Origin of the sequence: Chryseobacterium arachidis, assembly GCF_900129245.1 — a bacterium.
Taxonomy (GTDB): domain Bacteria; phylum Bacteroidota; class Bacteroidia; order Flavobacteriales; family Weeksellaceae; genus Chryseobacterium; species Chryseobacterium arachidis.
Genome location: NZ_FQUT01000016.1, coordinates 57,672 through 98,989 on the forward strand (window position 1 = coordinate 57,672; position 41,318 = coordinate 98,989).

General features: G+C 34.8%; 43 protein-coding genes (1 of these 43 only partly in view). 18 read left to right on the plus strand and 25 right to left on the minus strand.

All coding sequences use genetic code 11. The features are described 5' to 3' along the window. The 7 genes from BUA89_RS20000 to BUA89_RS20030 form a co-directional block, all read right to left on the minus strand. Positions 1–149, minus strand: the 5' portion of a protein-coding gene (locus tag BUA89_RS20000) for a hypothetical protein (RefSeq protein WP_072962950.1). It extends 1,618 nt beyond the left edge of the window; 149 of the gene's 1,767 nt are visible here — the first part of the coding sequence; its start codon is at positions 147–149; the stop codon falls past the left edge of the window. Positions 150–369: 220 nt separating this feature from the next. Further along, complete coding sequence (locus tag BUA89_RS20005) at positions 370–1,191, minus strand: class I SAM-dependent methyltransferase (protein ID WP_072962953.1); 822 nt, start codon at positions 1,189–1,191, stop codon at positions 370–372. A 114-nt stretch (positions 1,192–1,305) separates the two neighbouring features. After that, positions 1,306–3,168 carry a tRNA uridine-5-carboxymethylaminomethyl(34) synthesis enzyme MnmG gene (gene mnmG / locus BUA89_RS20010; protein ID WP_072962957.1) on the minus strand — a complete coding sequence of 621 codons (1,863 nt, stop codon included), beginning with the start codon at positions 3,166–3,168 and terminating at the stop codon, positions 1,306–1,308. A 255-nt stretch (positions 3,169–3,423) separates the two neighbouring features. Continuing rightward, entirely contained in the window at positions 3,424–3,831 is a 408-nt protein-coding gene (gene ybeY / locus BUA89_RS20015) for an rRNA maturation RNase YbeY (protein WP_072962960.1), read from the minus strand. A 7-nt stretch (positions 3,832–3,838) separates the two neighbouring features. After that, a complete protein-coding gene (locus BUA89_RS20020) occupies positions 3,839–5,998 on the minus strand; it encodes a patatin-like phospholipase family protein (RefSeq protein WP_072962963.1) in 2,160 nt (719 codons plus the stop codon). Positions 5,999–6,002: 4 nt separating this feature from the next. After that, positions 6,003–8,450: a bifunctional UDP-N-acetylmuramoyl-tripeptide:D-alanyl-D-alanine ligase/alanine racemase gene (locus BUA89_RS20025; protein WP_072962967.1), complete on the minus strand. Its 2,448-nt coding sequence runs from the start codon at positions 8,448–8,450 to the stop codon at positions 6,003–6,005. Positions 8,451–8,664: 214 nt separating this feature from the next. Continuing rightward, entirely contained in the window at positions 8,665–9,255 is a 591-nt protein-coding gene (locus tag BUA89_RS20030; protein ID WP_072962970.1) for a thymidine kinase, read from the minus strand. A 61-nt stretch (positions 9,256–9,316) separates the two neighbouring features. Between BUA89_RS20030 and BUA89_RS20035 the strand changes: the two genes are divergently transcribed. The 4 genes from BUA89_RS20035 to fabG all read left to right on the plus strand — a co-directional run bounded on the left by BUA89_RS20035 (position 9,317) and on the right by fabG (position 13,922). Continuing rightward, positions 9,317–10,834 carry a hypothetical protein gene (locus tag BUA89_RS20035; protein ID WP_072962973.1) on the plus strand — a complete coding sequence of 506 codons (1,518 nt, stop codon included), beginning with the start codon at positions 9,317–9,319 and terminating at the stop codon, positions 10,832–10,834. Between the two features lie 8 nt (positions 10,835–10,842). Beyond that, positions 10,843–11,517, plus strand: a complete 675-nt coding sequence (gene rsmI / locus BUA89_RS20040; protein ID WP_072962976.1) for a 16S rRNA (cytidine(1402)-2'-O)-methyltransferase — start codon at positions 10,843–10,845, stop codon at positions 11,515–11,517. Then, a complete protein-coding gene (locus BUA89_RS20045) occupies positions 11,518–12,993 on the plus strand; it encodes a WG repeat-containing protein (protein WP_072962979.1) in 1,476 nt (491 codons plus the stop codon). 185 nt (positions 12,994–13,178) lie between these two features. After that, complete coding sequence (gene fabG / locus BUA89_RS20050) at positions 13,179–13,922, plus strand: 3-oxoacyl-[acyl-carrier-protein] reductase (protein WP_072962983.1); 744 nt, start codon at positions 13,179–13,181, stop codon at positions 13,920–13,922. A gap of 313 nt (positions 13,923–14,235) precedes the next feature. On the opposite strand, the gene BUA89_RS20055 is transcribed toward fabG, so the two are convergent. The 12 genes from BUA89_RS20055 to BUA89_RS20110 all read right to left on the minus strand — a co-directional run bounded on the left by BUA89_RS20055 (position 14,236) and on the right by BUA89_RS20110 (position 24,122). Continuing rightward, positions 14,236–14,715, minus strand: a complete 480-nt coding sequence (locus tag BUA89_RS20055; protein WP_072962986.1) for a DUF1835 domain-containing protein — start codon at positions 14,713–14,715, stop codon at positions 14,236–14,238. Between the two features lie 3 nt (positions 14,716–14,718). Continuing rightward, positions 14,719–15,759: a GMP reductase gene (locus tag BUA89_RS20060; RefSeq protein WP_072962989.1), complete on the minus strand. Its 1,041-nt coding sequence runs from the start codon at positions 15,757–15,759 to the stop codon at positions 14,719–14,721. A gap of 401 nt (positions 15,760–16,160) precedes the next feature. Continuing rightward, positions 16,161–16,931, minus strand: coding sequence for a 5'/3'-nucleotidase SurE (gene surE / locus BUA89_RS20065; protein ID WP_072962992.1), 771 nt, complete (start codon positions 16,929–16,931; stop codon positions 16,161–16,163). Between the two features lie 255 nt (positions 16,932–17,186). Next, positions 17,187–17,921 (minus strand): DJ-1/PfpI/YhbO family deglycase/protease, encoded by a 735-nt coding sequence (locus BUA89_RS20070; RefSeq protein WP_228420643.1) that lies wholly within the window; start codon positions 17,919–17,921, stop codon positions 17,187–17,189. A gap of 128 nt (positions 17,922–18,049) precedes the next feature. Further along, positions 18,050–18,784, minus strand: coding sequence for a putative quinol monooxygenase (locus BUA89_RS20075; RefSeq protein WP_072962996.1), 735 nt, complete (start codon positions 18,782–18,784; stop codon positions 18,050–18,052). A 226-nt stretch (positions 18,785–19,010) separates the two neighbouring features. Continuing rightward, positions 19,011–19,826, minus strand: a complete 816-nt coding sequence (locus tag BUA89_RS20080) for an alpha/beta fold hydrolase (RefSeq protein WP_083531745.1) — start codon at positions 19,824–19,826, stop codon at positions 19,011–19,013. Between the two features lie 22 nt (positions 19,827–19,848). Then, positions 19,849–20,835 (minus strand): aldo/keto reductase, encoded by a 987-nt coding sequence (locus BUA89_RS20085; RefSeq protein WP_072962999.1) that lies wholly within the window; start codon positions 20,833–20,835, stop codon positions 19,849–19,851. 123 nt (positions 20,836–20,958) lie between these two features. Next, entirely contained in the window at positions 20,959–21,531 is a 573-nt protein-coding gene (locus BUA89_RS20090) for a carboxymuconolactone decarboxylase family protein (RefSeq protein WP_072963003.1), read from the minus strand. A gap of 5 nt (positions 21,532–21,536) precedes the next feature. Beyond that, positions 21,537–22,115 (minus strand): cupin domain-containing protein, encoded by a 579-nt coding sequence (locus BUA89_RS20095; RefSeq protein ID WP_072963008.1) that lies wholly within the window; start codon positions 22,113–22,115, stop codon positions 21,537–21,539. Further along, entirely contained in the window at positions 22,115–22,345 is a 231-nt protein-coding gene (locus BUA89_RS20100; protein WP_178362479.1) for a 2TM domain-containing protein, read from the minus strand. Before BUA89_RS20100 ends, BUA89_RS20095 begins: the two co-directional genes overlap by 1 nt. A 151-nt stretch (positions 22,346–22,496) precedes the next feature. Beyond that, positions 22,497–23,087, minus strand: a complete 591-nt coding sequence (locus BUA89_RS20105) for a Crp/Fnr family transcriptional regulator (protein ID WP_072963014.1) — start codon at positions 23,085–23,087, stop codon at positions 22,497–22,499. 12 nt (positions 23,088–23,099) lie between these two features. Next, a complete protein-coding gene (locus BUA89_RS20110) occupies positions 23,100–24,122 on the minus strand; it encodes a bestrophin family protein (RefSeq protein WP_072963018.1) in 1,023 nt (340 codons plus the stop codon). Positions 24,123–24,620: 498 nt separating this feature from the next. Between BUA89_RS20110 and BUA89_RS20115 the strand changes: the two genes are divergently transcribed. Continuing rightward, entirely contained in the window at positions 24,621–26,750 is a 2,130-nt protein-coding gene (locus BUA89_RS20115; protein WP_072963021.1) for a carboxy terminal-processing peptidase, read from the plus strand. A gap of 66 nt (positions 26,751–26,816) precedes the next feature. Here BUA89_RS20115 and BUA89_RS20120 read toward each other — a convergent pair whose 3' ends face one another. After that, the gene (locus BUA89_RS20120; protein WP_072963023.1) at positions 26,817–27,320 is read right to left on the minus strand and encodes a superoxide dismutase family protein; all 504 of its coding nucleotides are present in this window, start codon (positions 27,318–27,320) and stop codon (positions 26,817–26,819) included. Between the two features lie 147 nt (positions 27,321–27,467). Between BUA89_RS20120 and BUA89_RS20125 the strand changes: the two genes are divergently transcribed. The 9 genes from BUA89_RS20125 to BUA89_RS20165 all read left to right on the plus strand — a co-directional run bounded on the left by BUA89_RS20125 (position 27,468) and on the right by BUA89_RS20165 (position 35,799). Beyond that, entirely contained in the window at positions 27,468–28,370 is a 903-nt protein-coding gene (locus BUA89_RS20125; protein ID WP_072963026.1) for an AraC family transcriptional regulator, read from the plus strand. A gap of 288 nt (positions 28,371–28,658) precedes the next feature. Continuing rightward, complete coding sequence (locus BUA89_RS20130; protein WP_072963029.1) at positions 28,659–30,887, plus strand: TonB-dependent receptor; 2,229 nt, start codon at positions 28,659–28,661, stop codon at positions 30,885–30,887. Positions 30,888–31,032: 145 nt separating this feature from the next. Next, positions 31,033–31,686 carry a hypothetical protein gene (locus tag BUA89_RS20135; RefSeq protein WP_072963033.1) on the plus strand — a complete coding sequence of 218 codons (654 nt, stop codon included), beginning with the start codon at positions 31,033–31,035 and terminating at the stop codon, positions 31,684–31,686. A gap of 134 nt (positions 31,687–31,820) precedes the next feature. Beyond that, positions 31,821–33,137 carry a 2TM domain-containing protein gene (locus tag BUA89_RS20140; RefSeq protein WP_072963036.1) on the plus strand — a complete coding sequence of 439 codons (1,317 nt, stop codon included), beginning with the start codon at positions 31,821–31,823 and terminating at the stop codon, positions 33,135–33,137. Between the two features lie 12 nt (positions 33,138–33,149). Beyond that, positions 33,150–33,455 (plus strand): 2TM domain-containing protein, encoded by a 306-nt coding sequence (locus tag BUA89_RS20145; RefSeq protein WP_072963039.1) that lies wholly within the window; start codon positions 33,150–33,152, stop codon positions 33,453–33,455. Between the two features lie 64 nt (positions 33,456–33,519). Further along, a complete protein-coding gene (locus BUA89_RS20150) occupies positions 33,520–34,089 on the plus strand; it encodes a methyltransferase family protein (RefSeq protein ID WP_072963044.1) in 570 nt (189 codons plus the stop codon). Positions 34,090–34,393: 304 nt separating this feature from the next. Further along, positions 34,394–34,687 (plus strand): 2TM domain-containing protein, encoded by a 294-nt coding sequence (locus BUA89_RS20155; protein WP_072963047.1) that lies wholly within the window; start codon positions 34,394–34,396, stop codon positions 34,685–34,687. A gap of 33 nt (positions 34,688–34,720) precedes the next feature. Beyond that, positions 34,721–34,981: a 2TM domain-containing protein gene (locus tag BUA89_RS20160; protein ID WP_072963051.1), complete on the plus strand. Its 261-nt coding sequence runs from the start codon at positions 34,721–34,723 to the stop codon at positions 34,979–34,981. Between the two features lie 74 nt (positions 34,982–35,055). Further along, on the plus strand, positions 35,056–35,799 hold the full coding sequence (locus BUA89_RS20165) for a LytR/AlgR family response regulator transcription factor (protein WP_083531746.1): 744 nt from the start codon (positions 35,056–35,058) through the stop codon (positions 35,797–35,799). Positions 35,800–35,844: 45 nt separating this feature from the next. Here BUA89_RS20165 and BUA89_RS20170 read toward each other — a convergent pair whose 3' ends face one another. After that, a complete protein-coding gene (locus BUA89_RS20170) occupies positions 35,845–36,741 on the minus strand; it encodes a hypothetical protein (RefSeq protein WP_072963055.1) in 897 nt (298 codons plus the stop codon). A 116-nt stretch (positions 36,742–36,857) separates the two neighbouring features. Between BUA89_RS20170 and BUA89_RS20175 the strand changes: the two genes are divergently transcribed. Next, a complete protein-coding gene (locus BUA89_RS20175) occupies positions 36,858–37,607 on the plus strand; it encodes a glycine-rich domain-containing protein (RefSeq protein WP_072963059.1) in 750 nt (249 codons plus the stop codon). Between the two features lie 17 nt (positions 37,608–37,624). Continuing rightward, positions 37,625–37,957 carry a hypothetical protein gene (locus BUA89_RS20180; protein WP_072963062.1) on the plus strand — a complete coding sequence of 111 codons (333 nt, stop codon included), beginning with the start codon at positions 37,625–37,627 and terminating at the stop codon, positions 37,955–37,957. 96 nt (positions 37,958–38,053) lie between these two features. On the opposite strand, the gene BUA89_RS20185 is transcribed toward BUA89_RS20180, so the two are convergent. From BUA89_RS20185 to BUA89_RS20200, 4 genes are all read right to left on the minus strand, one after another. Then, on the minus strand, positions 38,054–38,254 hold the full coding sequence (locus BUA89_RS20185) for a hypothetical protein (RefSeq protein ID WP_072963065.1): 201 nt from the start codon (positions 38,252–38,254) through the stop codon (positions 38,054–38,056). A 127-nt stretch (positions 38,255–38,381) separates the two neighbouring features. Further along, a complete protein-coding gene (locus tag BUA89_RS20190) occupies positions 38,382–38,678 on the minus strand; it encodes a hypothetical protein (RefSeq protein WP_072963068.1) in 297 nt (98 codons plus the stop codon). 152 nt (positions 38,679–38,830) lie between these two features. Beyond that, positions 38,831–39,601, minus strand: coding sequence for an SDR family oxidoreductase (locus tag BUA89_RS20195; RefSeq protein WP_072963071.1), 771 nt, complete (start codon positions 39,599–39,601; stop codon positions 38,831–38,833). Between the two features lie 19 nt (positions 39,602–39,620). After that, positions 39,621–40,376, minus strand: a complete 756-nt coding sequence (locus BUA89_RS20200) for an SDR family NAD(P)-dependent oxidoreductase (protein WP_072963074.1) — start codon at positions 40,374–40,376, stop codon at positions 39,621–39,623. A 117-nt stretch (positions 40,377–40,493) separates the two neighbouring features. Between BUA89_RS20200 and BUA89_RS20205 the strand changes: the two genes are divergently transcribed. After that, complete coding sequence (locus tag BUA89_RS20205; protein ID WP_072963078.1) at positions 40,494–40,892, plus strand: winged helix-turn-helix transcriptional regulator; 399 nt, start codon at positions 40,494–40,496, stop codon at positions 40,890–40,892. A 286-nt stretch (positions 40,893–41,178) separates the two neighbouring features. After that, a partial coding sequence (locus BUA89_RS23580; RefSeq protein WP_455423254.1) for an IS1/IS1595 family N-terminal zinc-binding domain-containing protein occupies positions 41,179–41,318 on the plus strand: 140 nt, incomplete at its 3' end.

Consider the following 41,318-nt stretch of genomic DNA (forward strand, 5'->3'; position numbering starts at 1 on the left):
TATTTTTCTGTATTAAAAAATGAATCATCAATAAGAGTTCCATTATGATCTGTTGTTACCTGTTCATAATTTAAGATTTCTCTTGATTTAGGGTTGTGTGTTACTAAAACTTTTGGTGTTGCAGATGTTGTTGTGTAAATTGTTTCCATGAAGAAATATCTTTTGATTTTTATCTTAAGCAAAAATAATTATTGAGTACGTCAGAACTTGTCGTAATAAAATTTCCGTTTTGATAAAATATTTCTGAAGAAAGTTATTAAGTAGAGGAGAGCTGAAAAAAATAAAACCCGGAAAATTTTCCCGAGTTTTTGCTTTTTAATCTAAAAATACTAAAAATTGACCTTCAGAAATAGGTCAAAATTCTATTTTCTACTTTTTTTCGATAATGTATATCAAACTTGAAAATTCGTTAGAAAAAAGGGCTTTTACGTTAGAAATCGTTCCGTAGATCGTGGCTTTTAGCCAAAAAAGAGGAGATTTCTTGTATTTTTCGCTCAACATGGAGATGTAGTACGAATCCAAGACCAATGGTTTGATTTTTCTCATTTTCCAATTTGGTTTTTTGGCGATGAGATTTTCCATACCGCTTTTCGAAAAATGATAAATGTGCCTTGGTACATCATAAGCTGCCCAATATTCTTTATAATGTTTTGCATCGTAAGAAGTAGGGTTGGGAACAGCGATAATTAATAATCCTTTTTCTTTTAATTTACGATTAAAAATATCAAGCATTTCATCTTGGTTTTCCACATGCTCGAAAACATGCCATAGTGTAATGGCGTCAAGACTTTTATCTTCAATAGAATTGATATTATCTAAAATTATTGCTTTTGAAATTTTACTTTGTGCAGATTTTCTTGCGTCTGCATCAGGCTCAAAACCGAAAGTTTCAAAATCATTTTCTATATATTTTACAAATTCGCCGGCTCCACACCCATAATCCAAAACTTTTGAACCTTTTTTTATTCTGTCCAAAAGAATTGTTTTTTTATACTGTAAGTTGAATGATTGTAAAAATTTGTAAAGCTTTTCTTTTAAACTTCCAGAATCCTGATGATGGGAAATATAATCTTCACTTTCATAATATTTAGAAATATTCGATGGAATAGGGGAGGTCTTGAAAACTCCTTTTGTTTCTGTTTCTTTAATTTCAAATATTTCCTGAGAAAGAAAATGATCTTTTATTTTCATTTGATTTGTTTCTTTTAAATTAAAAATTAAGATATTTACAGCTTTATAGGAGCTTGTAAATACCTTAATTTTTGCTTTTATTTTATCAATGTTTCACGTGAAACATTTTCAATTTTAACGTCCTAAATAGACTAATAAAACGTTAATATCTGCGGGAGAAACTCCACTGATTCTTCCAGCTTGGGCAATCGTTTTTGGTTTTACATTAGACATTTTTTGTTTCGCTTCCGCAGACAAGCTGGAAATTTTTGTATAATCGAAATCCTCAGGAATTTTAATATTTTCCAAACGATTTAGCTTGGCAACGTTTTCTTTTTCCTTTTCAATATAACCTTTATATTTGATGTTCACTTCAGCCTGTTCTCTAATTTCATCGTCATAAGTAGAAGAAACTTCTTTAATAAAATCAATTTCATCCAGTTTTTCCAACGTCATATTAGGTCTTGTAAGAATTTGTGCTGCTCTGAAAGCCTGATCAACGGGACTGCTTTCGATTGTTTCTAAAATAGGATTTATAACTCCCGGTTTTAAAGAAGTTTCCCGTAAAAAGGTTTCAAGTTCTTGACTTTTAGTTACTTTCTCTTCAACTCTCTTTAATCTGTCTTCTTTTGCTAAACCTAAATCAAAAGCTCTCTTCGTCAATCTGATATCTGCATTATCCTGTCTTAAAAGAAGTCTGTATTCAGCTCGTGAAGTAAACATTCTGTAAGGTTCTTCTGTACCTTTTGTAATCAAATCGTCTACTAAAACACCGATATACGCTTCGTCTCTATTCAAGATAAATTCGTCTTTTTCGAATACTTTATTATGTGCATTGATCCCTGCAATTAATCCTTGTCCGGCTGCTTCTTCATAACCGGTTGTACCGTTTATTTGCCCTGCGAAGTATAAATTATCGATCAATTTTGTTTCTAAAGTATGCTTTAATTGAGTAGGAGGGAAGTAGTCATATTCAATAGCATAGCCTGGACGGAATACTTTTACGTTTTCAAATCCCGGAATATGCTTCATTGCTTTGATCTGAACATCTTCCGGAAGAGAAGAACTGAATCCGTTTACATAGATTTCTACGGTTTTCCAACCTTCAGGTTCTACGAATAATTGATGTCTGTTTCTCTCTGCAAAACGGTTAATTTTATCCTCGATACTTGGACAATATCTAGGTCCTAAACTTTGAATTGTACCATTGAACATCGGACTTCTGTCGAAGCCTTCACGTAGAATATCATGTACTGTTTCGTTGGTGTAAACGATGTGGCAGCTTAATTGTTTGGTTAATTTAGGTGTATCTAAATAGCTGAATTTTTGAGGGTTTTCATCTCCTTTTTGTTCTTCCATTTTAGAATAATCAAGGCTTCTTCCATCTACTCTCGGTGGAGTACCAGTCTTCATTCTTCCTGCTTCAAATCCTAAAGAAACCAATTGTTCCGTAATCCCAAAAGCTCTCGGTTCGCCCATTCTTCCACCTCCTAATTGTTTGTCTCCAACATGGATCAAACCGTTAAGGAAAGTTCCGTTTGTAAGAACTACAGACTTGGATCTTATCTCTATTCCTAATGAAGTCACCACTCCTGCCACCTTACCATTTTCGATAATAAGCTGCTTTACCATGTCCTGAAAGAAATCCAGGTTGGGTGTATTTTCTAATGCTAAACGCCATTCTTCTGCGAACAGCATTCTGTCATTTTGTGTTCTTGGAGACCACATTGCAGGACCTTTTGAAAGGTTAAGCATCTTGAATTGTATTGCAGATTTGTCTGCTACAATTCCTGAATATCCTCCCATCGCATCGATCTCTCTTACAATCTGTCCTTTTGCGATTCCGCCCATCGCGGGGTTGCAGCTCATCTGTCCGATGGTTTGCATATTCATAGTAACGAGCAGCGTTTTTGAACCTAAATTTGCGGCTGCTGCGGCTGCCTCACAACCTGCATGGCCAGCGCCTACTACGATTACATCATATATTTCTGAAATCATCTTTTATTGCTTGTTTTAAGCCTTAATTTTTAATTTAATTTACAAATGTTTCACGTGAAACATTTGTAAATTTTATAGTCTAAAATCTCTTTTATTGTGCTTTACTTAGCCCCGATCGCAGCATTTGTTTGAGCTCGTTTTCTTTTTTAAAAAGAAAACAGCGAGTGCGGAGAGCGGGAAATAGCTCTAAAAAAAAATAGAGATTTAGAGGTTTTGAAATGTAATAATTTCTCTGTCTCTGAATCTCCAATTTCTTTATCTGTATTTTGCTAAATAATGATCTTCTTTACTTCGCATCAACTTTTCTTCTTCCTCGGTTTTATCTTTGTAACCTGAGAGGTGAAGAATGCCGTGGGCTAAAACCCGCCTTAGTTCTTCTTCATATTCTCGGGATAGAGTAGAAGCGTTATCGGAAATCCGCTGCAAAGATACGAAAATCTCTCCGCTTATAGTCTTTCCTTTTACATAGTCGAAAGTGATGATATCTGTATAGTAATCATGCTGTAAATAATCCTGATTTACCTTCAGTAAATATTCGTCGTCGCAGAAAATATAATTGATTTCGCCTAACTTTTTTTCTTCTGAAAGAATAATGTCTTCCAGCCATTTTTTGTACTCTGTATTTACCGTTTCAGGTAAGTTTTCGTAAAAGAACTGTATCATATTTTTATTAAAACCAGTGTCCTAAAATTACACTGAATATACCTTTTTGATCATTTTTAAGTGAATGGCTGAAGTTTATTTTTATCTGCCCGAAAGGAGATTTGTAACCAGCCGTTACTCCAACGGAGCTATAATTTAACTTAGCTGCATCTTCGAAAGTTATATCATCCGATAGATTTGCGAAAGAAAAATTTCCGCTTAAGAAATAATTTTTATTGAATTTAAACTGCACATCGTTGGAAACCAAAATTACATTATTGGTATTAAGCTGCCCAAAATAAAATCCGGAGAAACTTCTGAAGTTAACAATATTCTGTTCGAAAATTCCTCCTAATCTATACTGATAAAATTTATGAAGATTTTCTCCCAGTGTAATCCCCCCATACAAATTCAAGCGATAGGCAAATTGTTTGGTAAGTGGGATATTGATTCTAATATCTGCTTTTATCTGAACTAATCTTTTATCAACTTCAGATTTCAGAAGATCTATAACTTTACCTTCTGCGTTAATATAAATCCCGCGGGTAGGGAAGTCTTTATCGTTTTGGGTATCACTCTTTAAAAATGCATACGGATTCAGAAATCGATTAGACTGCTTGTTAATACCGTTGATCTCGGCTTGGAAATAATCGTGGCTAATTCCGCCTCCTATGGCAAATTTATCCCTCCATACAGATTGAATATAAGCTTCATTACGCAACCATTCCCATTTTGCAGTTTCATTGTTGTTGATGTCTTTTAAATTAAAGCTCATTCCGGATGAATAAATTCCGAATCCAGGAATATATCCGTTATCAATAAAATAGTTTAAATAGTATCTTGGCTTGTCTCCAACAATAACATCTAAAGAAAGATTTGAATTTTTGAAAAGCAATCTTTTTGCAGAATAATTGATCAATAATCCTGTCTTAAAGATCTCGTCATAATGCAATCCAAATTTTAGGAAATGCCGGGTATCATCTTCCGTTACGTATAACTTTAGATAATTGGATTCGTTTTCTGAAATTATATCGTAGTTGATGAATTTATAATTGTTCGTAGCAACAAGTTTGTCAATTTTTTTATTGATGCTTCCATAGGTTTGAAGAGAGGGAAGGCGCAGTGCCATTTTCCCGAGAACGTAGTTTTTCCCGTAAATTCTGCTTCCTTCTATAGAAATACTGTCAATCTTATATACGTTCGAATAAATCGGATTAATTTGCTGTCTGAGACGGTCAAAAGGACGCTTTGGAAGTTCGTTGAGAATATCTGCATATTTCAGACCTTCTACGTAGCCGCTGTCGAGGATTTTTTTCTTATCGTCATAGCTTGTAGCCGTCATTCCTTTCAGATTAGGCTTGATATTAATATCTGTATATCTATATTGTCTTCGGGTATCTTTTTTAATTCCGAAATCAATAACCTGGTTTAAAATGCTGATGATATTATTTAAGTCTTCTCTTTTAGAAAGATCCTGATTAAGATCCACACCGATCACAATATCTATTCCTTTATCTTTTAATGGTTTTGAAGGATAATTTACAGACATGGCGCCGTCTATGTAAATGCTGTCGCCAATTTTCACAGGATCGATGAGCGAAGGAAAGGCAGAACTTGCCATAATGGATTGTACCAAATCTCCTTTCTCAAAGATCTCCATATTGCCACTTTCAAGATTGGTCGCTACGCACATGAAAGGAATCGGTAGCTTTGAAAAATCATCAATATTCGAAACGTTCTTGAAAAGTTCTTTTAATAAATAAACATTTTTCTGTCCGGAACTGATGGAAGAGGGCAGGGTAATTTTACCGTTTTTTAAAGGAATAGAAAAAAGATATTTATCGACTGATTTATTGTAAAAAGATGTTTCCTGACGTTTTGCCTTCGGATCCATAATTAATGAATAGAAATCTGTATCCATTACAATCTTTTCAATTTCCTTTCCGGAATATCCAGACGCATACAAACCGCCGACAATGGCCCCCATGCTGGTTCCTGCTATATAATCTACTTTTACTCCTAAAGAATCTAATACTTTAAGGACTCCGACATGAGAAAATCCTTTAGCTCCGCCACCTGCAAGCGAAAGTCCGATTCTTGGATTTTTAGGAATCACCAGATCTTTTTTCACCTGAGAATGGATCAGTAATAATTGAAATACAAACAAAATCAGCAGGAGCTTTCTCATAGGCTTAATCTTTTACATAAATCCGTTTCACTCGTGGCGAAATAGAGGTTAGAACTTCATAGGTTATCGTTTTGCAGTAAGCTGCGAATTCTTTCAGGCTTGGGTAAGCATTAAAAACAGTTACTGTATCGCCTTCTTTTACATTGGGAATGTGATCTATATTAATCATCATCATATCCATGCAAATGCTTCCGACAATTGGGGCGAGGGTTTTATTAACACCAACATTGCCAACCTGATTTCCGATCAGTCTTGGAATTCCGTCTGCATATCCAACGGGAATGGTAGCTATTTTTGTATTATGATCTGCTTTAAATCTTCGGCTGTAACCGACAGATTCTCCGTTTTCTACCAAAGATATCTGTGAGATTACAGTTTTAAAGCTTACCACAGAACGTAACTGTTTTTGTATTTCACTATTTGGTGATTCTCCCAGCATTCCGATGCCGATTCTCACCATATCATACTGATGATCGGTATAGCTTGTAATTCCCGAGGAATTTAAAATATGGCGGATAGGAGTGTAACCTAATTTTTCAATCAAATAATTTGAGTTTTTTTCAAATGTTTCCAGCTGGTTTAAAGTAAATTCTTTTTCTTCCGGTATATCTGAAGACGAAAGATGGCTGAAAATACTTTGAACTTTTACATTAATCGTGTTTAAAGTTTCGCTCAATTGATCTAATTCAAAACCTTTGAAACCAAGACGATGCATTCCTGTCTCCAATTTGATATGGATAGGATATTTTTTGTCATAGCCAGATTTCTGAACAGCTTCATAAAATAATTCTAAGACTCTGAAACTGTAAATTTCCGGTTCCAAATTATATTCAATTACGGTTTCATAGCTGTGTTGTTCAGGATTCATCACAACAATAGGAACAGTGATTCCTTTTTTTCTAAGCTCAACCCCTTCATCCACAAAAGCAACGCCCAAATAATCAATATGATGATGTTGCAGAAATTCTGAAATCTCATAACTGCCTAAACCATAAGAATTTGCTTTTACCATCGCCATCATTTTTGTACTAGGTTTCAGCAAAGATTTATGATAATTGATGTTATGAAGGATTGCGTTGAGATTGATTTCTAAAACTGTATCATGCTTTCTCAGTTCAAGTAAATCTTTCAATTTTTCAATCTCGAATTTTCTTGCACCTTTTAATAATATAATCTGATTTTCGAGTTCAGTAAGATGTTTACTTTCAATTAATTCCTGAGTATTAATAAAAGTAAAAGTTTTAGCTTTAAATAATTCACTAAACTTTGATATTTCATTACCAATTAAGAAAACAGAATCAAATTTTTGTTCGTTCACTAAATCCGAAACTTCTTCATACAATTCTTTTGAATTTGAATTGACACCGACAATATCTGTTAAAACCAAAGATTTCTTTGGTTTGTTATATTCGTTCAAAAATTGAAGGGCAGTTTTCAAAGAATCGAGGTCGAGATTGAAAGAATCGTTAATCACAATATTGCTCTTAATTCCTTCGATCGCTTCTAGCCTCATTTCAACGGCCTTCAGAGCGTTGATTTTTTCGACGATCTTTTTATTTTCGACTCCTAACTCCTTTAAGACTGTTATAAGCGCCAAAGCATTGGTTAACGTCGCTTCGTCTCTCTGATGAACAGGAAAAGAGATATTTTCGTCGAAATATTGTACAACAACGTCTTCGTTTTTAGAAATGTTATTTTTAAAGAAAACTTTATTGTTATTTTTAAATCCGTAAGAGATTAATTTTTTATCGGAATATAAATTTTTAATTTTTTCATCAACCACAGAATTGTCACCATTATAAATCACAACTTCCGAATCTTTGAACAATTTGATTTTTTCGTCAATCAATTCTTCTTCCGATTTGAAATTAGCAAGGTGCGCGGTTCCCATGTGAGTCAATAAACCAATTTGAGGATGGAAAATAGCTGATAGTTTATCCATTTCGTCCGGTTTGGAAATTCCGACTTCAAAAATTCCAAGTTCGTGAGAATTATTTATTTGAAGCAAAGAAAGCGGAAGTCCAATCTGTGAATTGAAGCTTTTCGGGCTTTTTACGGTCGGTAACTCGTTCCAAAGACATTGATACAACCATTCTTTTAAAATCGTTTTTCCGTTACTTCCTGTAATTCCTATCGATTTTAAATGAGAATTTTCGAAATGATGTTTGGCTAATTTTTGAAGAAAGTCTACAGAATTCTCAACAATAATCCACGTTATATTTTCAAACTGCGGATAATGATGTTCGGAAATAATGATATTTATCCCTCTGTCAATCGCAGCTTCAATGAATTTTTCACCAGAATTTTTATGGGTATTGATGGCAATAAAAGCTGTATTTTTGGTAGAATAAATAATCCTGCTGTCGAAAGCTATATTTTTAATCAATAATTCTTTCTCTCCAATGATTTTTGCATTGGTGATCTCTGCGATTTGTTGTGCTGTATAATTCATTGGTGCCCTTTCTGCTTGCTATTCTTATTTTAATTTTTAGATTATAGCAAAGGCACAAAACTTTTATAGACTATTTTTTTAAGGTGTAAGAAAAAAATCAATAAATATTTAATTCCTGCATCTTAATGGTTTTGTGAAAAATTGTGTCTTTGCGTGTAACCAAAATATATTTGAATTAAATGTAACTTAAAAATTTAATTCTAGCCTAATTTAATTATTTTTTCTTCTTCAAAAGTACTTCATCGATAAAAACACGACGGCTTACTGCTTCGTAGCTTTCCGTTTCACCCAATTCTACCAGATTGTCTCCCTGAGAAATTCTCATGGAATAATTCGCTAGATTTCCGGTTCTTTTACAGATGGCATGGACTTTCGTAACATATTCTGCAGTAGCCATGAGATTGGGCATCGGGCCAAAAGGTCTTCCTAAAAAGTCCATATCAAGACCTGCAATCACAACTCTGATTCCGCTGTTTGCGATTTGGTTGGTTATATCTACAATGCTTTCGTCAAAAAACTGCGCTTCATCAATTCCCACCACATCACAGTTGGAGGCCAGTAAAAGAATTTCACTCGGATTTTCTACGGCGGTACTTCTAATCTTGTTTTGATTATGAGATACCACATCTTCATCCGAATATCTTGTATCCAGTTTTGGTTTAAAAATTTCCACGTTTTGCCCCGCCATTTCTGCTCTTCTCAGCCTTCGGATCAACTCTTCGGTTTTTCCGGAAAACATTGAGCCACAAATAACTTCCATCCAACCACTTTGTTTGGAATGATTAATTGTATTTTCTAAAAACATTTGTTAAATTAGCCGTATATTTTTAAGATCAAAAGTAAGCAATTTTAACAAGATTCTTATTATGCAGAACATCCAAGATTTAAAGGAAAAGATTTTTTTTGAATCCAAGAATATCATCAGTATTTTGGATAAAATAAGTAATGTAGACGAATTATCGTCCAAGCAAAATCTTGTGGATGAGCTTGCCAACAGAATTTCTTTTTTAAAATTGCTGGAGAAGAATATTGAGTATTTCGGGAACGAAACTTCTCAATTTTCCGAAAAAAATCCTGTAGCGGCTGTTTCGGAAACTCATATTCTGAACGCAGAAGTAACAGAAGAGGAAGCTATTTTTAATAATCAGCTCAACGAAATCGGTGAAAACAGTGCAGATTCTTTTTCGAACGAAGTCACTGAAGAAGAGGCAATTTTCAATAATCAATTAAATGAAATTGTAGAAGGTGAACTTCACGAAACTTTAGTTAATTTTGCGGAAGAAAATTCTGACGAGGAAGCAGATAAGATTTCAGAGGTTAAAATTCATAATGATGTAACAGAAGAAGAAGCTATTTTCAATAATCAGCTGAATGAAATTGATGAAAATGAACCTTCCGACTACAGCGGAAATGCATTGAATTTTGTGGATGAAGAAAGGATTTTAGCAGCTTCAGAGCCTGAAAATAACGATGATCTCAAGGAAGATATGTTTCATGAGCAGATGACACAGGAAGAGGTCATTTTTAATAATCAGCTGAATGAAATTGATGAGTTTGAAAATGAAATTACCGATGACCAGGGAAGCATAAATAATTTTGATGAAGAGGAAAAAATTCAGGATAATTTTGAGTCAAATGTAAAGAACGAAGAAAATCCTGAAATAAAAGAAACCATTCCGAGTATTTTTGATACTGAAATTTTTGATGAAAATGAAGAAATTTTAGTGGAAGAAATGGAAGAACAATTTGTAGCTTCCAATGTATCTATCGGACAAGGGGAAATGCTTACGGATACTTCAAATGTTGAGAATATCATCAGCGAAATCAAAAACGAAGCTTTTGTGGAAGAAAAACAGGAGCAGTCGATTTTAGCAGAAATAAACGACAGAAGAAAAATTGTTGATATCAACAGACCTCAAATTGAAAAAGAAATCCATCCGTCGGATGAAAGCTTTGAAAATTTGGATCAGTATCAGCACGAGAAAAAGATAAAACTGGCGAATATCAAAGGGATGAAAGCCGTACAGTCACTTTTTGACGACGATCATCTTGAAAGAGAGCTGCCACAAGAAAAACCAGCTCCCGTGGGGAAAAAAGAAGACACGGGGAGCATTTTAAAAACCAATATTCCGACTGATTTTATGGAAGCGGAAAAGAAAAAGCCTGAATTTAAGCTTGATTTGAATGACAGAATTGCTTTTTCAAAGATGTTGTTTGGTGGAAGTCAGTCTGAACTGAATGAAGTTGTTGCTAATCTGAACAGTTTCAGATCGTTGGAAGATGCTAAAGAATATTTAAGCGATCTTTATTATTCTAAAAAATGGAATAAAGTAGATGAATATGCGCAGCGACTTTGGATATTGGTAGAAAATAAATTTTTATAAACTAAATTTTGAGCGGAATCCTTTATTTTGTTCCTACACCGGTCGGGAACTTGGAAGATATGACTTTCAGAGCGGTAAATGTTTTGAAAGAGGTTGATTATATTTTATGTGAAGACACAAGAACTTCGGGAATCCTTTTAAAGCATTTCGAAATTTCTAAGCCTTTAAGATCTTATCATCTGCATAACGAGCATCAGGCGACGGAAAAGGTGATCACAGACCTTAAAAGCGGACAGAATATCGCTATCATTACGGATGCGGGAACTCCCGGAATTTCGGATCCCGGCTATCTGCTGAGCAAAGCCGGATCGGATAACAATATTGAAATGATCTGCCTTCCAGGAGCAACAGCTTTTGTTCCTGCTTTAGTGGTCTCCGGACTGCCGAATAACGAATTTTTATTTGCAGGATTTTTACCTCAGAAAAAAGGAAGGCAGACGAAGCTGAAACAGCTTGCAGAAGAAAAAAAGACCATTGTTTTATATGAAAGCCCGCATAAAATCAACACAACATTAGAGCAGATCAAAGAATTCTTTGGTGAACATACCAAAGTGAGTCTGAGTAGGGAAATTTCCAAAAAATTCGAAGAAACCAGACGCGGAACAATTATTGAACTTATTGAATTTTCTAAAAGCAAAACTTTAAAAGGTGAGATTGTGCTCATCGTAAATAATTCCATTTAATTGAAAAAATTAATTTTCGTATTGATTTCGTCGGTTTGCCTTGGCCAGACGGATCAGTACAAACAGATACTTTTAACTAAAAAACTGGGCAGAGAAGTGCGTTCCTATTCGAAAGGCTACGGAATGATCACCGATGCAAAAACCGGAAGATCCGGGATTGTAGATTCTTTAGGTAATATTGTTTTTGATTATCCCTTTAAAAGTGAAATCTCTCATTTATGGAAAGACCGTTTCATTGTAAGGGTAAAAGCAGGAAATTCTAACGGAAAAACAGCTTTAATTGATGAAAAAGGAAAAGAATTAATTCCTTTCGACACTTTCAAATTCAGAACCTGGGAGAATAAAGACCGCATGATCTATTCTAAACAGGGAAAAGACTGTGTGTACGATTTTAACGGTAAGCAGATTATTCCTTTTTCAGATAAAATAGAATTCGGTAGCGAAGACAGGTTTTTTGTTAGGAATAATGGTATCTGGCTGATTTATGATTTTAATGGAAAACCGGTTTCAGACCGGGAATTTACAGAAGATTTACGTTTTTATAAAGGCAGAACGTATATTATAAAAGGTGAAAAGTCCGGTGAAGTTATTGATAATAACGGCAAAACTTTAAGCATAATTTCGGAGCATAATATCGACAATATCAATGCTTTTCCTTATTTAATTACACTCGATCCTGCAAAAAACAAATATGGAATCGTAGATGAAAAAGAACATGTAATTGCTGATGAAATTTACGAGCAGGCTTTTGTGGGAAGAGAATATATTTACCTTACTAAAGAAGATAAAGTAAGCATTTTTTCAAAAAAAGAAGGGAAAATGTATGATCTTGATTATCATTATGTAAATCCTCTTTTTAATGGTTTGTTTAAAACTTCTCAGGATCAGAAAAATCCGAAGACCGCAGTGGTTCGCCTGAACGGAGAAATTGTTTTTCCGAAAGAATACGACAGGGTAGAAGGTCTGAGTATTGCCGGGGATAAATATCTGTATCTGAGGAAAGAGGATGATGAAAAAATTGTAGATAAAAATTTAAAAAATATCTTAAATGACGATTACGAGATCGAAAAAATATTCCCGAATACTCTGATCTTAAATAAAAACGATACTTTCTACAGATTCTCTCCAAAGGATAAGAAATATAAGGAGCTGAAAGGCTTCAAAGAAATGAAACCCCTTGAAATGTATCCGATGCTGGTAGGGAAAAATATAGATAATTTCTACGGAATTCTGGACGAAGAAGGAGATGAAGTCGTGCCTTTTGTCTACGACGATATTACCACTTTTCTCGGCGTAAATGAATTTATTGTGAAAAAAGACAACAAAATAGGACTTACCAATCATAAGAACGAACCTTTAACGGAGGTGGTCTTTGATAAATTTATTCAGGATAAAAAAGGAATCAAACTTATAAAAGGGAAAGACTCTCAATATATCTATTTTACGGAGCAAAAGGACAGAAACTATATCGATTGATAACTTCTCGCACAGCCTGACCTGACAAAAAACATTAATAAAATTTTACTAAAAAAGTGATTTAAAATGTATTGAATAACATTTTGTAATATCTTTGCGCACGTTTTATTTCGGTAAAATTAAATAATGTATATTAGCCAACTTTCAAAAGGCTAATAAGTTATAAAGAAAATAATTGTCATCATATGAAACTATTAGAAGGAAAAGTAGCGCTAATAACGGGAGCTACAAGAGGAATCGGAAAAGGAATTGCTGAAATGTACGCTCAACAGGGAGCCAAAATAGCATTTACTTACGCCGGATCTGTAGACAAAGCGAAGGAATTAGAAGCGGCTTTAAGTTCTGTAACTCAAATTAAAGGGTACCAGTCTGATGCATCAGATTTTGATGCAGCCCAAACATTAGTGGACGAAGTGATTGCAGAATTCGGGCAGATCGATATTCTGATCAATAATGCAGGGATCACAAAAGATAACCTTTTACTGAGAATGTCTAAAGACGATTGGGACAAAGTAATCAAAGTAAACCTTGATTCTGTATTCAACCTTACCAAGGCGGTTATTAAACCGATGATGAAGGCAAGATCAGGATCTATTATCAATATGACTTCAGTAGTGGGAATCAGCGGAAATGCGGGGCAGGCAAATTATGCAGCTTCTAAAGCGGGTGTGATTGGTTTTACTAAATCTGTAGCATTAGAATTAGGTTCAAGAAATATCCGTTGCAACGCCATTGCTCCTGGATTTATCGAAACTGAAATGACGGCGGCTTTAGACGAAAAAGCGACTCAAAAATGGGCTGAAGCGATTCCAATGAAGAAACTAGGAAAAACTGCAGATGTTGCCAATGCCTGTGTGTTTTTAGGAAGTGATATGGCTTCTTATATCAACGGGCAGACATTGAATGTTGATGGAGGTTTGCTAACTTAATAATTTAGTATTACATCAGATATAAATGAAATCCGTCAATTTTTTGACGGATTTTTTACTGTTTTTCTTTTAAAACTTTTTCATAAATCTTCCGCACCTGAAGATCTCCCAATCCGAAAATTGCCAGCTCATCCTGAAATTTTTCAAAGATTCCATCGAAGTCTGTTATTCTGCTTTTTATTAAATTTTTAATAAAAACTTCAGGATTAATATTCAGATACGAATCAATTACTTCCTTTAAAAATTGAAAACAATCCGAATGATTTTCTGAAAGTTGTTCTAAAGATTGCCTGTCATTATTTTGAAACGCTTTCTAAAGATTGATGCCTAAACCAATATCTTCTTGTCTAAATATAATCTTTGATTTTAAAGATTCTTCCAAATCAAATGGATCTGAAACAGAAAATCCCTTCCAGTTGTTCTCTTTTGTTGTTTTCGGAAATATTCTGTAAATTTTCAATCTTCTGTTTTTTGGAAGAAGACTGAGACAGAACCATAAATTTACCTGACAAAACAAATCATCTTCAAACCAAAGATTCACTTCTGAGTTTTCGGGAATATGTAATATCTTTTCAAATTCAGAAACTACTTTTGGATAGTAGCCATCCTTTTCAGCATGATATTCTTCTGAAATAAACTCGGATCTTATTTTCCAGAAATCATCCAGATTGTCAGCTTGTAAAGGACCGGTAATTAAAGCTTCTCTGCAGATGATCTGTTCACCTTTAACCGAGGTTTTTTCTATTTGATCTGCAAGGCAATCTCCATTAAGTATATTAAATATTTTATTCAAGTGTTAATCTTTAAATATCTGATTTTCTTGTTCCTGTACTCTGATAAATGTTGTTCTTTTAGACAATTCTTTCAGCTTCGAAGCGCCAACATACGTGCAGGTCGAGCGAACCCCGCCTAAAATATCCTTTACCGTTTCCGAAACAGGACCTTTATATGCAACTTTTACAGTTTTTCCTTCCGAAGCTCTGTATTCTGCAACCCCTCCGGAATGTTTATCCATTGCCGTTTTTGAACTCATCCCATAAAAAAGTCTGAATTTTTTTCCGTTTTCTTCTACAATTTCGCCTCCGCTTTCGTCATGTCCGGCAAACATACCGCCCAACATCACAAAATCTGCACCTCCGCCAAAAGCTTTTGCCACATCTCCCGGAACTTTACAGCCACCGTCTGCAATGATATGACCACCTAAGCCATGGGCAGCATCAGAACATTCAATAATCGCGGAAAGTTGGGGATAACCGACACCTGTTTTCACGCGGGTTGTACAGACAGAACCGGGACCAATGCCGACTTTAATGATATCTGCACCTACTAAAAGAAGTTCTTCTACCATTTCCCCTGTTACCACGTTCCCTGCGATAATAATTTTATCGGGAAAATTAGCCCTTGCCTTCTTCACAAATTCAACGAAATGCTCGGAATAACCATTTGCTACATCTATGCAGAGAAACTCGATTTTTGGGTGTAATTCGAGGATATTTTTAATCTTTTCTTCGTCTGCTTTTCCTGTTCCGGTGCTTAATGCGATATATTGATGAATATCTTCAGGCTGGCTATCCAGAAATTCTGTCCATTCCTGAATGGTATAATGCTTATGAACAGCGGTAATAATTTTTTCCTTAGCCAGTTCTACAGCCATTTCAAATGTTCCTACCGTGTCCATATTAGCAGCGATAATTGGAACACCGCTCCATTTCTTCTGGGTATGTCTGAACGTAAATTCTCTTTCTAAGTCAACTTCTGAACGGGATTTTAAAGTAGAACGTTTCGGACGAAACATGACGTCTTTAAAACCCAGTTTTATATCATATTCTATTCTCATAATTTGGTAAATTATTTTAATTAAAATTATGAAAAAGATTTAATGAAAGTTTTAAAATAATGGATTTTTATAAAAAGTTTAATAAAGATTCTCTCTCGCTGATTTTGCAGATGGCGCAGGTTTTTAAGTATCTATATTAGCGCTCCTAAAATTGACATAGGAAGCTGAAGCGTTAAGAAAATTAAAAATTAATCCGTTAAGAAATTCCCACTGTTTGAAGAGCGACATAAATTCTGAATCGAAGAACTATTGTTCAATTCGCGCAAGTTTTTGGAATTTTAGGTTTAAATTTTAATTTTTAGCATTCAGATTCCAAGTCTTGAATTTTTGGTTCTTTTGTTTCAAGACAAAAGGACATTTAATAAAAAAAGCGCAACATTGTTACGCCTCAATATTTAATTTCAATCAAAATTCATTACTTCTTCCAAAGTGTTCATATATTCGTAAGCGGTTAAATCAAACTTTACCGGAACAATGGAAATGTATCCGTTGGCTAAAGCGGTTTCATCAGCATCCGGAGAATCGTCCATATTGTTAAAATATCCTGTTAGCCAGTAGTATTTTTTGCCGTGAGGATTTACTCTTTCATCGAAGCTTTCTTCCCATTTTGCATGAGCCTGTTTGCAGACTTTTACCCCTTTGATGTCTTCTTTAGCAAGCTTAGGAATGTTTACATTTAATACAATTCCTTTAGGCATAGGATTTTCCAATGTTCTTCTTACAATATTCTGAATATGTTCCTTAGCCTGAGTAAAATCGGCTTCCCAACTGAAATCCAATAGAGAAAATCCAATAGCAGGAAGGTTTTCAACACCTGCTTCAACGGCTGCTGACATCGTTCCTGAATAAATGACATTAATTGAAGAATTCGCTCCGTGATTGATTCCTGAAACCACGATATCCGGTCTTCTTGGCAAGATTTTATCAAGAGCCATTTTCACGCAGTCTACGGGAGTTCCGCTACATGAAAAATCGGTTTGTGGACCTTCAAGATGAACTTCTTCGTAGCTTAAAGTGGAATTGATGGTAATGGCATGACCTTTACCGCTTTGTGGAGAATTGGGTGCTACAACAACAACCTCTCCGATTTCGTTCATAAAACTGACAAGATTTCTGATACCCGGTGCTGTAATTCCGTCGTCATTAGTAACCAGAATAAGTGGTCTTTCCATAAAAAGTATAATTTTGGACAAAAATTTCGTGTAAATTGCTCTATTTTAGATGCTGAATCTGCGAAATTGAAGAAACAGAATTCACACGTATCAAATTTAATTAAAAGTTTTTTAAGTCAAGAATTCATTTCTGAAATTTTAAAATCTATTAATTAAACTTAAAACAAAAAAGAGTAGAAGATTCACTTTTAATCGTAAAATCAACTACTCTCCAATAAACACTTCACACAAAAAGCTTATCGCTTTCTCAATACATTATTTTTTCACCAACCAATTTTCTACGGCTCTTGAAAAATCTGCAACATCGATCGGGTGACGGCTTGTAACAATGTTTCCGTCTGTTACAACAGGCTCATCAACAACTGTTGCACCGGCATTTTTCAAGTCAACCTGAATATTCCAGTAGCCTGTTAATTTTCTACCTTTTAAAATATCGGCAGAAGCCAATACAACCGGAGCGTGACAGATCGCAGCGATCAGTTTTCCTGATTTATTAAAATCCTGAAGGAATTTAATAACATCTTTATCATAACGAAGGTTATCTGGATTCCAGGCTCCACCAGGAATGAATACAGCGTGATAATCATTTACTTTGATCTGATCGGCAGTTTTATCGAATTTAATCCAACCAACAGGCTGCAAATATTGAATGGCCATGATATGGGTTTTAGACATTTCAGGATAAACTAAACCGTATCTTGCAGGAGCTGGATTGAATTTTGGAGCTACGATATCTACCTGAGCGCCCAGTTGTTTGAAGTACCAAACTGGTCCCAATAATTCAATTTCTTCGAAACCATCGGCTGCAATTACCGCGATTCTTTTACCTTTTAAAATGGTTTTATCTTTCACTGGTTTGAAGAAAAAATCTCTCAATGCTTCGTTTCCGGGAGCATTTAAAAGTTGAGAAACTGGCATGTTGACAACAGCAGGTTGAGAAGAAAGCTGATTAACGATTTCTAACTCATTTACTTGGTTTAATTGATTCATTTTTTCTGTTTTAATTCTTGTTTGTGCATTTAGATTTGAGACAGCAAATATTCCAATGATGGATGCTAAAAAGGTTTTGTAAATTGTTTTCATTTTGTTTAGAGTTAATTATTTTTATTAAAATTGTTTTATTCACGAGTTAAAGGGGCGAATTCAATCAGGTTATGAAGTCCTTTTTGAAAAGGCTGTTCTTTGATACTTGTATTTAAATAATCGATAACAGGCTGAATAGGTGGAAATTTCAGATGATATTGAAATGCATCGTCTCCACGAAATTTTTCATAAGTAACAAATTTTGTCGGATCATTTTCAAATTCAGAAAGTTGATAAGTCACAACTCCCGGTTCGCTTCGAAATTGAGGCATCGCAACATGATAAACATCTTTAAATTTTTGTTGCGTCCCTGGTTTTGCATCTACAAACAGCATGATGGTGAGTTGATGATCTTCTTTTCTCGAAGTTCTTCGCCATTCTTCTTTTGAAAGTGGTTCAAGATCTTTTACTTTAATGATTGTAATAGGCTGCGTTAAAGCTTTTTTTGATAAAGAATTGATCTTTTTCGCTTGAGAATCTTGAGTAAATATCTCTGATTCTTTCACATTTTTCCATCGTTCGATCAACCATAAAACGAAAGGTTTTTCTTTTTCAAAATAGGCTTCCGACATGATGTTTCCATCTTTTGAAATTGAAGTTTTTACGTAAGAGCTTAATTCTTCTTTAAATTCGTCCAGATATTCTGCTTTTACTTCAAATTTTGTCAGTTTTCCAATGGTTTCTGAGTGTTGAGCTTTTAATATTCCCGAGAAAAGAAATAGAAAAAACAACGAGAAAAGGAGAGGTGAGATTTTGATTATTTTAATCATAATTTCGGTTTTAAAAAGTTAATGATTAATGTGTTTTAAATTGAATTATTTGAGTTAGTTTTCTGATATTCAATTTTATATTACAAATTTACCGAGGTGCGCGTTGCTGTGAAAGGACGGGAATCACTAAAAACGTGTGACGAGAATCACAAACAACCGTTTAATTCAATTGTAAAAGAAACAACCAACCGTAGTTTTGATCGGTTGCTTCTCTTTATTGGATTAATTATTGCCCGATCTTGATTAATAAATCCGAAACATCATTCGGTTTCGACAGGAAAGGAGAGTGACTTGTATTCACTTCATAAACTTTCGAAATTCCCGCTTTTGCGATCATCTGATTTTGGAAATTTGGAGAAATCACAATATCCTGAAGTGTTTTAATATAAACTTTTTGAACGCTTCCGAAGTTTTGAGCAGTTAAAGTCACTTTATTCCCCAACGGAATAGCCGGCTCTGGACGATAATTGTTTAGCACTAAATCTTTTGCCGCCTGTGAACCATCATTAATGAAAAGATGAACTAAATTTTCACTTTTTACATCAAATGTTAACTGATCTGCAGATTGTACTAAAGATCCTCCCAACTGAGAGCCCGGATCCATTTGTGCCAGTTCCCCTAAAGATTGGCCAGATTCCGGTAGAAAGGCACCGATATAAATCAGTTTTTTAATTTTTGATGGAACTTTTTCAGCGACATTGGAAATCACCATTCCTGCCATACTGTGACCAACTAAGATTACTTTTTCATTTGTTTTGTTCATGGCTTCAATTACTTTATTGGCATAAACATCCAGACTTAAAGTATGTGTTGCTGTATTGTCCGAACCGTGTCCCGGCAATTCTACCAAAATTACTTTCTGACCTTGTTTTTCAAGGTTTGCCTTTACGGTATTCCAAACGTAAGGAGCTTGCCACGCGCCGTGAACCAATACATAAGTTTGAGGCGGTACTGTTGTGTTTTCACTGTCATCCGCAGCGCAAGATGAAGACGTGAAGAGTGTGAACACTGCGAGAAGCAGCGTTAAAAACATTGTTTTCATTTTCTATTTTTAAATTATTGTATTAAGAAAGAATTTCTAATTCTTTGTTGATGAAAAGAAGTTCATCTTGAGTAAGATTAATGTCCATAGACTGGGCATTGCTGATGGCTTGTTCGCTGTTTCTTGCACCTGCAAGAACTACTGTAATTCCCGGTTGAAGGGTTGCCCATCTTAGAACCAACTGAGCCAGTGTTGCATTTTTATCTTGGGCTAAAGGTTCTATTTTATTAAGGAAAGCTTTTACTTTTTCAAGATCAAATTGTCCGAAATAGCCGTTTCTGTGATCGTCGGATTTTAAATGTTCTCCTTTAAAATATTTTCCGCTTAATAATCCTCTTTCTAACGGGCTGTAAGCAATTATACCAATATTATTTTCAATCGCGGAAGGAACTATGTCTTTTTCAATCTGACGGTTCAGCATACTGTAAGGTAATTGATTAGATGCTAATCTGATGGTTTTCTGAGCTTCCAACATCTGATCTTTATTGTAATTGCTTACTCCTGCAGCACGAATTTTTCCCTGTTCAATCAATCTTTGCAGAGCTTCCATTGTTTCATCGATCGGAGTGGTAGAATCTGGCCAGTGCAATTGTAAAAGGTCGATATAATCTGTTCCTAAACGTTTTAAACTTTCTTCAGTTTCTTTAATAACATTGGCTTTTGAAGCATATTTGTACAAAGGATAAATTTTACCGTTATCTTCCTGATCCCACATAAAATCTCCTTTTCCTTCATTGCTTCCGTCCCAAACCATTCCAAATTTTGTAAGGATCTGAACTTTCGAACGATCCATATTTTTAATGGTTCTTCCAATTAATTCTTCACTGAATCCTAGTCCGTAAAAAGGTGCGGTATCAATGGTTGTCACTCCAAGATCAATAGATACTCTGATGGCATTTTGGGCTTCATTTTCTTCGGTTCCGCCCCACATTGTTCCACCGATCGCAAAACTTCCGTAAGTAATTGCTGATAATTCGAGATCTGTGTCTCCTAATTTTCTGTATTCCATTTTGTTTTTATTTTTTATGTTACTGTTGTGATCTAATCTTCTGATTGATAAGACAAAATTACTTCTGTAAAAGCTTATAAACGAAGGAGTAAACTCACTAAAAATGTGTGATGAAGATCACATTTACTCACCATTATTTTCAGGAGCGGGAATATCAAATCCATTGAGAATCATGGCTATAAAAGTGTAGCTTCCAATCAGAAAAAAAAGTTCTCCAACCGCTTCTTTTCCTAAAATATCAACAGCATATTTGTAAGTTGAGTTGGAAACAATTTTTCCGTGGGTTAAAGTATGAGCAATATCATAAGTAATGGTTTCCTGTTCATTCAATCCTTCCGGACGAATTCCCGAAGAAAGTGAAGCGACCTGATTTTTAGAAAAGCCAAATGCTTCAGCCATAATTTCATGAACATACAGTTCAAAACGGGCTCCGAATGTACTTCCAACCGTTAAAATGGCAACTTCACGGACTTTTTTATCTAATGTCGCAAATGTATCGAGTGTTCTGATGAAACTTAAGGCCGGAATTCCAAATTGCGGAAAGTGTAACATCGCAGGAAATGGTCCTAATAAAGCCCCTTCTTCATTCATCATAGAGGCTTGCCCCTGACTTTTGGTAATTAAATTTGAAATTTCATCATGCACAAATCGCAATTCTGAATTCAGACTTTCCGGAGGTAGTGGTTGTAAACGCATGATTTTTAGTTTTTAAGGTTAAAATCGTTTGTAAACTGCCCGTCAATCAGTACAAAAGCCATTCGGCAGATTTTCCCTGATCTGTTGGCCCAAGCGTGATTGGTTCCAACCTGAATCACAATATCTCCCGCTTTTATGGTCGTTTCTTCTTGATCTAAAATCATGGTGATTTCGCCTTCCAAAACAATTCCGTAATCCAAAGTTTCTGTGCGGTGCATCAATGGATGTGGAGCACCTTCGGATGAAGTTGAAGCCTTTTCGTCTCCCATAGATTTGAATTTTTCTGCGGCTTCTTTTTCCGTTAAATTTCTGATTTCATCGCCTTCGGGTGGAAATTCTATCACTCTTATTCTTGTTCCGTTTTTGGGTGGAGGTAAGATTAAATGGGCTTCATCGATTTCATCGGGTTGCGGATGAATCAAAACCGGAGTTTCTACCGTATGCCAAACCTCAAAAAATGTTGGGCCACCTTTTCCTCCCACCAAATGTGAATTTATAGTTGAAGAATCATTAATAATAATCGCTTTGCCTTCAGAATCGTGACCTGTCACAACTCTTCTGAATGTTTTTTCCTGAGTTTCCATTATTTCTTGTTTTTTAAATTTTTGAAAAAATAAATTCCTAAAAAATGGAAAATAACTCCAATCATCCAAGCTGGAGTAGACCAAAGCGGCCAGATGTATGTTCTGTCTGTTAAATACCAGATCAGCCAGATCAATGGTGTTGCTAATAAGAAAACCAAAAGGTGAATTCTGAAACCTTTTTCCGGATTGTAATAAGCTGATGTTGAGCTTAAATGTTTTTGATGTGTCATGATGTTTTTATTTTTAGCAAGAGACATTTTTAAATTCAACTTTTAATGATTTTTTAAGTTGTTTTAAAATGTAAATCCTTGCAGTTGTTAATTTTATACTGCAAAGTTGCCAAAGAAAAAGACACTGTACCTGACACAAATGTGTCAAAAATTACTTATGGGCTAATTTTTGACGGATTCGGGTAAGAGTTTGTCTTTCAATCCCTAAGAAACTGCAGAGATGGGATAAAGAAATTCTGTTGAAGATACCCGGATGATGTTTTATAAAATGCAGGTAACGCTCTTCTGCAGACTGAAAAATAAAGCTTTCGATGCGTTCCTGTTGTCTTATTAAAATTTCTTCGGCAACCAATCGTCCGTATTTTTCGATATTGTGGGATTGCTGATACATGGATTGAATATCATCGTAAGACAGACAGGCAAAAGTAGTAGGCTCCAGACACTGTATGGTATAGTGGCTGGGTTTTTGAAAAACAAATGCGGGATAATGGGTTGCATAATCCTGTTCGGCATAGAATCCGACCGTAATTTCATTCCCATGACGGTCGATATAAAAAGAACGGACCAGTCCTTTAGCAATAAAACCGAGCATTTTCTGAACCTTCCCTGATTCCAGAAAAATATCTTTCTTCTTGAGCTCCAAAAAATTAAGTTTAGAAGCAAATAAATCCAGCTCCTGATCTTTAAGTTCCGGACAAAAAGATTGTAAAGATTTCAGATAGATTTCAACGAAGTCTTCCATGGTAATAGAGATTTACAGTAAAATATTATTTTTAGGCTGAATAGGTTTGGGAATATCTTTTTCACCCATCATCTGGAGCAGATCAATTTCAATGGTTCTGCAAATGGAAAGCATCGGAATATCATTTTGTAAGCCTTCAAAAGGATTTTCAGAATAATCACCGATAAGCTCCATAACCACGTAGATAAATCCTACAATAACGCCCACAGGAATGCTTAACCAAATCATCTCATCACCTAATTTAGCAAATTCACCAACAATTCCGAAAGGTAAGAGAAACACAAATATACAGACGAAAACAAAGCTGAAGCTGGCGTATTTCCTTGGAAACGGAAAGTTTTTAATTCGCTCTGCTCTTCCTTGCTCATCATAAAAGCTATTGATAGAAGCCTGCAGCTCGATTTGCTGCATATAATTAATTGAATGCTGATCCAGAAGTTTTTGTATAAGCTGTGTCTGCTGATCCAAAAGCTGTGTTGCAGGATTATTAAACTGCTGCAGTTCCTGTATTTCTTCTTTGGAAATATATCGGAGATAATGAATTTCTTTTAATTCATTTTCAAAATCCTTAAATATTCTGTCCCTTCTTTTTTGATTATAAAAACCAAAAGCTCCGTACAGACTCACATGTTCCCATCGAACCGGTCTTAAAAGCTGTTCCCGCAGCTGATAGAGATAAACAATGTGATTGTGGATAATCTTTTTCCGGATGTTGTCGGTACTTTCATCAGAAACGGAATTTTCTCCCTTTATATTCTTCACCATCGTGCTTAGTTTCCGGCTGTTATTTACCATAGCTCCCCAGATTTTTCTGGCCTCCCAGAGTCTGTCGTAAGATTGATTATTTTTAAAACCAACATAAAAAGCCACCGCAGTACCAATCAATGAAAGCGGAAGCCAGGGAATGGTAATGAATTTCCAGTGTGTAAAATAATACAAAGCTGTCACCGATAGCATCCAAGGAAAAAGCCATAAAAGGTGCTGGCCGGCGAATTTATAAATGTCTTTTAGCGAAAGATTTTTTTTAACGAGCATGGTTAGTATTTTTATTTACGCTGAATTATTCAATAGATTCCGGTCTACATGTAGATTCCGAAAGCTATCAATAATTAGTATATATAAATTTATTAAAAATATGAATGCATCGCTTTTTTAAATTGTAAAATGATAATTAATAAGTTGATGTTTGATGTTAATAAATGGAAAAAATAATTATGGTTAATAATATAGCAAATTTATGTGAGCCATCTGTTCTAAAAATAAATAATCTTAATCGCAAATAACAAAGTCACAAAACAGAAAATAAGATGATGTAATTCTCAGGCAAAAGAATTTTATCCGAAATTTTAATTAAAAAAAACTTAAGATGGAAAATAAATATAATGATGATTGTTTTATAATACTAAATTTGTGCTCAAATCTAACGGATATTTACAAATAAGGTATTAAATTTGATAGTTTGTAACAGGAAATTAAAAATGACTACTAATTTAAAATCCTTTAAAAAAAATAATAAAAATACATTACAGATTTATGTGGAAAAATTTTAAGCTAAATAAATTTTTACTCCTAATTCCATTAACAAGTCTAATGTTTTGTTTCAACTCGCCTAAAAATGATGACGAAAAGATGCAGACGATAATGGTGAGCGTGAAAAATACACTTTCTTACTTACACTACAGCCCAAAACCTATTAATGATGCGTATTCTAAAGATGTTTACAAGCATTATTTCGAATTGGTAGATCCGGGGAAAAGATATTTTCTACAGTCGGATATGGATGAGTTTGGCAAACATGAAACGAAGCTTGATGATTATATCAATCAGGGAGATCTTCAATTTTATAAACTTACAATCGACAGGTTGTACCAAAGAGTAGATGAAATCGATAAAATTACTCAGGATATCTTCAGCAAGCCAATCAATCTTCAGGAAGATGAGACGCTTACACTTGAGCCGAAACTGAAAAAAGTACCTGTCAACAAGCAAGAACAGTACAACGAATGGAAAAAATTCATCAAATACAATATCCTTCAGGAAATTGAATCGATGAACAGCAAAGAAGAAGCTCAGAAAGAGAAAAAAGATTCTGTTCAGAAATACAATTTAAAGGATACGATTAAATATCAGCCTCTTAACCCTGATCAAAAGCTTAAAAAAGCAACCGATGAGGTGAAAGATCTTGTAAAAGAAACATTTACGAGATTTAAAAAGAGAAAGAAAATGGATTGGTTTACGGTGTACATGAATGCTTATACTGAAGTTTTCGATCCGCATACCAACTATTATTCTCCAAAAGATAAAGATGATTTTGATACACAATTCAAAGGAAAAGTAATCGGAATCGGGGCAATTATTCAGGAGAAAAAAGGAAACCTTTATTTAGGCGCTCTTACCATCGGTGCTCCGGCGTGGAAATCGAAGCAGCTTTCTGAAGGAGATAAAATTTTAAAGGTTAAATCTAAACCGAAGGAAGACGCTGTAAACGTTGTAGGCATGCTTTCTGACGAGGCAGTTCGTTTGATCAGAGGTGAAAAAGGAACTCCGGTTACTTTAACGGTTCAGAAAAAAGACGGGACGATCAAAGATGTTACTATGATCCGTGAAGAGGTTGCTATTGAAGATACTTTCGCCAGAAGTATTGTGGTGAATTCTCAAAATGGTAAGAAATATGGTTTCATCAATTTACCAAGCTTCAACGCAGATTTTGAAGATGAAAAAGGAAGAAATGCTTCTGATGACATCAAAAATGAAATCATAAAGCTTAAAGCTCAGGGAATTGAAGGCATTGTTTTAGATTTAAGAAATAACGGAGGAGGTTCATTAACAGAGGTTGGTGACATCATGGGATTGTTCATGAATGCAGGACCTTATGTTCAGGTGAAAGACGGAAACGGGAAAATTCAGACTCTTAAAAATAAGCAGGAAACTCCGATCTGGACGGGTCCTTTAGTAATCATGCAGAACGAGCTTTCCGCTTCCGCTTCAGAAATTCTCGCTGGTGCCATGCAGGACTACGGTAGAGCCATCATCGTAGGTTCACCACAGTCTTTCGGAAAAGGAACGGTTCAGACTTTTGTTGATTTGAACAGATTCTTAAATACAGAAGATGATTTCGGGTCTTTAAAACTTACGATTCAGAAGTTTTACAGAATAACAGGGGAATCTAACCAAAGAAAAGGGATCGTTTCTGACATCCAGATGAAAGATTTCTTCACATATGCCGAGGTGGGTGAAAGATATGACGACTTTGCATTGGCTTGGGACAAAATTCCTACAGCAAATTTCCAGAAACTGAATATTTTCAATATCCAGGCTTTAGAAAAAGCAAGTGCAGACAGAATGGCTAAAAATGCGAAATACCAATTATTGTTGGAATCTGCACAATGGAGAGAACAATTGGATAAAGAAGAGACGATTACACTTAATATCAATAAGTTTAATGACCTAATGAAGCAAAGAAAAATACAGATCGAGAAGTTCAAATCTTTAACTAAGTTTGAAAACGGACTTCAGTTCTCGATGTATCAAAGCGAAATAGAAAGAGAGAAAAAAGACGAAGCTTTCAAGAAAAAATCTGAAATCTGGATCAAAAATCTTAAAAAAGATCTTTACCTTCAGGAGGCAATGAATATTATTGCAGACATGAGTGTAAAGTCTTAAAAAAATAAATAAAAAATGCGGGCTGAATCGAAGATTCAGCCCGCATTTTTATTGAAATAATCCAAATTATTTAATCTCCACACATCCCACTCTTCCTCCGGCATTTCCAGTCGGCTGAGTATGAAAATCGTCTGCCGCAGCATGTACGATAAGTCCTTTTCCGATAATGTTTTTAGATTCATCCGTACACCCAAGGCACCATTTATCAGTCTTGAATGTTAAAGTGGCTACACCATTCTGATCGGCCACCAGGTTTCCGATATCACCCATGTGGAAATGTTCGGCTCCCCATTTTCCATGGTCGTTCTTAGATGGATTCCAGTGTCCTCCGGTTGAGGTTCCGTCTGCTGCCGAGCAGTCACCCTTTTCGTGAATGTGTACCGCATGGATTCCCGGTGTAAGATTCGTTACTTCCAGTTTCATCGTAACATCGTCCCCTTTCTGAGTAAACTTTGCCGTTCCGCCTGTTTGTGTGTTGCTTTTGGCGTTTACAGAATACGTCTTTGTAGTACAGCATGAAGCTGCTAAAAAAGAACATCCCGCCAATAATGCTAATGTTTTGCTTTTCATTTTTAAATGATTTAAAGTGATTGTATGTTAAATTTAAAAAAGATTTTCCGAAACACTTTATGATTCTGTCAGTTTTTTCAGAATAGCAATAAATGGCAAATTTCTTTCCTCCGGACTGAATATCTTTGTACCAAACACTTTTTACCATTGGAAGAATACAAAAAAAGAATAATAAAAGCGATTCAATACATTGATAATAATCTTGATGCGGAACTTTCCTTAGAAAAAGTTGCAGAGATCGCAGCGTATTCACCTTTTCATTTTCACAGGATTTTCAGGCTGATTGTCGGGGAAACTTTACAGAACTATATTATCAGGAAAAGGATCGAAAAAAGTGCCTTTTATTTAGCTTTAAGAAAGAATTTAAGTATAAAAGATATTTATCATCAGTTCGGTTTTTCCAATCATTCGGGTTTTAATAAAACCTTCAAAAAATATTACGGAAAGTCACCCTCGGAATTTCGTAAATTGGCTCCTGAAAATTTTCATAAGATCCAGGCCAAACAAAGCAAGAACGGACAAATCGATACGGTTTTCGACCAATACATTTGCAATATTGAAAACCTATTAAACTGGACAAATATGCATTTAAAAATCAAAGTAACAGCACTTCCCGAAATGAATCTGGCTGCCGTAATGAGCTTAGGAATTGCCAATGTGGAATCTTCTTTCAACACGCTGGTTGATTGGGCCAAAACGGAAAATTTATTTCCAGGAGAGAATGTGAAAATGATTTCTGTTTACCATGACAGCTTTAAAGTTACGCCACCGGACAAAGTAAGGATTCATGCCTGTATGCTTTTGGATGAACCTTTAAAACGACAGCAGGGCGAAGTTTTTCCCGAAATTATAGAAGCCGGAAAATTCATCATCGGAAGCGGTGAAGTCACCTTAAGTGATTTCGAGCAATGCTGGGTTTCTCTTTTTTTATGGATGAAAGAAAATAATTATTCAGTTCGGAAAGCCTTTCCATTTGAAATTTATCACACTAATTTCAAAGAACATCCCGAAGGAAAAATGGCCGTAGATTTCTGTATTCCAATTAATTAAAAATCAATAAGACATGATGAAAATTCGTAAGAATTTTTGACGGGTGGTTAAAAGTTAAAATATTATGCTTGTCATTCTGACGAAGGAAGAATCTATTTTTTGCTAACAGAGATTCTTCACTACATTTCTGAACTCCGTTCGTAGACTTCAGTCTATGTTCAGAATGACAGTCCTTTTTAATCAAAAAAAACAAAAAATTACGACTCAGAATCTAAAATCTACAACTCAGCAACAAAAATTTATCGGCTTCAAAAATTCATTCTACTTTTGAATCGAAATAAAAAAACTATGAAAACAAAATTACTATTTCTAACTACTTTTTTATCATTTGCACTGAGTTTTGCACAGACAAAGATCTCAGGGAAAGTGACTTACAGAAATAAAGGGGTAGGAGAGGTAAATGTTACATTAAAAGATACTTACGATGGAGCAACAACCGATGCGAATGGGAATTTCTCTTTCGAAACATCAGAAAAAGGAAATAAATCCTTGACCTTCACGCATCCAAAATATATCGATGTTGAAAAACCTGTTGTCATCGAAAGCCAGGAAGTTTCTGTAAATACAGAATTAAAAGAACAGATCAATGAAATCGATGCCGTAGTCGTTTCCGCAGGTTCGATCGAAGCGAGTGACAGGAAAAGAGCAACCGCTTTATTGACACCGATTGACATTTATACAACTGCCGGAGCAGACGGACAGATTTCATCGGCATTAACCTATCTTCCCGGAGTTCAGAAAGTAGGCGAAACGGAGGGGCTTTTCATCCGGGGCGGGACCGGGACAGAATCTAAAATCTTTATGGATGGAAGTTTAATAAATAATTATTTCTCAAATTCAGTTCCCGGGATTGCAGGGAGAGACCGTTTCAATACTTCGCTTTTTAAAGGAAATATATTTTCAAGTGGCGGATATTCTGCATTGTACGGACAGGCTCTTTCGGGCGCACTGATGCTGGAAAGTGTTGATCTTCCGGACCAAAGTTCTTATGATTTAGGATTTTCTCCGATATTTTTAAATGCTGGATTTCAGAAATTAAGTGATAATAAGAATTCATCTTTTGGAGCTACTTTGGGCTATTCCAACTTAAAATTGATGCAGGAAGTTTTTAATTTTAATACAAATTTCTCGGAGGCACCACAAGGTTTGAATGCAGATTTTAATTTCAGAATTAAAACAAAATCCGGCGGTTTCTTCAAATACTATGGAATGTACGATTCCAACAGAATGGGAGTAAAAGTGCCAAGCCTGGAACCTGAAAATGATTTTTCTTCGGTTAATTTAAAAGGAAAAAACACCTATCATAATGTATCCTTTAAGCAAAAATTCGGAAAATATTTACTAAATGCAGGAACTTCCTATTCTTTCAACAGGTCGGATCTTGATTTTTCGACACAGAAGAATGATTTGGAAACAGGAAATACAAAATTGCTGTCAGACGGAAATTATATCAATTTCAAAGCGGTTTTAGAAAGAAAAATAAATAAAATCAGTGCATTGCGAGGCGGTTTTGAACTGAATAGCACCAGCGAAAAACTTAACTTCAACGATTTTGTGAACAAACATTATAAAGACTTGATTTCTTCGGCTTTTGTAGAAACAGATTTAGGTTTCAGCAATCAATTATCAGCAAAAATCGGGGTGAGAGCAGAGCATTCTTCTTACCTTGGAAAAAGCAATATCGCTCCCCGTTTTGCTTTAGCTTACCGTTTAGCAAAAGATTGGACAACCTCATTCGCTTACGGACTTTTCTATCAAAATCCAGAAAGCAGATATATCAATGGTCCCGCAAATCTGGATTTTCAGCAGTCACAGCATTATATTTTCCAGATTCAGAGAGCAACGGATGGGAGAAGTTTGAGGCTAGAAGCATTTTACAAAAAGTATGATGATTTATTGAAAGTGAAAAACCTTCCTTACGTTGATGGCCAAAATCAATATGTACAGACCGCCGATAACAACAACGGTTACGGTTATGCGAAAGGAGCAGAGCTATTCTGGAGAGACAAAAAAACGTTTGAAAATATCGATTATTGGATCAGCTATTCGTTTTTAGATTCAAAAAGAGATTTTATGAATTATCCGGTAAGCTTAAAGCCGAATTTCGCTTCAGAACATACAATTTCAGCGGTCGCCAAAAGATTTGTTCCGAAATGGAAAACAGGATTCAATCTTTCCTATACGTATGCAAAAGGTCGTCCTTATTATGATATTGCAACTAACGAAGAATCTCAATATTACGTCAGAAAAGAAGGGAGTTTAAGAGATTACAATGCATTGAATTTCAGTGTGAATTATCTTCCGAATTTAGGTAAAAAAGATGCAAAAGCATTTACGGTTTTGGTTTTAAGTGTTTCCAATATTTTAGGATCAAAAAATGTGTACGGTTATAATTTTTCAATGGATGGGGCAAGGAATTCGGCAGTGGTTCCACCTGTGAATACTTTTGTTTTTGTTGGGGCTTTCATCAGTTTCGGGGTTGATAAGACTCAGGATGCGATTAATAATAATCTTTAAATGAATAATTGTTTAAATTACAAATCGCAAATTTGACGGGACCAAAAGAGAAGGTTAAAAAAAATAGTCACATTTGTAATCTTAGCGAACTTTGTGTTGAATCAAGTTCAATAATAAAATATCAACAATAAAAATTTTAAAAATCATGAAAAAATTAATTTTAAGTTTTGCTTTAAGTATGCTGAGCTTAACTGCTTTTGCACAAAGTCAGTATGAAAAAATAATGACAGAAAAAATCGGAAAGCTGGAAGCCTGCCAATCTTTGGACAAATTCCAGACTTTGGCCAATGATTTCGACAGAATCGGGAAAAAAGAAACCCAACAATGGCAGCCTTCCTATTATGCAGCTTTAGCTTACATTCAGAAAGGAAGAATGCAAATGAGAGACGGAAAAATGAGCGAGCTTTCTGTACAGGCAAATGCGGCAGATAAATATCTTGATCAGGCAGAAAGTATTGCAGGAAAAGATAATTCAGAAATCCATTTATTGAGAAAAATGTCGTATTCTTTGAAAATGATGAAAAATCCGGCAGAAAGATATATGACAGACGGAATGAAAGCAATGGAAGAGCTTAAAAAAGCGGAAACTCTTGATCCTGGCAACCCGAGAGTAGCTTTAATTAAGGCAGAAGACACGTATTTCACTCCGGAACAATACGGGGGAAGCAAAACAAAAGGTTTGGAACAGTTCAAAACTGCGTTAGAAAAATTCAATGCTTTTAAACCAAAAACGGCTGTAGATCCAAATTGGGGAAAATCGGAAGCTGAATACTTTTTAAGCCAGACTCCGGCTAAATAATCAATACCATTTTATAAAACCTTCCTGAATGTGGAGGTTTTTTCGTGCAGTTCAGTTACAAAAAATAACGGTTCGGCAAGAAATAATTTTTAATACTTTTAAGATCGACTAATTTTGGACCAAGAAAATAGATCATGAAACGAAAGAACTTTATTACTTTATGCTGGATTTCGCTGGCGACCTCCCTGTTTTTCTTTTTTGTTTTTACGGAAGAGAAAACGCTGGACAATTTTATGCTTACCATCCTCATATCGTTTATGTATTCTTTTTTGTTGGGAATAGGAAACGGTTTGATTAATGATTTTCTCAATAAAAAGTTTCCCTGGTCTGAAGCGACAACAAAAAGAGCGGTAATAAGCATTATTTCTATTCTGATTGCTAATTTCATTCTGGTCTATTTCTGTAATTATATGAATTTTGTGGTTTTCCAGAAAAGTGCAACCACAGAGGAATATTTTTCAGGAAAATATAATTATATCAACTGGTTCACGATTAATATTGCGCTTCTGATTTCGGCCTTCCTGCATGCCAGAGGTTTTATGGAAGAGCTGAAAAAGACTTCCAAGAAAGAAGTGGTAGAACAGAAATTAATCGCAAAATCGGCAAACGCTCAGTTTGAAAGCTTAAAAAATCAGTTGGATCCACATTTTTTGTTTAATTCATTAAATGTTTTAAGCTCCCTAATCGACGAAAATCCGAAACAGGCACAGAAGTTTACTGCTTCGATGTCGAAGATTTATCGGTATGTTTTGGAACAGAAAGACAAAGAACTGGTAACGGTGGAGGATGAATTAGAATTTGCGAAAACGTATTGTGATCTTTTGAAAACAAGATTTGAGGATAGCGTTGATTTTATTTTTGATGTTGAAAAAGAAGATTTGCGTAGGTTTGTGGTTCCGCTTTCGTTGCAGTTGCTTTTGGAAAACTGTATTAAGCATAATTTTGCAACCTCTGCAAAACCTTTATTCATTAGAATTTTCTCTGAAAATGATACGTTGTGTATTGAAAATAATCTTCAGGTGAGGGAACAGATCAAAGAAAGTTCGGGAATCGGTTTGGCCAATATTGTTCAGCGGTATTCTTTGCTGACGAAACGCAATGTTTTCATCGAAAAATCTGAAGATTATTTTAAAGTAAAGCTTCCGATATTATCGGTTAAGCCTAATGTGGTAAGTGATATAACTGATGATAAAGATAAAGCTTACGAAAGAGCACAGAAGAGGGTAAAAGAGATCAAAAGTTTCTATGGGAACTTAATTTCATACTGCATTGTCATCCCTTTTTTAATTATCATTAATTTGATAACAAGTCCTGATAACATCTGGTTCTTTTTCCCGATGCTGGGCTGGGGAATAGGGGTCGTAGCACACGGAATGAGCGTTTTTGCGATCGGTAAAAACTGGGAAGAAAGAAAAATAAGAGAAATTTTAGAAAAACGAAACAAACAATAAAACGATAATAACATGGAAAATATCAGTAAAGACGATATCAGATACAAAGAGGCAGAAAGACAGGTAAAAAGGATTAAACAATTCTACATTTTTGTTTTCATCTATATTGTGGTCAATATTTTTATTTTATTCTTGAATTTCAGAGAATTAAAGCCTGGTGAAACCATCTGGCAGCTGAAATATTTTTCGCTTCCGTTGTTTTGGGGAATTGCGGTTGTTATTCATGCAATGAGAACATTTATTCCGGGTTTTATGCTGGGAAGTAACTGGGAAGAGAAAAAAATCAAAGAACTGATGGAAAAAGAAAAACAACAGTAAAAACAATTGGGCTGAGATGAAAAATACCGATCATTTTAGCCTTTTTACTTTTAAAATATCAGCGATGAAAACATTACAAATTATCTTTACAGTTTCCATGTTTGCATGGTTTCTCAGTGAAATTCTTTATAAAAACATATTGAAATCCAACCCAAAAGATAAAAAAGGCAAGGATAAATCTACCTTAAATCTCCTGTGGTTGGCCATTCCTTTTTCAGTTGCAAGCTCGGTTACAGTTTCCTATCTTATAAAGTTTCCCATTTCAAATGAGGTCTGGATCTATTATCTGGGGGTGATTTTTATCTATATAGGGATTGTCTTAAGGTTTATTATAATCAAATCTTTAGGAAAATATTTTACGGTTGATGTCACGATTCGTGAAAATCATCAAATAAAAAAAGAAGGTTTTTACAAATATCTGAGACATCCGTCGTACGCTTTTTCTTTATTGACTTCTCTCGGGCTAGGATTATATCTAAACAATTGGCTGTCATTGGTTTTGGCTTTTGTCCCGCCGTTTATTGCTTTCAGTTACAGAATTACAGTTGAAGAACGTGCCTTGGTTGAACAATTCGGAGAAGAATATTTGGAATACAGAAGGAAAACGAAGAAGTTAATTCCTTTTGTTTATTAATGAAGTCAAAAATAGCCTCAAACATCTGTGCAATCTGCTATATCTGCGCGAAAAATAATACAATGTCAGGGAAATCTATTTAAATACAAATAATAGATTCTTCACTACACTGCCGCTTCGTTTTGAATGACAAATTGATTAAATTAAAAAAAACCAAAAATCCCGATTCTCCATTGAGTCGGGATTTTTACAATTCAGTATCCATATTCTACGGTTCGGTAATATAAAATTGATTTGGGGGAATGTCTTGCCATACATTTGTATCAACAAAAACAAACAACTTAACCTTTTAAAAATAAATACAATGGAAACCTATACAAACAACGAAGAATTAGCATACAGAAAAGCTACCAGAAGAGTAAAAGAACTGAAAGGATTTTATGGTAATCTGACGTCTTACTGTTTGGTAATTCCTTTTTTATTGGTTTTAAATCTTTTAACTTCTCCGGATCATTTATGGTTTTTCTGGCCGATGTTAGGATGGGGAATTGGTCTAATTGCACATGGAGTGACTACTTTCGGAATCGGGAAATCTTGGGAAGAAAGAAAGATCAGAGAACTGATGGAGGAGGAAAGAAAAAACTCAAAAACACTTTAATCAATAAATAATAACTTTTTAAAAATTAATACAATGGACTACAATCAGGCACAACAAAGAGTAAACGATTTAAAGAAATTTTACAAAAGCCTTTTATGGTTTGGCATCGTTGCAGTGATTATTTTTGCGGATGATTTTTATGAAAAAGGGGCCTTCGATTTTTCACTTTGGGACGGATCGATCATTCTGACAATCTGGGGAATTATCCTTACCGTAAAAGCCGTAAAATTATTTGTTCTGGATTCCGACTGGGAAAGAGATGTGATTGAAAGGGAAATGAGAAAAGCAAAATAAAGATTTAGATTTTAAAAGCTGATAACTTTTGAGTATTTTTATTTCTGAATTTTACATTTAAAAACTGATAATTGATGATAAAAACAGTCATTATAGAAGATGAAAAACCAGCTTCAAGGAAAATAGAAAGAATGCTTAGCGAGTTTCCTGATATTGAAATTGTTGCAAAAATAGAATCGGTAGAAGAAGGAGTAGAGTGGTTCTCCAACAACGAGCACCCACAGCTTATTTTTTCGGATATCGTTTTGGGAGACGGTTTATCTTTCGATATTTTCGAAAAAGTGCCTACAAAAGGTTTCATTATCTATACGACTGCTTTTGATCAGTATACTTTAAAAGCTTTTAAATTAAACAGCATTGATTATCTGTTAAAACCCATTTTAGATGAAGATCTGGCGGCGGCAATTGAGAAGTTTAAATCATTTTTACCTTCAGAAAATTCTGTCAGTTCTCAGGAAATTAAGCAGTTAATTAAAAAGGAAAAAACAACCCTTTCCAGAATTCTGGTGAAAATAGGATATAATCTGAAAATTGTTCAGACTCATGAAGTAAGCTGTTTTTTCAGTGAAAATAAAATTGTTTACCTGCAGACTCAGGAAAGAACATTTCCTTCGGATTTCACATTGGATGAGCTGGAAGATGTCTTGGATGTAAAAAAGTTTTTCCGGGCAAACAGACAGTTTATTATCAATTCGGATTATATCAAAAATATTCATACTTCACCGAATTATAAAGTCGAACTGGAGTTTCAGCCGGCGGAAGAAATCACTGTCAGCCGGGATCGCGTGAAAGATTTTAAAGATTGGCTGGTAAGCTAAGAACTCAAGTCTATCAACCATCAAATACAAGCCATCAACACATAATTATTTATAATCAATTCTGTTAGCTTCTGTATCTTCAAGTTGTTTTACAATTGATTTTGGAATCTCGTCGCTGTCAATAGGGTAGCTTATGGAATCGGGAATAAATGTTTTTCGGTCTGCCTTCTGGAAGATCTCGAACAGGGCGATCGGCTCTTGATTAAAACTAATACACGTACTTATAAAATGCAATTCATGGAGCTTGTATTCTGGATTTTTAAGCTTTTCCTTGATATCTTTTATTTTTGAGATAAAATGTCTCTGGCGAATAAATGTATTGCTGTTCATGATGATGAAAACATAATCTGAATAGGCAGTCACTTTCCCGAAATATTTATGACGGTCACCACCGCTTCTTTCGATGAAATATTCACCGGAAGTCTCAGATTTGTAGATTTCTGTTGCGGAACGCCAGATTCGGTCTTCTTTGGCCTGCAAAGGATTATCCGGAAGATTTCTGTTGTAGGAATACCAACAGCCAACCAGTTTGTCAAGCAAATCTGTATTCTGTTTTACGTTATCCATATTAATTCTCAAATCATTAAAATTGAATGATTCTGTATTGGAATTGATAAATTCGATATAATTGGAATATCCTAAAGATTTGACAATCAGACTTAATTTTGCCAGATTGGGTTTGCTTAAAACAGCATTTTCGTTCTGATAATATTTTTTTAATTTATTGATGATCAGATGTTCATATAAGTAATTGGAGCCTAAGAGATCGGGCTCTTTTTTTATTCCTTTTTGCTGATGATCGTTGATGATTAAATCATTAAGCTCAGCAACGATATATGACCATTCTGTTTTTGAAACATCTTCCCAATGATTTTTCTTCAAAAAATGCAGACTTAAGAAATTCATTAATTTCTCTAAATGCAGAACATCTTCCTTTTTCATCTATATTTTAATTTGTAAGACTAATATAAGATTTTTTTAAAACTAAAAAATACTATTGCGAGACTTTTATATTCTAAAATCAATAGAAATTTGAATAGAAACTAAAAGTTAAAACAATGGAAACAAAAATCTTATTACAGAATGATCCACTTTGGAACAGACTTCAAAGTTTTTCATTAGATAGTCTGAATGCTGATTTTCCTTTTTCAAAAAAATTGGCAAAAGAAGAAAACTGGACAGAAAATTTTACGGCAAAAGCAATAGAAGAGTACAAAAAATTCGTTTATCTGTGTTGTACTTTACCCAATGGAGCTTCACCAAGTGAAATTGTAGACAAAGTTTGGCATATGCATTTGATTTACACTCAAAATTATTGGGAAGAATTTTGCTCCAACATCTTGCAGCAAAAGCTTCATCATCATCCTTCAAAAGGAGGGTTTGTAGAAAAAATCAAACATGAAAACTGGCTTGAAGATACTTTGAAAAATTATCAGGAAACATTTCAGCAACAACCTCCGGAAGATATCTGGAAACCGACTCAAATTCCTTCAAAAAAGAAAAAAATATTGCCTTTTGTTAAAATTTTTCTTCTTTTAAGCAGTTCTTTGATGATTTATTCCTGTACGGAAAACAATAACGGAGGTTGGGGAATATTCTTGACTCTTATTTTGATCTTCGTGCTGATTGTAGTCATTATAAAAGCATTCAGAACAAATAATGAATCCAATAAAAGCAATAATGATAACGGAAGTGATGGCGGATTTTTTTACACCTGCGGAAGCGACAGTTCTCACGGCGACGGAGGTTCCAGTTGCAGCAGTTCCTGCGGAAGTGGATGCGGTGGTTGCGGAGGCGGAGGAGATTAAACCAAAATACTGGACAAATGAAAAAAATTCTTATCCACACAATTCCAATGATAATAAGTCTGATATGGCTTATTGAAATCAACCATACTTTGGATCCGATTTCTTTGAAAGGACCTCATTTTCTCAAATTCTATTTAATTCTGGTCTTCGGACTTTACGCTTCTATCTTCACTCTAAAATTATTCAAGGAAAGAGTTTCAAAAACAACTTTTTATTTCATGATTTCTATTTTTCTTTTGGGAGTTGTAAAGCTGTTCAGAGGGATTTTCTTGGGAAAACCTGTAGGGTTTTTAATGATAATCTTAATATTGGAACTGATTGTAATACTGTTCATTAATTATCTAAAATAAACCATAAAATGAAGTAAAAAATCTCACATTTCTTCTATAAAACAAACCCGAAACAAAGCTGCTTCGGGATTATATTTTAAATGTATGATTTTATAACTACTCTTTTTTCTTCTCCCCATTTGTTCCGTATTTTTCTACAGCAATGTAAGTGAAAGCAACTAAAATAATACTCAATAGAAGATGAGCTTTTTCAGGGTTTATGATGGCCTGGTAAAGGTTATAGCCAAAAACTGATGATACCAATACAATTAAAATCTTGTTGGTGATCGCGTATCGATTTTTTAAAGTAGTTTTCATATGAATATTTTTAAATTGTTATTTATCAAGTAAGTATAACAATCCGAAATATGTTACAGAAAAATTTTGCATGTTCATTTTTTTAGCAATAGAAAACCCGAAAAAAAAATTCTCCGGGTTTCAATTTTTATCTTCTAAAAGGCTTGTTCATGGCGACATTTCTGCCTTTGTGAAAATCTCCTCTCTGATATTGTGCATACTGTTCTCTTGAAAGAATTCTTCTCAGTTTCGCGTCGTATTCTCTTGCGGTCAGTCTTTGTTTTGATAAAGAAAAGATCTCTCTTTCTTGTCGAGGAGATAATTTCAGCCTTCCGAAATCGTTTTGACGATATTCTACTTTATCATTTCTGAAACCTTCCTGTCTGTATTGTGCATTGGCAGCGAATGCGATAAATAAACCAGCTGCTAAAACTAACTTTTTCATAATAATCAAATTTTAGGATTTATATTCTGTTTTGTTTTTGTTACTTTAGAATAAACAATACATATGCCTGAAATAGCCATAAATAAAGGCTTATAGAAGTATAAGCCTTTTTTATAGATGAATATGGAAGTTTTGCCGACAAACGTCAAAAATTATTTCATAAGAAAAAGATTCGTAAGACCTCCGTCTGCCAGAATTTCGGTTCCTACAATAAAAGATGATTCGTCCGAAGCCAGAAATACAGCCGTATTTCCTATTTCAGAGGGAAGTCCTTGTCTTCCGATAGGAGTCACGTCGATCCAGGCTTGTTTTACCTGTTCCAGTTGTTCTTCCGGAACCAGTTTTCCAAAAACAGGAGTATCGATAGAGCCGGGAGATAATGCATTTACACGTATTTTCTTGGGTAATAAATCGTAAGAAAGCCCTTTTGCTAATGAAATAATTGCTGATTTCGCAGCACCATAAACTGTCATTCCAGGAGCTGCACGATGCGCCGCACTTGAGGCAATTAAAATAACCGATGCTCCTTCATTAAGATAAGGTAAAGCTTTTTGCACGGAAAAATAAGAGCTTTTCAAATTTAAATCCATGTATTTGTCGTAGGCTTCTTCTGACATATTTTCGATACTATCCAGCGCAATTCCATCCACAACGCCTCCTGCATTTACGACTAAAACATCAATTTTACCGAATTTTTCAGCTGTTTTCCTGAAAATGTTTTCTAAATCATTAAGATTGGTCACATCACCTTTTATTCCTATAAACTCTGATCCTAATGCTTCTACAGAACTGTTTAATGTTGCTTCATTTCTTCCGGTGATGGTTCCGACTGCGCCTTCGTTTTTAAAAGCTTCTGCAATTCCGAATCCGATACCGCTGTTTCCACCGGTGATAACGGCAACTTTATTTTTTAATCTGCCCATGGGTTAATTTTTAAACTCATTATAAACCATAAATTCCACCAGAAACGGCAATTTGCTCTCCCGTAATCCATCCTGCGTCATCAGAAGCGATAAATACGGCAACTTTAGCAATATCTTCCGGTTGTCCGCTTCGTCCTAATGGAGTCGTGGCAATCAGCTTTGCTTCAAATTCACTTCCGATAAAACCGGCACTGCGAGAACCCTCCGTTTCCACAACGCCTGGTAGAATAGAATTGATTCTAATATTTCTACCTGAAAATTCTTTTGACAGAGCCACCGTAAAAGCATCTAAAGCGGTTTTTGTCGCAGAATAAACCGAGCCGGTAGGAAGGGGAGTCCTACTCACTCCGGAACTGATATTGATAATGTTTCCTCCTTTTTCGCCAAATAACTTTAAAGCGGATTGAATCGCAAAAACAGAACCCAAAACATTGATGTTGAATTGCTGATGAAATGTTTCTGCAGAAACCTGCTCAATAGGTTCGTAGTTGTAAATTCCTGCATTATTGACCAAAATATCCAGCGTTCCGAAAGCATTTTTAGTTTCGTCAAAAAGTCTTATCACTTCTTCCTGCTTTGAAACATCGCCCTGTACTGCAATCGCAGTTCCGCCAGAATTTATAATTTCCTGTACTACTTTTTCTGCGTCTGTCTTGCTTGATGCATAGTTTACGACTACTTTTGCCCCTTCAGCTGCAAAATGTTTTGCGATGGAAGCACCAATTCCTTTAGAGGCACCTGTAATAACGGCTACTTTATTTTCTAATTTGCTCATTGTTTTTTTATTTAAAACTGTGAAGCAAAATTATCACAATAAAATTTATTTTAGTAACTTTGTTACGAAAAGTAACAGTAACAACGGGGTAACGTTGTTACCTAAAAGTAACTGATTATGAGTTGTCAACCCTTACGAACAGAAGAGCACAAGAAAGAAATTATGGCAGTTCAGGATTCTATGGATGTGCTGAACGGAAAATGGAAAATATCCATTATTTCATCAATCTGCTATTACAATAAAAGAAGGTTTTCTGATATTTTAAATGACGTGACAGGAATTTCCAATAAAATGTTGAGCAAAGAACTGAAAGAATTAGAAATCAATAAACTCATTAAAAGAACGGTTTTGGATACTCAACCAATCACTGTTCAGTACGAACTCACGCAACACGGAAAATCTTTGCAGACGATCATTAATAATCTGAAAGACTGGGGAATAAAGCACAGAAAGGAAATCATAGGAAATACTTCTGAACCCATTGAAGAAAATGCTTTGGCTGAAAATACGATTTAAAATTTTATGATTCTATTATTTTTTAAGCGCAAAGTTTTAAATGAACTTTAGATATTACTTTTTAGAAAGCAAAGGCAAATAAATTTGCTTCGCAAAGCTTGAAAACATCGCTTCATCAAATCAACTTGTTGATTCTTCTTTGCTCACTTAAATAACAGAGTCTTTAAATAAAATCTTTGCGTCAAAAAAATGAATGATAATTTTTAAATATTTAGGTCAAATTCAGATAAAATCGAAAATTAGAAATGGTATTGTTAAATTAAAATATATTTCATAAATTAGTTTTATGAAATGTTATAAATGTCAATCAGAGAATAAGGTTAAAGCTGGATTTACAAGAGGCTTACAAAGATATAAGTGCAAAGATTGTGGTTGCTATTTTAGTGTTGAAAGTAAATCTGATGTAAAAAGTCTTGAACAAAGGAG

What these genes read in the sequence shown, in the direction of transcription:
- fabG (WP_072962983.1), top strand. Translation starts at nt 13,179, where the DNA reads ATGAAACTATTAGAAGGAAAAGTAGCGCTAATAACGGGAGCTACAAGA.
- BUA89_RS20020 (WP_072962963.1), bottom strand. Translation starts at nt 5,998, where the DNA reads ATGAGAAAGCTCCTGCTGATTTTGTTTGTATTTCAATTATTACTGATC.
- BUA89_RS20160 (WP_072963051.1), top strand. Translation starts at nt 34,721, where the DNA reads ATGGACTACAATCAGGCACAACAAAGAGTAAACGATTTAAAGAAATTT.
- BUA89_RS20140 (WP_072963036.1), top strand. Translation starts at nt 31,821, where the DNA reads ATGAAACGAAAGAACTTTATTACTTTATGCTGGATTTCGCTGGCGACC.
- mnmG (WP_072962957.1), bottom strand. Translation starts at nt 3,168, where the DNA reads ATGATTTCAGAAATATATGATGTAATCGTAGTAGGCGCTGGCCATGCA.
- BUA89_RS20115 (WP_072963021.1), top strand. Translation starts at nt 24,621, where the DNA reads ATGTGGAAAAATTTTAAGCTAAATAAATTTTTACTCCTAATTCCATTA.
- BUA89_RS20105 (WP_072963014.1), bottom strand. Translation starts at nt 23,087, where the DNA reads ATGGAAGACTTCGTTGAAATCTATCTGAAATCTTTACAATCTTTTTGT.
- BUA89_RS20135 (WP_072963033.1), top strand. Translation starts at nt 31,033, where the DNA reads ATGAAAAAATTAATTTTAAGTTTTGCTTTAAGTATGCTGAGCTTAACT.
- BUA89_RS20110 (WP_072963018.1), bottom strand. Translation starts at nt 24,122, where the DNA reads ATGCTCGTTAAAAAAAATCTTTCGCTAAAAGACATTTATAAATTCGCC.
- surE (WP_072962992.1), bottom strand. Translation starts at nt 16,931, where the DNA reads ATGGAAAGACCACTTATTCTGGTTACTAATGACGACGGAATTACAGCA.
- BUA89_RS20165 (WP_083531746.1), top strand. Translation starts at nt 35,056, where the DNA reads ATGATAAAAACAGTCATTATAGAAGATGAAAAACCAGCTTCAAGGAAA.
- BUA89_RS20120 (WP_072963023.1), bottom strand. Translation starts at nt 27,320, where the DNA reads ATGAAAAGCAAAACATTAGCATTATTGGCGGGATGTTCTTTTTTAGCA.
- BUA89_RS20030 (WP_072962970.1), bottom strand. Translation starts at nt 9,255, where the DNA reads ATGTTTTTAGAAAATACAATTAATCATTCCAAACAAAGTGGTTGGATG.
- BUA89_RS20150 (WP_072963044.1), top strand. Translation starts at nt 33,520, where the DNA reads ATGAAAACATTACAAATTATCTTTACAGTTTCCATGTTTGCATGGTTT.
- BUA89_RS20025 (WP_072962967.1), bottom strand. Translation starts at nt 8,450, where the DNA reads ATGAATTATACAGCACAACAAATCGCAGAGATCACCAATGCAAAAATC.
- BUA89_RS20180 (WP_072963062.1), top strand. Translation starts at nt 37,625, where the DNA reads ATGAAAAAAATTCTTATCCACACAATTCCAATGATAATAAGTCTGATA.
- BUA89_RS20080 (WP_083531745.1), bottom strand. Translation starts at nt 19,826, where the DNA reads ATGAAAACAATGTTTTTAACGCTGCTTCTCGCAGTGTTCACACTCTTC.
- BUA89_RS20205 (WP_072963078.1), top strand. Translation starts at nt 40,494, where the DNA reads ATGAGTTGTCAACCCTTACGAACAGAAGAGCACAAGAAAGAAATTATG.
- ybeY (WP_072962960.1), bottom strand. Translation starts at nt 3,831, where the DNA reads ATGATACAGTTCTTTTACGAAAACTTACCTGAAACGGTAAATACAGAG.
- BUA89_RS20095 (WP_072963008.1), bottom strand. Translation starts at nt 22,115, where the DNA reads ATGGAAACTCAGGAAAAAACATTCAGAAGAGTTGTGACAGGTCACGAT.
- BUA89_RS20170 (WP_072963055.1), bottom strand. Translation starts at nt 36,741, where the DNA reads ATGAAAAAGGAAGATGTTCTGCATTTAGAGAAATTAATGAATTTCTTA.
- BUA89_RS20145 (WP_072963039.1), top strand. Translation starts at nt 33,150, where the DNA reads ATGGAAAATATCAGTAAAGACGATATCAGATACAAAGAGGCAGAAAGA.
- BUA89_RS20190 (WP_072963068.1), bottom strand. Translation starts at nt 38,678, where the DNA reads ATGAAAAAGTTAGTTTTAGCAGCTGGTTTATTTATCGCATTCGCTGCC.
- BUA89_RS20090 (WP_072963003.1), bottom strand. Translation starts at nt 21,531, where the DNA reads ATGCGTTTACAACCACTACCTCCGGAAAGTCTGAATTCAGAATTGCGA.
- BUA89_RS20195 (WP_072963071.1), bottom strand. Translation starts at nt 39,601, where the DNA reads ATGGGCAGATTAAAAAATAAAGTTGCCGTTATCACCGGTGGAAACAGC.
- BUA89_RS20130 (WP_072963029.1), top strand. Translation starts at nt 28,659, where the DNA reads ATGAAAACAAAATTACTATTTCTAACTACTTTTTTATCATTTGCACTG.
- BUA89_RS20085 (WP_072962999.1), bottom strand. Translation starts at nt 20,835, where the DNA reads ATGGAATACAGAAAATTAGGAGACACAGATCTCGAATTATCAGCAATT.
- BUA89_RS20200 (WP_072963074.1), bottom strand. Translation starts at nt 40,376, where the DNA reads ATGAGCAAATTAGAAAATAAAGTAGCCGTTATTACAGGTGCCTCTAAA.
- BUA89_RS20005 (WP_072962953.1), bottom strand. Translation starts at nt 1,191, where the DNA reads ATGAAAATAAAAGATCATTTTCTTTCTCAGGAAATATTTGAAATTAAA.
- BUA89_RS20100 (WP_178362479.1), bottom strand. Translation starts at nt 22,345, where the DNA reads ATGACACATCAAAAACATTTAAGCTCAACATCAGCTTATTACAATCCG.
- BUA89_RS20060 (WP_072962989.1), bottom strand. Translation starts at nt 15,759, where the DNA reads ATGAGAATAGAATATGATATAAAACTGGGTTTTAAAGACGTCATGTTT.
- BUA89_RS20175 (WP_072963059.1), top strand. Translation starts at nt 36,858, where the DNA reads ATGGAAACAAAAATCTTATTACAGAATGATCCACTTTGGAACAGACTT.
- BUA89_RS20035 (WP_072962973.1), top strand. Translation starts at nt 9,317, where the DNA reads ATGCAGAACATCCAAGATTTAAAGGAAAAGATTTTTTTTGAATCCAAG.
- BUA89_RS20070 (WP_228420643.1), bottom strand. Translation starts at nt 17,921, where the DNA reads ATGAATCAATTAAACCAAGTAAATGAGTTAGAAATCGTTAATCAGCTT.
- BUA89_RS20075 (WP_072962996.1), bottom strand. Translation starts at nt 18,784, where the DNA reads ATGATTAAAATAATCAAAATCTCACCTCTCCTTTTCTCGTTGTTTTTT.
- BUA89_RS20155 (WP_072963047.1), top strand. Translation starts at nt 34,394, where the DNA reads ATGGAAACCTATACAAACAACGAAGAATTAGCATACAGAAAAGCTACC.
- BUA89_RS20185 (WP_072963065.1), bottom strand. Translation starts at nt 38,254, where the DNA reads ATGAAAACTACTTTAAAAAATCGATACGCGATCACCAACAAGATTTTA.